This is a genomic window from Streptomyces sp. B21-105, from assembly GCF_036898465.1.
Classification (GTDB): Bacteria; Actinomycetota; Actinomycetes; order Streptomycetales; family Streptomycetaceae; genus Streptomyces.
Genome location: NZ_JARUMJ010000001.1, coordinates 2186307 through 2242971 on the forward strand (window position 1 = coordinate 2186307; position 56665 = coordinate 2242971).

Consider the following 56665-nt stretch of genomic DNA (forward strand, 5'->3'; position numbering starts at 1 on the left):
CTTCGAGGTCGGCGTGGTGCTGCTGATCCCGGTGGTGCTGATGGTCGCCAAGCGCGGCAACTACTCGCTCATGCGGATCGGCATCCCGGCGCTGGCCGGTCTGTCGGTGATGCACGGGCTGGTCCCGCCGCACCCCGGCCCGCTGGTCGCGATCGACGCGGTCGGCGCCAACCTGGGCGTGACGCTGGCGCTCGGCGTGCTGGTGGCCATACCCACGGTCGTCGTCGCCGGTCCGCTGTTCTCGCGGGCCGCCGCACGCTGGGTGGACGTCCCCGCCCCCGACCGCATGATCCCCCAGCGGCCCTCCGAGGAACTGGGGAAGCGGCCCGGGTTCGGCGCCACCCTCGCCACCATCCTGCTGCCCGTCGTTCTCATGCTGTCCAAGGCGCTGGTCGACATCGTGGTGGACGACCCGGAGCACACCGTGCAGCGCGTCTTCGACGTCGTCGGATCCCCGCTGATCGCGCTGCTCACGGCCGTCCTCGTCGGCATCTTCACCCTGCTGCGGCCCGCAGGGTTCGCCAAGGACCGGGTCTCGGGGCTGGTCGAGAAAGGCCTCGCGCCCATCGCGGGCATCCTGCTGATCGTCGGCGCGGGCGGCGGCTTCAAGCAGACGCTGATCGACTGCGGCGTCGGCCGGATGGTGCTGGAGATCTCCGAGGACTGGTCCATCCCCGCCCTGCTGCTGGCCTGGCTGATCGCGGTGGCGATCCGGCTGGCGACCGGTTCGGCGACCGTGGCGACGATCTCGGCGGCGGGCCTGGTCGCCCCGCTCGCGGCCGACATGTCGACGACGCACACCGCCCTGCTGGTGCTGGCCATCGGCGCGGGCTCGCTCTTCTTCAGCCACGTCAACGACGCCGGGTTCTGGCTGGTGAAGGAGTACTTCGGGCTCAGCGTGGGCCAGAACGTGAAGACCTGGTCGGTCATGGAGACGATCATCTCCGTGGTCGCGGGCGGTCTGGTCCTGCTCCTCTCCCTCGTGATCTAGACGGCAGGTCATGGGCGTGGGTGGGAGGGACGGCGGGCGACGCGCGCCGGCACGGGAAGACGGACACCGGAAAGAGGAGCCACGGCGATGAGCCACCCCCTGTTCGACATCAGCGGCCGGACGGCTCTGGTCACCGGCTCCAGCCGGGGCATCGGCCTGGCGCTGGCCCGGGGCCTGGCCGAGGCCGGCTGCACGGTCGTCCTCAACGGACGCGACGCCGGACGCCTCGCGCAGGCGGCCGCCGGACTGCCGGGGACGGTGCACACCAGCGTGTTCGACGTCACCGACGGGCCTTCGGTGCGGGCCGGCCTCGCCGACGTCGAGGACCGGGTCGGCCCACTGGACATCCTGGTCAACAACGCCGGCATGCAACTGCGCGCCCCGCTCCTGGAGTTCGCCGACTCCGACTGGCACCGGGTGCTGGACGCGAACGTCACCAGCGCGTTCCTGGTGGGCCGGGAGGCGGCCCGCGGGATGATCGCGCGCGGCCACGGCAAGATCGTCAACATCTGCTCCCTGCAGAGCGAGGTCGCCCGCCCCGGCATAGCGCCCTACGCGGCAGCCAAGGGCGCGCTGAAGATGCTCACCAAGGGCATGTGCGGCGACTGGGGGCCGCACGGCGTCCAGGTCAACGGCCTCGGCCCGGGCTACATCGAGACCGAGCTGACCCGGCCCCTGGTCGAGGACGAGGAGTTCAGCGCGTGGGTACGGCGGCGCACCCCGGCCGGGCGGTGGGGCCGTACCGAGGACCTGGTGGGCGGGGTGCTGTTCCTCGTCTCCCCCGCGGCGGACTTCGTCGGCGGGCAGGTGCTGTACGTCGACGGCGGTATGACGAGCGTGCTGTGAAGCGGCATGACGGGCGTGCTGTGAAGCGGCATGACGGGCGTGGTGTGAAAGGGCGTGACGACCGATGCTGGCATGTGTGATCCACGGTCCGGGCGACTTGCGCGTCGACGAGCTGGCGGCGCCCGCGCCGGGGCCGGGCGAGGTGCTCGTCGCCGTTCGCTACGGCGGGGTCTGCGGCTCCGACCTGCATTACTGGCGGCACGGCGGGGTCGGTGACTTCCGGCTGCGGGAGCCCATGGTGCTGGGGCACGAGGTGGTCGGCACGGCGTCGAGCGGGCCGCTCGCCGGCGCCCCGGTCGCGGTGCACCCCGGCACGCCGTGCGGGGTGTGCCCCGAGTGCGCGGACGGTCGGCGACACGTCTGCCGGGACACCCGCTACCTCGGCAGCGCGGCCAGAACACCGCATGTGCAAGGTGCCTTCGCGGCCGAGATCGCCGTACCGGCCGGGCAGGTGCGGCCGCTTCCGCAGGGGCTGCCGCCGCGTCGGGCCGCGCTCGCCGAGCCGCTGTCGGTGGCGCTGCACGCGGTGCGCCGGGCCGGTGCGGTGTCCGGACGTCAGGTACTGGTCACCGGGGCCGGACCCATCGGCTCCCTGGTGGTCGCTGCGGCGAAGGCGGCGGGCGCGGCCCACGTCACCGTCACCGACCTGCTGCCCGCCGCGCTCGGGTACGCGCGCGCCGTGGGCGCCGACGCCGTCGTCCGGGCCGACGATCCGGACGGTCCCGGGTGGCCGGCGGAGGCGGACGTGGCCGTGGAGGCGTCCGGGACGGCCGCCGGGCTGGAGACCTGTCTGCGGCTGGTGCGCCGCGGCGGGGTCGTCGTGCAGCTCGGCATGCTGCCGCCGGGACAGAGTCCGTTTCCGGGGAACCTGCTGGTCAGCCGGGAGATCGAGCTGCGCGGGGCGTTCCGTTTCGACACCGAGTTCGACGACGCGCTGCGGCTGCTCGCCGCCGAGCCCGCGTTCGACGCGCTGGTCAGCGCGGTCGTCCCGGTGCGGGAGGCGGAGTCGGCGTTCGCGCTCGCCGCCGACCGCAGCCGCTCCTGCAAAGTGCTGCTGGACTTCGGCGGCTGACCGTCGTTCACCGCCTCGGACCGGTCACGGCTTCCAGTGGCGGTGTTCGCGCTCGGCCCACTCCCGGCTCACGGAGCCCGTGCGCATGCCGCGCCGGGCCTCGGGGTCGGCGAGCGCCATGCCGATGTGGCCGGCCAGGACGATGCCGACGGTCAGGGCCAGCCAGTCATGGACGAACGTCGCGCTGGTGCGCCACATGATCGGCGTGAGGCGGGTGAACCACATGAGGAGTCCGGTGCCGAGCATGACCAGGGTGGCCCCGGCGATCCAGGCGGCGTAGATCTTCTGACCGGCGTTGAACTTGGCCGCCGGACGCGACTCCCGCCGTTTGTCGCGGCGCAGGACGGCCCCCAGCCAGCGGCGGTCGTGCGGGCCGAAGCGGTTGAGGCGGCGCAGGTCGGCGCGGAACGCGCGGGAGGCGAGGCCCGCGAGGACGGGAACCGGCAGAGCCAGACCCGCCCACTCGTGGATTCGCACGACCAGTTCGCGGCGGCCCACGAGCTGGGCGAGCTCGGGGACGTACAGGCAGGCGGCGGTGACCACGCACACGCCCATCAGCAGGGCCGTGGCGCGGTGCACCCAGCGTTCCGCGCGGGTGAAGCGGTGCACTCCGGTGGCGGCCGGCGGCGCCTCAGCTCGTAGGCTCATCGTCGCGTCCGTTCGAACGGCCGACCCAGGCGTCGACGTCGTAGCCACGCTTCTCCCAGTAGCCCGGCTGCACCTTCTCGGTGACGGTGATGCCCGAGAGCCACTTGGCGGACTTGTAGAAGTACATCGGCGCCACGTAGAGGCGGACGGGGCCGCCGTGGTCGTGACCGAGGTCCTTGTCCTGCATGCGCAGGGCGACCAGGACGTCGGCCCGGCGGGCCTGGTCCAGGGTGAGGCTCTCGCTGTACGCCCCGTCGAAGCAGGTGAAGCGGACGGCGCCGGCCTTCGCCCGGACACCGGCCGCGTCGAGGAGGGCGGAGAGCCGCACGCCCTCGAACGCGGTGCCGGGGACCCGCCAGCCCGTGACGCACTGCACGTCCTTGACCATCCGGGTCTGCGGCAGGGCCTTCAGCTGGGCCAGGGTGTAGCTGACGGGGCGGTCTACCAGGCCGTCCACGGTGAGCCGGTAGTTCGAGGCGTTCTTGTGCGGGACGGACGAGGTCACCGAGTAGTAGCGGAAGCCGCCGCCGTTGGGGAGCAGCCCGGTCAGGCCCGTGGGGTCCTTCTCCGCGGCGCTGCCGAGGAAGGCCTCCAGACCGCGCTGGAGCGGGGGTGCGGCGACGACCCCCAGGGCGCCGAGGGCGAGGGTGCCGAGGAACACCCGGCGGCCGACGGGGGCGCCGCGTTCCTCAAACGGTTCGGGATTCACCCGTCCATTCGAACACTCGCGGGCGGGCCGGACCAGCCTTCCCGGGCAGCCGTCAGACTTCCGTCATCACTTCTTGCCTTTCCGGGCCGCGCGGGAGTGCGTCCGGTCGGGCCCGACGAGTCCGGGGGCCCGACAAGTCCCGACGAGCGCGACGAGTACCGGTGAACACCCGTGAATGCCGGTGGATCCCCGTGGTTCCGGCGCGTCACGGCGGCGCGGGGCAGTCGCCGGCGGCCCGCCCCTGGTGGGAGCCGCCGCGGCCGGCGGACCGCGGGACGGGTGTGGCGTGCGCCATGGCGCGGCCCGGCCGGAGCCCACACCATGGCCGTAGGGGCGCCCCGCGCCCCGCGCCTCCGCTCCGGCTTCCGGCCGCGGGCCCCGCGGCCGGGTCAGCCGCCCGCTTCGGGGTACTCCCGGAACCATCACCCCGGGCGGGCCCGCCGCGGATGCTTCGGGCACTCCCCGGGTGCCGAGGGCGCTGGGACGCTACAGTCGGCCACTACGCACCCCGTCCGTGGCCCGACCGGATGATCGAGGTACGCAGCGTGTCGGTACTGGTTCTGGTTCTCGCCGTGAGCGCCGCCTGCTGTCTGGGCTTCGGGTTCGTGCTCCAGCAGAACGCGGCACAGCGGGCGCCGCTCGGCGACTTCCTCTCGCCGCGGCTGCTGCTCGACCTGATGAAGGTGCCGCGCTGGCTGGGCGGACTCGGCCTCATGGTGGCGGGGATGGCCCTGGGCGCGATCGCGCTCGGCCAGGGCGAGATCTCCCTGGTGGAGCCGCTGCTCGCGACCAACCTGCTGTTCGCCCTCGCGCTCTCCCGGCATCAGACGAAACAGTCGCTGGGCCGCCAGGGCTGGGCCGGGCTCGCCCTGCTGGCGGGCGGAGTGACCGTCTTCATCGTGGCGGGCGAGCCACGCGGCGGCAGCGCGGTCACGGACCCGCTGCGGCACTGGACGATCATCGGCACGATGATCGGGCTGGCACTGCTGCTCACCACCTACGCCAAACGCTCCCGGCTGAGCGCGGGCCCCGTGCTGCTGGCCCTCGCCGCCGGTTTGCTGTACGGCGTGCAGGACGCGCTGACCCGGGTCAGCGGACAGCGCTTCTCGGCGGGCGGCCTCGGCGAGCTGATCACCGGCTGGGAGCCGTACGCGGTACTGGCGCTCGGTGTGACCGGCCTGGTGCTGGTGCAGAGCGCCTTCGAGACGGCGCCCCTGCGGATGTCGCTGCCCGCGCTGACGGCGGCACAGCCGCTCGCCGGGATCCTCTGCGGCGTCGGCTTCCTGGGCGACCAGCTGCACACCGACACCGCCGCGCTGGCCTGGGAGGCGGCGGGACTGGCGGCGATCGTCACGGGCATCGTGCTGCTCGGGCTGCACCCGGCGATGCCGCGGGGCGGCGCCCCTCAGGAGCGGGTGCCCAAGCTCCAGCCGCAGTAAGCGGTACCGACGGGGCCGGGTGGCAGCGCGGGCGGCGGCCACGCAAGCGGTATTCGCCCGGGCGGGGCTACGCGGCGGGGTTGCCCGGGCGGGCTGCTTGGATGGGGGAATGAGCTCTGCTGACGAAATCCTCGACATCGTCGACGAGAACGACCAGGTCATCGGCCGACGTCCGCGCGCGCAGGTGTACGCCGAAGGTCTGCGCCACCGCTGCGTCTTCGTCCAGGTCAGGGACGCCGAGGGGCGGATCTTCGTCCACCGCAGGACGGCGGGGAAGCTGGTGTTCCCCTCCCTGTACGACATGTTCGTCGGCGGGGGGGTCGGCGCGGGCGAGGCCTACGACGAGGCCGCGCTGCGCGAGGCGGAGGAGGAGCTGGGGGTGAGCGGGCTGCCCCGCCCGGAGTACCTGTTCACGTTCCTCTACGAGGACGGCGCGGCGGGGAGCTGGTGGTCGGCCGTGTACGAGGTCCGCTGCGACCTGCCGGTGACCCCGCAGGCCGAGGAGGTGGCCTGGCACGACTTCCTGCCCGAGGAGGAGGTCGAACGGCGCCTGCCTGTCTGGGAGTGGGTGCCGGACGGGCTGGCGGCGTACCGGCGGCTCAGGGACCACCGGGCGACGGCGTGAACCGCACCGACGAGGCCGGCGCGGGCGACGGGTAGGGTCCTGCGGGTGATCGAGTTCGTACGGAACGTCCGGTTGTGGTTCGCCCCCGAGCAGGTCAGGGAGGAGGGCAGCACACCCGACTACCGGTTCTCCCTGGCGAACGAGCGTACGTTCCTGGCCTGGCTGCGCACCGCGCTCGCGTTGATCGGCGGAGGCTTCGCGGTGGACCAGTTCCTGCCGGACCTGCGCTGGGGCTGGCGGGTCGGGCTGGCGCTCGCGCTGCTCGCCGCGGGCGTGCTGTGCTCCCTGCGCGCGGTGAACCACTGGGTGCGCTGCGAGCAGGCGATGCGCCGGGGCGAGGACCTGCCGTCCTCCCGTTTCCCGGCGCTGCTGGGCGTGCTGGTCGCGGTGGTGGCCGTGGCGATGGTGCTGGTGGTGCTGGTGGGGTGGGAGGGATGAGCGCCGGGCCGGCGCCGGAGCGGGACCCCGGTCTGCAGCCCGAGCGGACCCGGCTGGCCTGGCGGCGTACGACGCTGGCGGGCACCGTCTCGGCCGTGCTGGCCGTGAAGGCCGCGCTGCACGGCGGTCCGTCGGCGTTCGACATCCTGGCGGGCGCGCTGTGCTGTGCCCTGTGGCTGGCCTTCCTGCTGCTCGCCCATCGACGCATCCGAGCCCTCGCCGCCACGCCGAGCCCGGCGGCCCTCACCGCCCGGCACGCCATGGCGGCCGTCGCGTGCGCGGTCGCGACGGCGGTGTGCGCCGTGGCCCTGGTGATCTGACGTACCCGCCGGACGCGCTCCCCCGTTCCTCAGGCCCCTCCGGCCGGCCCGGACCCGCCCCTTACCCGTCGCCCGCGGCCCGCTCCGTTCTCTCCCCCTCGTCCGACTCCTCCCCCTCGTCCGACTCCTCCGCCCAGTCCACGGTGACCACGATCTTGCCGCGGGTGCGGCCCTCCTCGCTCCGGCGGTGGGCCTCCGCGGTCCGCTCGAGCGGGAACGTCCTCGAGACGTGGACGGAGACGACGCCCTGTTCGGCCAGTTCCGCCAGGCGGGTGAGGTCCTCGGCGTCGGGGCGGACCCAGCAGTAACGGCCGCCGTAGCCGACGACGTCGCCGTCGGCGATCGAGGCGAGGCGTCCGTCCGGAACCAGCAGGTCGGCGGAGACCTTCAGCGTCTGGCCGCCGACCGTGTCGAAGGCCGCGTCCACGCCCTCGGGGGCCAGCCCGCGCACCCGTTCCGCCAGCCCCTCACCGTAGGCCACCGGCTCGCCGCCCAGCGAGCGCACGAAGTCGTGGTTGGCCTCGCTCGCCGTGCCGATCACCCGGGCGCCCAGGTGACGTGCGAGCTGCACGGCGATCGAGCCGACGCCGCCCGCGGCCGCGTGGACGAGGACGGTCTCGCCGCGTCTCACCCGGAGCGCCCCGGTCAGCACCTGGTATGCGGTGAGACCGGCGAGCGGCAGGCCCGCGGCCTCCTCCCAGGTGAGGTTGCGGGGCTTGCGCGCGAGGGTGCGCACGGGAGCGGCGACGTACTCGGCGAAGGTGCCGCGGGAGAGGAAGTCCTCGCGTACATATCCGATGACCTCGTCGCCGACCGCGTACTCCGGGACGGACACACCGGGCTGGACGACGACCCCCGAGACGTCCCAGCCGGGGACCACCGGGAAGACGGCGTCCAGCATGCCGTCCAGGTGACCCTGCCGGGCCTTCCAGTCAACGGGGTTCACAGCGGCTGCCCGGACCTTCACCAGCACCGCGTCGGGGCCGATCCTGGGGTCGCGCACGTCCCCGTACCGAAGCGTCTCGGGGCCGCCGTAACCTGCGTAACTGATCGCCTTCATGGGTCCGACCCTCGGGGGTCCCGGGACGCCTCGCAAGCCGGATCACCCGGTGTCCCGGTTTCGCGTGGCGTCCTGTCGACTGAAAAGGGTTCTTCCGACGGCTCCCCGGGTTCTGTCCAGGGGAGCCGTCGGCCTATCGTGGCCCCGATCACGTTGGGCATGCCCCCTGGACTCCATACCGACCGGTCGGCATCATAGAGCGAGCCCCTGTTCACCCGTCCCGTCCGTAGGAGCGACGCATGAGCCCCGACCACCCGCCCGGACTCGACCTCGAACGGCTGCGCGACCTGCTGGAGCGCGAGCGTCCCGGTCTGGTCCACGGCCCCCTCACCGGACGGCTGATCGAAGGCGGACGGTCCAACCTCACCTATGCGGTCTCCGACGGCGAGGCGAAGTGGGTCGTACGCCGGCCTCCGCTGGGGCACGTCCTGGCCACCGCGCACGACATGAAGCGCGAGCACCGGGTGATCAGCGCCCTGCACCCGACGAGTGTGCCGGTGCCCCGCCCGGTCCTGCTGTGCGAGGACGACGACGTGCTCGGGGCCCCGTTCTACGTCATGGAGTTCGTCGAGGGCACGCCGTACCGCACGGCCGACGAGCTCGCCCCGCTCGGCGAGCGGCGCACCCGGGACGCGGTGCTGTCGCTGGTGGACACCCTGGTGGAGCTGCACGCGGTGGACCCCGCCGATGTCGGCCTGACCGACTTCGGCCGGCCCGAGGGCTTCCTGGACCGTCAGCTGCGCCGCTGGGGCAAGCAGCTGGACGCCTCCCGCAGCCGCGAGCTGACCGGGATCGACGAGCTCCACGCGGCGCTCGGCCGCGAGCTGCCGGCCTCCCCGGCCGCCGCCGTCGTGCACGGCGACTACCGGCTCGACAACGTCCTGATCGGCCCCGACGACACGATCCGCGCGATCCTCGACTGGGAGATGTCGACGCTCGGCGACCCACTCACCGACCTGGGGCTGCTGGTGATGTACAGCGTGCCCCTGCAGTTGCCGGACTCCCCGATCTCCACGACCGCCGCGGCGCCCGGTCACCCCTCGCCGGCCGAGCTGATCGAGCGGTACGCGGCGGGCTCCGGGCGCGACGTCTCGGCGGTCGCCTGGTACACGGCGTTCGCCTGGTTCAAGCTCGCCGTGATCCTGGAGGGCATCCACTACCGCTACACGCTCGGCCAGACGGTCGGGGGCGGCTTCGACCGCATCGGGGAGCTCGTCCCCGTCTTCATCGAGCACGGACTGACCACACTCCAGGAAGGCTGACCGGCATGGACTTCGCGTTCGACGCACGCACCGAGGACCTCCGCGCCAGACTGCTCGCCTTCATGGACGAGTACGTCTACCCGGCCGAGGCGGTGGCCGAGGAGCAGCGGGCGCTGCTGGCCTCGCCGTGGGACACGCCGGCCGTCGTGGAGGAGCTGAAGGCCGAGGCGCGCGGCCAGGGCCTGTGGAACCTCTTCCTGCCCGACGCCGAGCACGGCGCCGGGCTCACCAACCTGCAGTACGCGCCCCTCGCCGAGATCACCGGCCGTTCCCCGCAGCTGGCGCCGACGGCGCTGAACTGCGCGGCGCCGGACACCGGGAACATGGAGGTGCTCGCGCAGTTCGGCGACGAGCGGCAGAAGAAGCAGTGGCTCGAGCCGCTGCTGGCGGGCGAGATCCGTTCGGCGTTCGCGATGACCGAGCCGGAGGTGGCCTCCTCGGACGCCACCAACATCACCACGCACATCGAGCGGGACGGCGACGATTACGTCCTCACCGGTCGCAAGTGGTACATCTCCGGGGCGATGAACCCGGACTGCAAGATCTTCATCGTCATGGGCAAGACGGACCCGGAAGGACCGGACATCCGGCGCCAGCAGTCCATGGTGCTGGTGCCGCGAGACACGCCCGGCGTCACCGTCCGGCGGGCCATGAAGGTGTTCGGGTACGAGGACCACTCCCACGGCGGCCACGCCGAGGTGGTGTTCGACCACGCGCGCGTGCCGGTGACGAACCTGATCGGCGAGGAGGGCGGCGGCTTCGCCATCGCCCAGGCCCGTCTCGGCCCCGGCCGCATCCACCACTGCATGCGGCTGATCGGCATGGCGGAGCGGGCGATCGAGCTGATGTGCCGCCGGGCCGTCTCCCGTACGGCCTTCGGCAAGTCGCTGGGGCAGCAGGGCGTGGTGCACAACTGGATCGCGGACGCGCGCGTGACGGTCGAGCAGCTGCGGCTGCTGGTGCTCAAGACCGCCTGGATGATGGACACCGTCGGCAACCGGGGCGCCCACGCGGAGATCCAGGCCATCAAGATCGCCACCCCGCGCGCGGTCGTCGACATCATCGACCGGGCGATCCAGCTGCACGGCGCGGGCGGCGTCGGCCAGGACTTCCCGCTGGCCGAGCTGTACGCCGGGGCGCGCACCCTGATGATCGCGGACGGGCCGGACGAGGTGCACCAGCGTTCGCTGGCCCGGCGCGAGCTGAAGAAGTACCTCTAGAACCAGTGGCGCGGGTAAGGGGCGGTCGCCATGGACGACCACCCCTTACCCGTCGGCCTGCCTGCCTGTCGGCTCGTCTCAGGGCCGCAGCGCCCGCAGCAGCAGGTCGGCCAGGTGGTCGGCGACCTCCTGCGCGCCCATCGGGCCGTCCGGCCGGTACCAGGTCGACAGGTGGTGCACCGACCCGAAGTGGTAGTCCACGACCAGGTCGGCCGGGGTCGCCGTGGAGAAGACGCCGGAGGCCTGGCCCTCCTCGACGAGCGCCCGGAAGCGTTCGTGGTAGCGCCGGCGCTCGGACCGTACCTGTTTGTTCTTCTCCGGGCTCAGGTGGTGCATCGAACGGAAGAAGATCATCGCGTCGTCGAGGTTCTCGATGGTCGTGACGACGACGTCCGCCGCCGCGGCCCGCAGCCGCTTCTCGATCGGCTCGTCGGCGTTCGCGAAGGCGTCGAGCCGCTCCTGCTGGACGCGCAGCACGCGCGCGTACACCTCGTGCAGCAGGTCGTCCTTGGAGCCGAAGTAGTGGTAGAGGGCACCCTTGGTGACGCCTGCCGCCTCGACGATCTCCTGCACCGAGGTGCGGTCGTAGCCCTGCTCGGCGAAGAGCCGGGTGGCGGCGGCGAGCAGCCGCTGCGGCACGGGGGTCCCGTCGCCGTCCGTGGTCCTGGGCACTGCCGCCACCTGCCTTCCTCGATGCCTTGTCGGCGTGTCTCACCGGCTGTCGTCCTGCTGACCGGCCCGTCGGTACCGGCCGTCGTCCTGCTGACCGGCTGTCGTCCTACTGGACGTCGTGCGTACGGGAACGCAGTTCCCGACGGAGGATCTTGCCACTCGCCGTCTTCGGCAGGTCGGGCAGGATCTCCACCTGGCGCGGGTACTTGTAGGCCGCCAGTCTGTCCTTGCAGTAGGCCGCGAGCGTATCGGCATCCGCGTCCGCGCCCGGACGCAGGCTGATGTACGCCTTGACGGTCTCCCCGCGATAGCCGTCCGGCACCCCGACGACGGCCGCCTCACGCACCGACGGGTGGGTGTACAGCACGTCCTCGACCTCGCGCGGCCACACCTTGAAGCCGGACGCGTTGATCATGTCCTTCTTGCGGTCGACGACGTACAGCCAGCCCTGTTCATCCATGAAGCCGATGTCTCCGGTGCGCAGCTCGCCGCCGGGGAAGGCCTCGGCGGTGGCCTCGGGCCGCCGCCAGTAGCCGGGAACGACCTGCGGCCCCCGCACGACGATCTCGCCCTGTTCGCCGAAGGGCGCCTCCGCGCCCCGGTCGTCGACGATGCGCACGACCGTGTCGGGACCGGGCACGCCGACGGCGAGGGTCCCGGAGGCCGGGTCGACCGGCGCCTCGTGCTGGGGCGGTACCGAGGCGCAGGGAGCCGTGCACTCGGTGAGGCCGTAACCGTTGCGGATGTACGGCCCGAAGCCGGCCCGGAAGGTCTCCACCAGGGCCGGCGGCACCGGTGCGCCGCCGGAGGAGATGTGCGCGAACGACGCGAAGTGGTCCCGGGTGCAGGAGGGGTGGGCGGCCAGCGCCATGAACGCGGTGGACGGGCCGACCGTGTAGTGCGGCCGGTGCTCGGCGAACGCCTCCAGCACCAGGCCCGCCTCGAAGCGGTACGTCAGGACGAGCGTGCCCGCGCTGTTCAGACACGCGCCGAGCTGGCAGACCATGCCCGTGATGTGGAACAGGGGCGCGAGCGCGTAGTAGACGGGCGCCTCGGGCAACCGCAGGCCGGTGCGCTGCCGCTCGGCGTTGTACATGATGTTGCCGTGCGTGTTGGTGGCGCCCTTGGGAGCGCCGCTGGTCCCCGAGGTGTAGCTGATCAGGGCGATGTCGTCGGGGGCGGCCTCGCGGCCCGCCGGGGCCCGGTGGCCGGCGCGGGCGACGGCGGTGAGGTCGTCGGCGTCGGGGGCCTGCGGGAGCCGTTCGAAGGCGAGCACGCGCGCGTCGCCGCGCGTCTGGAAGTCCAGCTCGCAGCCGGTGAGCACGATCCGCACCGGCGAGTCGGCCGCCGTCTCGCGCAGATACGCCTCCCACGCGCGGTCGGAGCAGATCAGTCCGGTGACGTCGCCGTCCCGCAGGACGTGGGCGACCTCCCCCGCCTTGTACATCGGGTTGACCGGGACGACCGTCGCGCCCGCCTTCCAGGCGCCGAGCAGGGCGAGCACGAACAGCGGGGAGTTCTGCAGCAGGACGGCGACCCGGTCGCCGGGGCGCAGGCCGCGGGCGGCGAGGTGCCCGGCCACGGAGTCGCTGAGCTCGTCCACCTCGCGGTAGCCGAGCCGGCCGTCGAAGTAGGCGAGGCAGGTACGGTCCGGAACCTCGGCGGCGGACCTGCGGAAGGCGTGCACCAGGGAGTCGGCGGGCTCGATCGGGGCGCGCTGGGCGTCGTCGAGGAGGGCCAGCCAGGGCTTGGCCTCGTAGCGGGAGGCGGGCGCCGTCATCCGGCCGCCTCCCACTTCTGCTGGAGATGGTTCATGTTGGTCAGCCAGCGGTCGGGATCGCCGGCGCGCACCTGGTAGTACCCGGCGACCTCGGGGTGCGGCAGGATCAGGAAGCGGTCCTCGGCGATGCCCTTGAACAGGGCGTCCGCCACGTCCCGCGGCTCGATCGCGGTCGGCTTGAGCACCAGGTCGCCCGCGCTGCCGGTGGCGTCCAGCATGTCGGTGCGCACGCCCTGGGGACAGATCGCGTGCACCTTGATCCCCCGGTGCCGGTAGGTCAGCGACAGCCACTCGGCAAAGGCGTACGCGCCGTGCTTGGTGACGCTGTAGGGGGCCGCGCCGATCATGGTGAGCAGGCCGGCGGCGGAGACGGTGGAGACGAAGCGGCCCCGGCCGCGCTCCAGCCAGTCCGGGAGCAGCGCGTGGGCGGCGCGGACGTGCGCCATCACGTTGACGTCCCAGGCCTGCGCCCAGACGGCCTCCTCGGCGGCCTCGGAGCCGCCCGAGGCGACGCCGGCGTTGGCGCAGTACACGTCGACGACGCCGTCGAGGGCCTCGCGGGCCCGGTCCACGACCGCCGAGGCGTCGCCGGGGACCGCGATGCCGCCGATCTCGTCGGCGACGGCCCGCGCCCGGTCCGCGTCGAGGTCGTTGACCACGACCCGGGCGCCCTCGGCGGCGAAGCGGCGGGCCAGCGCGGCGCCGATGCCGCCTCCCGCTCCGGTGACGACCACTCCGGCGTCCTGCACGGCTTCCACTCGGTCTCCTTCGACGCGGCTACGGCACGGGCTGCGGCTCTGGGGCGCACACCCGGCTCCGCGTCTCAGACTAACCAGTCGGTATGTTGCGGCGGAAGGGCCGCTCCGGATTCGCGGCCCGTTCGGCGCGCACCGGGTTCCGCGAGCCCGGGAGCGCGCCTTCCGTGCGGAGGTGCACGAAAGGCGCGGGACGTATGGCCAATCGCTCCCGTTCGCAGGACGATGCGCGCACCTGGCGCACCGCTTCGGGAACGAGGGGGCCTGTCGTGGCGGAACCTGCGATGAGCGTGACGCCCTACTGGGAGCTGATCTTCGACGCCGACGGCGACGTCGACGGCGGACGGCGCGACCGGCTGGCGGCCGAGGTGGGGCGGCGCGGCGTCCGCGATCTGATCGTCTTCGCGCACGGCTGGAACACCGACCGCTCCGGGGCGACCGCGCTCTACAGCCGCTTCTTCGCCCCGATGCCCGCGCTCGCCCAGGCCGCGAGGATCGGTTACGTCGGCGTGGTGTGGCCGTCGATGCGGTTCTCCGACGAGCCGATCCCGGACTTCCCGCGGTCCGCTGCCGCTGCCACGGGCGTGGGCGCGGTCCGGCGTCGGACGCTGGACGGGGAGACCCGGCACGCGCTGCTGGCCGCCTTCCCGGGCCGGGCCGCGGTGGTGGACCGCATCGGGCGGCTGCTGGAGGAACGGCCGCCCGGGGAGGCCCCGCTGGAGGAGTTCGGGCGGCTGGTGCGGTCGCTGGTGGACGTGGCGCCGCCCGGGCCGCAGGCGCTGTTCGCGGCGGACATCCTGGCGGAGGGCGTCCCGCAGGACGGGCCGCAGATGTTCGCCGCGCCCACGGCGGAGGTCTGCGAGGAGTTCGCCCGGGCCCTGGCCGTCCCCGAAGCCGGAAGGCCGGTCTTCGACGGCCCGGAAGCCGAACCCGAAGCCGGTCCGGGAACCGGCCCCGGAGTCGTGGGGTTCTCGCTGCCCGACCCCTGGGACGGGGCGCACGAGCTGCTGCGCCAGGCGACGTACTACGCGATGAAGCGGCGGGCGGGGTCGGTCGGCGAGCGCGGGCTCGGTCCGTTCGTGGGCCGGCTGGCGGCCGTCGCGCCCGCGGTACGGGTGCACCTGGTGGGGCACAGCTTCGGCGGACGGCTGGTGTCGTTCGCGTTGCGCGGACTGCCCGAGGGCGTGCGCACGGTGAAGTCCGTGACGCTGCTCCAAGGGGCCTTCTCGCACTACGCGTTCGCGGCGCGGCTGCCGCACGACGCGCGCGCGGGCGGTGTGCTGGAGGGACAGCAGCATCGGGTCGACGGACCGCTGGTGTGCTGCCACTCCTCCTTCGACGCGGCGCTCGGCACGATGTATCCGCTGGCCTCCCGGATGGCGGGCGACGCCCGCGGGGCCGTCGAGGAGTTCGGCGTCGGCAGCGTGCTGGGCGCCAAGTGGGGGGCCATGGGGCACGACGGGGTGCAGGCGGTGCCCGGTACGCGCGCGTGCACGCTCGCCGAGGCGCTGGCCGGCCCGCTCCCGGCGTCGGGGTGCGTGAACGTCGACGCTGCCGCAGTCGTCCGGCGCGGCGGGGCGCCGGCCGGGGCGCACAGCGACATCCTGCACCCCGAGCTGGCGCGGTTGGTGCTGGCGGCGGGCCGCGTACGCTGACCCGCCACCGTTCCTCAGGGCCTCACCGGTGCGAGGTGAACTCCACCACCTGCTGGAAGGTGGGCCGGTTCTGCCAGCTGATGTTGCCGTGCTTGATGCCGCCCAGGGTGCGCTGCACGATCGAGTCGGCGCACCACTGGTTGCCGGCCGCGCAGAGCGTGTCGCCCGGGTAGACCTGGGCCGCGGTCTTGCCGGCCGCCGTCTTCAGGGTGCTGATCAGGACGTCCCGGCAGCCGTTCAGGGTGCCGCCGCCGCAGTACTTCTGCGTCAGTCCGCCCTGCACGGTCTCGCCGAGCACGGCGCGGACGTCCTTGTCGACGTAGCTCCACCAGCCGTACTGGAAGGAACTGCCGGCGTGCGATCCGGTCGGCCCGTGACCCGCCGACGGTGCCTCGTCGATGGGCAGGTTGGCGCTGAAGGCGTTGTACAGGCCGGTGCCCAGACCGGGTTCGAACTCGGCCTTGACCAGCAGCGGCCACCACGCGTCCAGGATGCGGATCGCGTCGGCGTCGGCGTACGTCTTCGAGCCCGCCGTGGTCTCCGTGCGCCTGCCGCCGGCCGTCAGCCAGGTCTGCAGCTTGGTCACTGCTGCCGACGCGGTGGAGTCGGTGACCGGCGAGCTCTTGATCACCTTCAGCAGGTCCGGCAGGACGTCCTCGGCGCGCAGGTCCGTGAGCGCCGCTTCCGCCATCGCCTTCGTCAGGGACGCGCGTGTGACGCCGCCGGCCGCGACCAGCTTCTTCACCCGGCCCTCGAGAAGGTTGCCGCGGTGCACTGACCCGTCGCCCCAGGAGGCCGTCGTGTAGTCCTTGGCCTGCTTGTTGTTCCAGGAGATGTAGTAGTCCTGGTCGACGGAGTTGGGGTGCGCCGAGGCCGGGGTGTACTCGGCCGTGTTGGTGGCCGGGACCCAGTTCTTCCACTCGTACGCAGCCTGCGCCCACACCGGGAACTCGGCGTCGACGCCGCTCGGGCGGACCGGGTTGTCGCCGCTGTTGTAGTACGCGGTGTGGGTGGAGTCGGCGTAGAACCAGTTGAACGTGTAGTTGATGTGCTGCACCGCGTTCTGGAAGGTCTGCGGGCTCTTGACGTAGTCCGGGTCGTTCAGCATCTGGAAGCCGATGATCGAGTCGGCCTCGTGCATGTAGGACGAGCGCAGGGTGGTGTAGGCGACCTTCTTGCCGCCCACGGCCGCCCGGTACTCCACGGGCCCGTACTTCGTGCGGTAGACGCGCATGGTGTACGAACCGGCGGCCGTCCCGTCGGCGGTGGTCGGCTTCCAGGCGTTCTTCTGCTCGACGACGTCCATGGCCGTGCAGACGCCGTGGTACAGGTAGTGGTAGTCGTCCTGGCACAGTTCGACCGCGTAGGAGTCGATGATGTCCTGGCCGGACGTCGTGGCGCTCCACGCGTAGTCCTGGCCGCGGCCGAGTTCGACGTACATGCTCAGGCCCGCGAAGGAGGCGCCGCGGGCGCTGATGCCCGGGCCCTGGATCTCCTGGAGCATGAGCAGCTGCGGGGCGAAGTAGCCGGTCTGCGGTCCGAAGACGGCGATCGGGTGGCCGCTCGCGGTGGACTTGCCGCTCACCACGAGGGCGTTGGACATGCCGCGTCTGGCCGAGCTGAGGGCGCTCGCGGTCGCCGTGGCGGTGGCGGCGGTCGCGCTCGCGTCGGCGCCGGTGCCCGTCGCGTCGTAGACCAGCGGCTGCGAGGCCACCGAACCGGCGTCTGGCAGCGCCTCGCCCTGCGGGGTCGCGGGCTTGCCGCCGTAGGGGAAGCTCTCGCCGTTGTGGACGGTGAGGACGGCCTCGGGATCGTTGCGTTCGCGGAACGCCTCCCAGACCTGGGTGCCCTGCTCCACGCCGTACTTCTCCTGTGCGGCGAGCAGCGAGACGGCGTTGTTGACCTCGCCGCCGCCGCCCGAGCCGAACAGCGCGCCGATGACCGAGGCCAGCGCCACCAGGTCGGTGATCTTGAAGTGGTCGATGGTGCCGGCGTTGGTGATTGAGTCCTTGTGTCCGGTCAGAACGTATTCACCGGGGAAGGTGCGGCCACTGTCGGAGGCGTCGATGTAGGCGTTGACGCCAGCCAGGTAGGCGTTCGCGTCGGCGAGCGCCTGCTGGCCGCGGGCGCCGTTGGTGGCGACGGCGTTGTCGATCTGGGCCTGGAGGTCTGCCTCGGTGTACGGAGCGTTGCGCCAGAACTGCTGCTCGAGACCCTGGTTGGAGGGGTCGCCGCCCGCGAACGCGGTCAGCTGGCCGCGCCCGACATGACGGAAGACGTCCATGAGCCACAGCCGGTCCTGGGCGGCGGCGTAACCGGCGCCGAACTCGGTTCCGTACCGGGTGGTGCCGGTGATGTGCGGCACGCCCGTCTTCTTGTCGCGGACGATCGTCACGTCGGTGCGGCCCGCGGGCTTGACGGTCGAGGCGACCTGGTCGGCGGCGACGCCGAACGACGCGTCGTTGAAGAAGGTGTTGATCGTGGCGTTGGTGAGGGTGGGGTAGCCCTTGGCGAGGTTGGCGTAGGGGCCGAGCTGGTCCTCGGCGTGTTCGGGCTGGGAGCCGAACGCCTGGTTGAGGAGGATCTGCGCCAGGGTGGCGTTGCCGTTCTCACCGGGCGGCAGGATGTCGGAGCACTGTCCGCCGCAGTAGTCGTTCGAGGCCGTGACCTCGGCTGCTGCCGCCACTTGGGAGAGCGGCGACAAAAGACCGGCGATCAGGGCGCATACGGAAGCGGTCTTCAGGAACCCGGGGAATCTGCCGGGAGTTCTCAGTATGTCGAGAGTGTTGCGGGGGGTTCGCCGAGGCATCGGCTGCTCCTAGCGACGGGGGTGGCCGAAAGGTTACCGCCGGTATCCCCGGGATTGAAGATGAACATGCGTCAAGTTTTCGGCTTGTGGAGGTCGTCGGAGATCGGATGGAGCCGAATCGCTTGTCGATACGTCTATTCGACGACGTCCGTACCACGACGCCGAAGTGACCGAAGTTCAGGTGCAGATGTGACGGAGGTGCAAGGCGATGGCCGGTTTCCGGAGTCTGGCGAGACAGGTGCGAGACCCGCGGTGCGATCTGGCGCTGCGGCGGTATTCGCTGCGCAAGTGCCTTGAACGGTTCGCCCCCTACGGGCACCGGGCGACCTGGGACCACCTGTGCTCCCGGGCCGGGTTCGGCCCGGAGGACCGCTCCCCCGACCCTGCGCGGCTCGTGGCCGCGTTGGACGAGCTGGAGGCGGCGCGGGCGGTGTGGCTGGCCTACGAGGGGGAGTTCGCCGAACGCCGCAAGAAGGAGAAGCACGACGGACTGCGCCGGCCCGGGAGCGTGGACGACTGGCACCGCCTGACCTGGGGCGGGTTCGGCGTCGCCTGGTGCGACGACCCGCGGCTCCACCCCCGTGAGCCGCTGGCCGACGTGCTGCGCAAGCTGATCGCCGCGCTGGAGCGCGCGCCGGGCTCCGGTTGCCCGGTGTGCGGCGGCGAACGGCTGCCCTGGAAGTACGAACTGGACCACGAACCGTCGTCGGGGCCGGTCTGCGCGGACTGCGGGATCCTCGTGCCGCGCCCCGTGCTCACACCCGAGGCCCTGGCGCACGCCCGACGCGGACGGCTGCTGCTGTCGGCCTGACGCCGGCCTGCCCGGTTGACGTGGGCCCGGCGTGGGCCTGACGTGGGGATGACACCGGCCTGCCGCCGGTCTGACGTCGGCCTGAGCTTCGCCCGAGGCCGGCGGCCGGTCCCGGACCGGCCTGCGAGGACGGCGGGGGTGCGCCGGCGATGACGCACTCCTGTTCACACCGGCCCGGCCCGGGCGACGCCCGGCCGGTCGCGGACGCGCCGTTCCCACAGGTCGTGCATCCCGCGCACCGGCGCCCGAGCGGGCGGGCACCCAACGGGCGGGCACGTCCCGAACGGGCGGAAGGGCGGAAGGGGCCGGAAGGTACCAGCCGCAAATACGGTCGCTCCACCGTTTTCCGGCGGGGAGAGTTGGGCCGATGAAACCCAACTGAGCTACTCGCCCGAGGACTTGAAGGAGCCCCGCATGTCGACGCTGCGCGTCACCGCCGAAGTGCTGACCGTCCACGAACACCCCGACGCCGACGCCCTCGAACTGGCCCAGGTCGGCCTGTACCGGGCCGTCGTCGCCAAGGGGGCGTACCGCACCGGGGAGGCCGCGCTCTACATCCCCGAGCAGTCCGTCCTCCCTCTCGAACTGGTCGAGGAGCTGGGGCTGACCGGGCGGCTCGCGGGCAGCAGGTCGGACCGGGTCAAGGCGGTGCGGCTGCGGGGCGAGCTGTCACAGGGCATCGTGTGCCGGCCGAAGGCGCTGGCCGACGTCGATCTGGCGCGGGCCGCGGCGGACGGCGTCGACTTCGCGGAGCGGCTGGGCATCGTCAAGTGGGTGCCGCCGATCCCGCCGACCATGAACGGGGACGTCGAAGCCGCCCCGGAGCTGCTGCCGTGGGTCGACATCGAGAACATCCAGCGCTATCCCGGCATCTTCGAGCCGGGCGAGCAGGTGGTGCTGACCGAGAAGCTGCACGGATCGGCGTGCCTGCTCACCTACGTCGCCGACGAGGAGCGCGTGTTCGTCTCCTCGAAGGGCTTCGGCGCGAAGTCCCTCGCCCTCGCGGAGGACCCGGGCAACCTGTACTGGCGCGCCGTACGCGGGCATGGCGTCCCGGAGGCGGCCGCCCGGCTCGCCGAGCGGTTGGGCGCGCGCCGGGTCGGCATCTTCGGCGAGGTGTACGGGGCGGGCGTGCAGGACCTGACGTACGGCGCGGACGGCCGGCGCGAGACCCTCGGCTACGCCGTGTTCGACGTCAGCGCGGAGATCGACGGCACGATCCGCTGGCTGGACGCGGAGCAGCTGCTGAGCGGCGAACTGCCACTGGTGCCACGCCTGTTCGAGGGGCCGTACGACAGCGCGCGGGTGCTGGAGATCGCCTCCGGACGCGAGACGGTCTCCGGACGCGGGCTGCATCTGCGCGAGGGCGTGGTGATCCGCCCGGCCGTCGAGCGGTACAGCCCGGTGACCGGAGGCAGGGCCATCGCCAAGGCGGTGAGCGGCGCCTACCTGACCCGCAAGGGCGGAACCGAGTACGAGTAGCCGGGGGCGGCCGGCGCCCGACCGGGGGGCGCGTGACCGGGGCGGCACGAGGCCGGGAGCCGCGCAAGACCGGGAGCCGCGCAAGGCCGGGGGCGGCGGCCTTGCGGTCCGCGCCGGCCTCGCGTGCCGCGCCGGCTCCCGGGGCGGGGGCGGTTGGCCGTCGTGTCAGCCCTGTCCTGCGCCCCCGCCCCGGCCGGCGCCCCCGCCGTCGTCCTCTCGTCGTTCGGCCAGCAGGCGTGAGCCGGCCAGCCGGTCGCCCAGGACGTCGTCCGGGTTGGACAGGACGCAGGTGGCGAGGGACAGGCAGCCGCAGCCGATGCAGTCGGTGAGGTGGTCGCGGAGCCGGTTGAGCTGCCTGATCCGCTCGTCCAGCTCCGCGCGCCACGCTTGCGACAGTCCGGCCCAGTCCTCACGGGTGGGGGTGCGCGCCTCCGGGAGTCCGGCAAGGGCCTCACGGATCGTGGCCAGCGGGATGCCCACTCGCTGCGCGGCGCGGACGAAGGCGACGCGGCGCAGCGTGTCGCGGTGGTAGCGGCGCTGGTTGCCCGAGGTGCGGCGACTGCTGATCAGGCCCTTGGACTCGTAGAAGTGCAGGGCGGACACGGCGGCGCCGCTGCGGGCGGCGAGCTGGCCCACCGTGAGCTCGTGGATCTTCTCGGGAATCTGGGGCACCTCTCGAAGCCTACCCACCCGCACCGGCCCCGGATCCGTTGACATCGGCCCGCCACCCGACCATGCTAAGCAGTTGCTTAGACCCATGGCACGGTGGCATGGGCATCCAGTGACGCGAGAGGGCCGCAGACATGGCAGAGCCGAGGATCTTCACGTCCGCCGACGAGCTGAGGGCGGCGGTGGGCGAGCAGCTGGGGTACACCGACTGGCTGGAGGTGGACCAGAAGCGCATCGACCTCTTCGCGGAGGCCACCGGCGACCACCAGTGGATCCACGTGGACCCGGAGAAGGCCGCCGCCGGACCGTTCGGCACGACCATCGCGCACGGCTACCTCACCCTGTCCCTGCTGCCGCTCTTCGGACCGCAGCTGATCACGGTCGAGAACGTGAAGATGGGCGTCAACTACGGGACGAACAAGGTGCGTTTCCCCGCCCCGGTGCCCGTCGGCTCGCGTGTGCGCGCCACCGCGACCATCACCGGCGTCGAGGACGTCACCGGCGGAGTGCAGGTCAGCGTCGCGTTCACGGTGGAGCGCGAGGGCGGGGACAAGCCGGTGTGCGTGGCGGAGTCGGTGTCCCGCTACTACCTCTGAGACCCGCTGTCCCGCCTCCGGGGCCTGCCGTTGCCGTCCCCGCCTTCCGCGGGACGCCGGCGCGGCTACTTCGCCGCGCCCACCATCCGCAGCACGAGGTCGGCGTACAGCTCGCCGACCTCGTCGGGGGTGCGCGGCCCGCCGACGTTGAACCAGCGGGCCACGTCGATGCACAGGGACAGCACGGCGAGGGTGGTGCCGTGCACGTCCGGCACGGCGAACTCGCCGCTCGCCACGCCGTCCTCGATGATCCCGCGGACCTCGGCGTCGACCTTGCGGCGCAGGCCGAGGATCTCCGCGCGGGCGTCCGGGCCGAGGGCGTCCAGCTCGTACTGCACGACCCGGGCCGTGGTGCGCCGCCCCGCGTGCCAGCGGACGAAGGAGCTGACGGCGTCGGCGAGACGCTCGGTGGCGCTGCCCTCGCCGGCGGCCGCCGTGCGCAGGATGTCCAGCGCACGGTCGTGACCGATCCGGCTGATGCGGTGCAGCAGCTCTTCCTTGGTCTTGTAGTGGATGTAGAGGGCGGCCGGGCTCATGCCCGCGCGGCCCGCGATGTCCCGGGTGGTCGTCGCGTGGTAGCCGCGCTCCGCGAAGGCCTCCACGGCGGCGACGAGGAGTCGCCTGGCCGCGTCAGGGGTGACCTCGTCCCACGGCTCGATCTCGCCGCCGGCCGTCTCCTCCGCCGTAGTCATCGCTCGTCGCCTCTCTCGGTACAGGGGCTCCACCATACCGCCGAAGGTGAGCGCTCGCTTAGATTGCCCGCTCAGAGCTTCTCGAAGGGGTCGTGGTCGGCGAGCAGCTTCTCCAGGCGGGCCTGGTCCACCCGGCTCACGATCTGCCCCGCCTCCTGCCGGTCGCGGATCACCTTCGCCAGCGTGAAGGCGGAGGTCACCAGGTACAGGACGGCGATCGCCAGGAAGCCGCGCACCCAGCCGTCGGTGTGGATGTTGTAGATGCCGATTCCGGTGGCCGCGATGGCGATACCGAAGGAGGCGACGGCCTGTCCGTAGAACGCCGCGGTGCTCTGCTGCTTGACCGGTGTGTCACTCATGGGGACAAGCTTCGGCGGAGGGGGCGCGCGCCACATCCGTCCGCGTACTCAGTACGTACTCAGAACGCCGAGACCCCTGTCAGGGCCCGTCCGATGAGCAGTTTCTGTATCTGGCTCGTGCCCTCGTAGAGGGTCATCACGCGGGCGTCGCGCAGCAGTTTGCCGGCCGGGTACTCGTCGATGTACCCGTAGCCGCCGAAGACCTGCAGGGCGTTGTTGGCGGCGCGCACGGCGGCCTCCGAGGCGAAGAGCTTGGCCTTGGAGGACTCGGTGGCGAAGGGCAGGCCCCGGTCGATCAGGTCGGCGACCCGCCAGGTCAGCAGCCGGGCCGCGTCCACGTCGACCGCGATGTCGCTGATCAGTTCCTGGACGAGCTGGTGGTGGGCGATGCTCCTGCCGAACTGCTCGCGCTCGCCGGCGTACCGCACCGCCGCGTCCAGGGCGGCCTGCGCGATGCCGACACAGCCCGCCGCCACCGACATCCGGCCCTTGGCCAGCGCCGACATCGCGACGGAGAACCCCTTGCCCTCGGGTGCCAGCATCGCGGACGCGGGCACCCGGACGTCGTCGAGGACCAGCTCGGCGGTGGCCTGCCCGCGCAGGCCGAGCTTGCCGTGGATGGTGCGGCGGCCCAGACCGGGAGTGTCCGTGGGGACGAGGAACGCGGAGACGCCCTTGTGTCCCGGCGCGTCGGTCGAGCGGACGAAGAGCAGGACGACGTCGGCCCAGGTGCCGTTGGTGATGAACGTCTTGGCGCCGTTGATCACGTACGAGTCGCCGTCGCGGACAGCGCGGGTGGTGAGGTTGCCGGCGTCCGAGCCGGTGCCGGGTTCGGTGAGTCCGAAGCAGCCGACGTACGCGCCGGACGTCAGTCCGGGCAGCCAGCGGCGCTTCTGCTCCTCGCTCCCCCAGGCCGCGACCGACTTGGCGACCAGGCCGAGGGAGACGGACACGATGCCGCGCACGGACGAGTCCCCGCGGCCCAGTTCCTCCGTGACCAGGCAGTAGGCGAGGTGGTCGCCGCCGGAGCCGCCGTACTCCTCGTCGACGGTCAGCCCGAGGAAGCCGACCTCGCCGAGCTTCTTCACCACGGACCGGTCGACCTCCTCGGCCCGGTCCCAGGCGACGACGTGCGGGGCGATCTCGCGGTCCACGAACTCCTTGGCGAGCTGCCGGACGGCCGTCTGCTCCTCGCTGAGCCCCAGGTTCACCACGAGATCACCTCACTGAAGAGAAGCCGGACCCGGACGGTCGACCCGGATGCCGGACCGGACGGCGCCCCGGAAGGTCGGCCCGGGAAACCGACCAGGGAAGTCGGACTTTAAATTAGCACTGCTAGTTTCCAGCGTGCAGCCCTACTATGTGCGCCATGGCCCGACCGCGCAAGCCCCTCCTCAGCACCGACCGGATCGTCGAGACCGCACGGGCGCTCGTGGACGCGGAGGGCCTCGCGGCCGTCTCCACGCGTCGGCTCGCCGCCGAACTGGGGGTGAGCGGGCCCTCGCTGTACAACCACTTCCGCACCAAGGACGAGATCCTCGAAGCCGTCGCCGACTCGGTGAGCGCCCAGGTCGACCTGTCGATGTTCGAGGACGCCGGCCGGGGTGGCGTACGGCGCTGCACGACTGGGCCGTCTCCTACCGGGCCGCCCTGCGCGACCATCCGAACATCGTTCCGGTGCTCGCCCAGGGGCCCGGCCGCCGGCCGGCCGGGCTGCGGCTCGCCGACGCGGTGTACGGCGCGATGGTCCGGGCCGGCTGGCCGGCCGCCCAGGCCACCAGCATCGGCGCGCTGATGCGCTACTTCATCATGGGCTCCGCGCTCGGCTCGTTCGCCGGCGGCTTCGTCGACGACGTGAGCGCCTACGACCCCGCCGACTACCCGCACCTGGGCAGGCCCACCTGCTCGCCGAGCAGCAGGAGAAGATCGACGAGCGGGCGTTCGAGACCGGGCTCACGGCACTGCTCGACGGCCTCGCGCGGCAGTTCGAGCAGCTGCCCTGATCCGTCGGGCAGCCCGCCCCGACACGGTTCGGCGTCGGCCGAAATGTGCGTCGCGCATGCTGGAAGGCATGAGCGTCATGGACACCGGCAGCCGCACGGGCACCGGGAGCCGCAGGGATCCCCGGGCGGCGGGGCTGGCCGCACTCGCGGGTCTCGTCGCCGACGAGACACGGGCCGCGTGCCTGCTGGCCCTGCTCGACGGGCGGGCGTGGACCGCCGGCGAACTCGCCCGGCACGCGGGCGTGGCCGCGTCCACCGTGAGCGAGCACCTGGGCAAGCTGGTCGCGGGGGGCCTGCTCGCGGAGGAGAGGCAGGGGCGGCACCGGTACGTGCGGCTCGCCGGCACCCGGGTCGCCCAGCTCCTGGAGGACCTGGCCGCCCAGGTGACCCCGGATCCGGCCCACCGGCCGCGCGGCCTGCGCGCCACGACTGCCGGTTCGGCGATGGCCCGGGGCCGCACCTGCTACGACCATCTCGCCGGCCGGCTCGGCATCGCCCTGACGGACGCCCTCACCGCCCGCCGCCTGATCGCCCCGGCGCCCGCGCCTCCCTCGGCCGGCGCGCACCCCCGGTCGTCAGCCGAGACCGACGCCGCCCCCGCTTCCGCGCCCACCGACAGCCCCGTACCCGCACCCTCACCCGCACCCGCACCCGACGAGCGGGGCACCGGGTTCGCGCTGACCGAGGCGGGGATGCGGTGGTTCGAGGACTGCGGCATCGTCCTCGACCCCGCCGGCCGAAGGCCCCTGGCCCGTGCCTGCCTCGACTGGACCGAGCGGCGGCCGCATCTGGCGGGCGCGGCCGGCGCCGCCCTGTGCCGGCACGCCCTCGACGCGGGCTGGTGTGTGCGCATCGGATCCGAGCGGGCCGTGAAGGTGACGGCGCGGGGCGAACGCGCGCTGGCCGAGCTGCTGGGCGTCGAGCCCGCCGCCCTGTGCTGAGCCGAGACCGGCGCCCGCCGACGCCCCGCCGGTGTCCCCGCCCGGCCTGGACCTGCGGCCGCGCCCGCGCCCGCGTCGACCCGCGTGACCGTCCACGCGATGCTCCCCGTCCGAAATCCGCGAGCCCGCGTTCTGCCCGTCCCCCTAGCCTGAGGACCATGATGACCAGCCCCCGGCCTGCCGAACGCCGTACCGAGATGCTCGCCGCCGGTGCGGCCGCCGTGACCGTCGTGCTGTGGGCCTCCGCCTTCGTGTCGATCCGCAGCGCGGGCGACGCCTACTCGCCGGGAGCGCTGGCGCTCGGCCGGCTTCTCTCCGGGGCGGCGGTGCTGGGGGTCATCTGCGCCGTACGGCGTGCGGGCCGGCCGCCGAGGTCCGCCTGGCGCGGGATCGCCGTGTCGGGGTTGCTGTGGTTCGGCTTCTACATGGTCGTCCTCAACTGGGGCGAGCAGCAGGTGGACGCGGGGACGGCGGCGCTGGTGGTGAACATCGGGCCGATCCTCATCGCGCTGCTCGGCGCGCGTCTGCTCGGGGACGCGATGCCGCCGCGGCTGCTGGCCGGGATGGCGGTCTCGTTCGCCGGCGCGGTGGCGGTGGGGCTGTCGATGTCGGGTGCGGGCGGCTCGTCGGTGCTCGGCGTGGTGCTGTGCCTGCTCGCCGCCTTCGGTTACGCGGGCGGCGTCGTCGCGCAGAAGCCGGCCCTGGGAAGCGCGAGCGCCCTGCAGGTGACGACGTTCGGATGCGCCGTCGGGGCGGTGGTGTGCCTGCCGTTCGCGGGGCAGCTGGTCCACGAGGCGGCCGACGCTCCGGTCTCCGCCACGCTCAACATGGTCTACCTGGGCGTCTTCCCGACCGCGCTGGCCTTCACCACATGGGCCTACGCCCTGGCCCGGACGACCGCGAGCCGCATGGGGGCGACCACGTACGCGGTGCCCGCACTGGTCGTCCTGATGTCCTGGCTGGCGCTCGGCGAGGTGCCGGGGGCGCTCACCCTGGCCGGCGGTGTGCTGTGCCTGGCGGGCGTGGCCGTGTCGCGGTCGAAGCCCCGCACGCAGCGGACGCGGGCGGCGGGGTCCGCACAGGCGGCGGGGGAAGCGGGGGTTCCCGAGCCGGGGTCCGACCGGGAGGTCGGTCCCCGGTCGGGCTGACACCACCGGCTGCACCCGGCCGCCCGGGGCCGGGAGGCGTGGGTGCGCGGCCGCGCCCGCCGGCAGGGTCGCGGAGGCCGGCGGGTCCGGCGTTCGGCACCGGCGCCGCGCACAGCAGCCGGTGTGCGGTGCGGTCAGAAGACGACGAGCGCCCGGCCGCCCTTGCCGGCCAGCATGTTGCCGAAGGCCCCCGGGATGTCCTCCAGGGTGATGCGCTCCGTCACCAGGGCGCCGAGGTCCAGGCGGCCCGCCCGGACATGGTCGGCGAGGACCGGGAGGTCCTTCGCCGGGTCGGAGTTCCCGTAGACGCAGCCCGAGAGGGTTCTGCCCCAGTGGAAGAGCTCCAGGGCGTTGAAGGTGATCTGCTGGTCCTTGCCGCCGATGCCGACGACCGTGGTGCGGCCGCCGCGCCGGGTGGACTCCCAGGCCGTGCGGATGGCGACGGCGCGGCCCACGCACTCCACGGCCACGTCCACGCCCTGCCGGCCGGTCAGGGCGCGGATCTCACGGGCGGTGTCCGCCGAGGCGATCACGTACTCCGTGGCGCCCGCCGACCGGGCCAGCTCCTCCTTCTCCGGGGAGACGTCCACGGCGACGATCGTCGAGGCCCCCGCGATCCGGGCCGCCTGCAGGGCGGCCAGGCCGACACCGCCGACGCCGAAGACGGCGACCGTCTCACCGGCCCGCACGCGCGCGCTGTGGTGGACGGCGCCGTAGCCGGTGAGGACGGCGCAGCCCAGCAGGGCGGCGTCGGTGAGGGGGATGCCGTCCGGCAGGGGCAGCAGGCAGGACTCCCGGACGACCGTCTCCTCGGCGAACGCGGCGACGTTCAGCCCGGGGTGCAGTTCCCTTCCGTCGGCGGTGCGGGCGTACACGTCCGCGGAGCCGTTCAGGGCGTTGGCGCACAGCCAGACCTCGCCCAGCCCGCAGGCGTGACAACTCCCACAGGAAGGAGCCCAGTTGAGGACGACCCGGTCGCCCGGCGCGACCCGGGCGACGCCCTCGCCGACGGACACGACCGTGCCCGCGCCCTCATGGCCGAGCACCGCGGGGACGGGCACCCGCATGGTCCCGTCGGACAGGGAGAGGTCGGAGTGGCAGACCCCGGCGGCGGCGAGCCGGACGCGGACCTGGCCGGGGCCCGGTTCCGGGAGGTCGATGCCGGTGATCTCCAGGGGAGCTCCGACGGCGGGAAGTACGGCGGCACGGACCACTTCGGGCTCCTCAGAACTGCAGGGACTTGGTCTGGAGGTACTCGGTCAGCCCGTGCGCGCCGAGCTCTCGTCCGACGCCCGACTGCTTGAAGCCGCCGAAGGGGGCCAGCGGGTTGAACCGGCCGCCGTTGATGTCGACCTGGCCGGTGTCCATACGGCGGGCGAAGGCCACCGCCTCCGCCTCGTCGCCGGCCCAGACCGCGCCGGCGAGCCCGTAGACCGTGCCGTTGGCGATCCGCAGGGCGTCGTCCTCGTCCTCGTAGCGCAGGACGGACAGCACCGGGCCGAAGATCTCCTCCTGGGCGATCGTCATGTCGGGGGTGACGTCGGAGAAGACCGTGGGGCTGACGAAGTAGCCCTGCTCGCGGGGGGCTTCGGGGCCGCCCGCGACCAGCGTCGCCCCCTCGGCCACGCCCTGCTCGATGTATCCGCGCACGCGGTCGCGCTGCCTGGCGTTGACGACGGGGCCGATGCGGTCGCCGTACTTGGCCGCGGCCGCGGCGGCGAGCCCGACCGCCTCCTCGTACCGGTCGCGGTGGACGAGCATCCGGGTCCAGGCGCTGCACGTCTGGCCGGAGTTGGACATCACGTTGGCGACGCCGACGTTGACCGCGCGGGCGAGGTCGGCGCTCGGCAGGATGACGTTGGCGGACTTCCCGCCGAGTTCGAGGGCGACCTTCTTCACGGCCGCGCCGGCCGTCGCCGCGATCCGCTTCCCGACGGCCGTGGAGCCGGTGAAGGACACCAGGTCGACGCCGGGGTGTTCGGCGAGGGCCTGGCCGGCCACCGGGCCGAGGCCGGTGACCAGGTTGAAGACGCCGGCCGGGACGCCCGCGTCGTGGACGGCCTCGGCGAACAGCTGGGCGGTGAGCGGGGTGTCCTCGGCGGGCTTGAGGACCACGGTGCAGCCCGCGGCGAGGGCCGGGGCGACCTTGGCGACGATCTGGTGCAGCGGGTAGTTCCAGGGGGTGATCGCGCCGACCACGCCGACCGGCTCGTGGAAGACGGTGGAGTTGCCGACCCGTTCCTCGAAGGAGTGCGTCGCGGCCAGCTCCGCGTAGGAGCCCGCGACCGCGATCGGCACCGCGGCGTGGACCGCCTGCGAGAAGGCGAGGGGTGAGCCGAGTTCGGCGGTGACCGTCTCGGCGATCTCGTCCTTGCGGGCCGCCAGGACGTCGCGGAGGGCGCCCAGCCGGGCGGCGCGCTCGGCGGGCGGGGTCGCGGCCCAGCCCGGGAGGGCGGCACGGGCGGCGCGCACCGCGGCGTCGACGTCGTCTGCCCCGCCCGCCGGGACGCGGCCGATCACCTGCTCGTCCACCGGATCGACCACCTCGATCACGTCCCTGGCCGCGGCCGGGCGCCACGCGCCGTCGAGGTAGATGCCGTCGTGTGCCTTCATCGCGTTCCCTCCGGGCGGTCCTCGTGCTCCGCGACCTAAACTAGCGTCGTTAGTTTTTCGGCACCAGGGGCCACGGGAGAACGCTGAAGACTGAGCAGGCGGACGGTGGCGGCGGGGACGGCGGGTGGCGGCAGGGACGGCGGGTGTCGGCGGGGACGGTGGGCGCGTCCCTGCGGCGGGTCAGCGGGTCGCCGTCAGGTGGGCGAAGACGACGACGTTGCTCGTGTACCCCGTCGCGCGCCGGAAGAGGCCACCGCAGGTGAGCACGCGCAGCTCGGGGCGGCGGGTCGGGCCGTACACCTCCTTGTCGGGGAAGGTGTCCTTGTCGAAGACCCGGACCCGGTCCACGGTGTAGACGGCGGTGCGGCCGTCGGCGCGCCGGGCCTCGATCCGGGCGCCCCGGGCCACGCGCGCGAGGCCGGCGAAGACCGCGGGGCCGGTCTCGGTGTCACGGTGCCCGACCGCGATCGCGGCGCCGCGCTCGCCCGGAGTCGGGCCGCCCGCGTACCAGCCGACGAGCCCCGGCTCGTCCAGGGGCGGTGTCCCGAGATGCCGGTCGGTGCCGAGCCGCAGCGGGACGATCGGCGCGTCGATGCCCAAGGACGGCACGCGCAGGCGCGTCGCCGGGGACCGGGGCAGCGGGCGGGGCGGTGGCTTGGCATGCTCCGTCCCCTTCCCGCCCTCTTCTCCGGTGTCGCCCGCGGCGGCCGGGCCGGCGGCGGATCCGTGCGCCGCTTCATGCCCGGCCCCCGGGAGCACGCCCGGGGCGCCGTGCCCCCCGCACCGGACCGCCGCCGTCACCAGGACGACCGTGAGCACGGCCGTCCTGGTGAGACGGAAGAGACGGGTCCGGTGCCAGGGCCTGCGTCCGCGCCTACGCGGCACCATGGTTGCGCCGGCGGGCCAGACGGAAGTAGGCGACTCCGCCTACGGCCACCAGGCCGACGGCCGCCGTGGCGGCCAGCGGGGTGAAGGCCTGCGAGGTGTCGGCGAGACCGCCGCCGCCCGCGTGGACGCCGCCCTCAGGGCCGCCCTTCTCGCCGTTCCAGGCGCCGCCGCTCTGGGCGCCGCTCTGGGCGCCGCTCTGGGCGCCGGCTTCGCGGCCGGTGTTCCCTCGGCTGCCGCTCTCCTGGCTGCCGGCGCCGGTGCCCAGCGCGGTGGCGTTCTGCCCCGCCCCGTTCTGCCCCGCGCCGTTCTGGCCCCCGCCGCCCTGGCCGTTCGCAGCCCCGACCTCCCGGCCGTCGTCGGTGATCGGGCGGTTCGCGCCCTGGTTCCCGCCGCTGCGCCCTTCCTCACGGCAGTTGATCTTGAAGATCTTCACCGTGGTCGAGGGGACGGTCCCGCCTGTGGCGGAAGGGAGATCCCAGCTGAGCGTGTACGACCCCTCGGCCAGTCCCAGCGGGTCGGTGTGCCCGGCGCCCTGGGTCAGGTCGATCACGCCGGTCACTGTGGCGGTACCGTCCGTCGGGGGCTTCGCCTTGATGGTGTAGTTGACGGACCTGAGGTCCGCGAAGTTCGCCGCGTCGAGGTAGAACCGGCAGGCCACCGGGTCGTCCTTCGAGACGCCGGTGGGCACGTGCTCACGGTGGATCCTGATGTCGCCGGCCTCCCCGACGGCCACGGCCGACGGTGCCGCGAGGCAGGTGAACCCCGCCGCGGCGAGCACCGTGAGAGCCGCGGCGCCGAGGCGGGTGCCGAAGGCGGGCGGGAGCGTCGAGCTGGACATGCGCATTCCTCCGAGTCAGGACGATTTTCATACAAATCGCTCTTGCACCTGACTCTCTTTCACATCGGGGGCCCTCACGGTGGGACCGCCGCCCGACGCGCCGTCAGACGTCCCTCGACCGGCGCAATCCGAACCCCGACCCGGACCCTGCCCCTGACCCGGACCCGGAGCCTGCCCCCGACCCGGACCCGGACCCGGAGCCTGCCCCCGACCCCGACCCGGACTCCGACCCGAACCGGCGGCCGACGGACCGCCTCGCCCCCGTCTCCTCACCTCCCCGGACCTCCCCCGGCGACCTCAGGGCCGCCCCCGAGGACAGCAGCAGCAGCGCCCCCAGCATCACGAACGGTGCGGCCACGCCGGCGAGCCCGGCCACCAGCCCCGCGGCGGCCGGCGCGGCGACCTGGCCGAGCCGGTTGCCGGTGAGGCGCAGCGCGAGAGCGGTGGAGCGGGCGCCGTCCGGCGCGGCCCGGACGACCGTCGTCATGGACAACGGCTGTCCGACGCCCAGACAGAAGCCGAGCAGCGCGAGGATCACGCCGAGCGCCCAGACCGGCGCCGGCAGGGCGATGCCCGCGCAGAGCAGGGCGGCCAGCAGACAGGTCACCGTGAGCAGCGCGGTCCGGCCGAGCAGCCGCAGCAGCGGGGTGAGGACGAGCCGGCAGGCGATGGAGGCGGCCGCGCGGACGCTGAGCAGCAGGCCGACGACGGACGGCGCGATGCCCCGGTGCTCGCCGACCACCGGCAGGTAGGCGGTGAGGATGTCGGTCGCGGACAGCACGGAGAGGCTGACGAGGATGCCGGCGGGGACGCCGCGGGCCCGCAGGATGCGCCGGACGGGGACACGGTCCCCGTGCCCGGTGCGGGAGTCGGCTCCGAGATCGCGGTGCTCGATGCGCCACAGCGACGTGAACGCGACGGCGCCGCCCGCACCCGCCACGAGCAGGGCGAGCGCGCTGCTGCCCGCCATGTCGGCACGGCCGATCAGCGCTCCGCCCGCCACCGGGCCGACCAGCTGGCCGAGCGAGGCGCCGATCGTGAAGTGGCCGAAGTCGCGGTCCTGTTCGTGGGGCGCGGACTGGCGGGCGACGAGCGACTGGGCGCCGATCACGAAGCAGAGGTGCCCGAGGCCCATCACGCCGCTCCACAGGGCCATCGTCCACAGGGAGCCGGCGAGCCCGCTGAGCACGCAGCCGCCGGATATGAGGGCCACGCCGACCGGCAGCAGGGGGGCGCACCTGCCGTGGTCGGTGCGCCTGCCGAGCGGGACGGCGGCCAGGAGCGGCAGCATCGCGTAGACGCCCGCCACGACGCCGACGGCCCCCTCGTCGGCGCCCAGCGCGAGGGCCCGGTAGGAGACGGCGGGCCGCGCCATCGACACCGCCCCCTGCGCGAAGCCGAAGGCGATGACGAGACGGAGCAGCCAGCCGCGGTTCCTGCCGGGCCCCACGAGTATCTCCACCAGATGCTCAGACGATCCCGAACAGGATGCTCGCGCCGAGAATCGCCAGGCAGGTCAGGACGGCCCACTTGACCACGAAGCGGGTGTGGTCGCCGAACTCGACCCTGGCCATGCCGACGAGGACGTAGACGGCCGGGACCAGCGGGCTCGACATGTGCAGGGGCTGGCCGACGAGGGAGGCGCGGGCCATCTCCAGCGGGGTGACGCCGTGCGCCGCGCCGGCCTCGGCGAGGACCGGCAGGACGCCGAAGTAGAAGCCGTCGTTCGACATGAAGTAGGTGAGCGGGAGGCTCAGTACGCCGGTGACGAGGGCCATGTGCGGGCCCATGCCCTCGGGGATGACGTCCACCATCCACTTCGCCATGTGGTCGACCATGCCGGTGCCCTGGAGGACGCCGGTGAAGACGGCGGCGGCGAAGACCATGCCGGAGACGTTGAGGACGTTGTCGGCGTGTGCGGCGAGCCGGGCCTTCTGGTCCGGGATGTGCGGGAAGTTGACGGTGAGCGCGAGCGCGGCGCCGAGCAGGAACAGCACCGGGATCGGCAGGTACTCCATGATCATGGCGGTCAGCAGCGCGACCGTGAGCAGCGCGTTGAACCAGTACAGCTTCGGGCGCAGGGTGGCGCGGTGCGGGTCGAGGCCCTGGAAGCCGTCGTCGTCCGCGCCTCGGGCGGCGTTCCCGTCGGCGTCGCCGAGCGCCGCGGCGCCGGAACCGGAGCCGCCGGCCGGGGCGGCCGCCCTGCCGGAACCGGCGTCGATGCCGGAGCTGCCGGCCCCCACGAGGACCGTCTCGGTCTGCTCGGCCTTCTCCTCCACCAGCACGTCGTCCAGGGTGTCCAGGGTCAGCACGCCGAGCCGGGCCCGTTCGCGGCGGCCGAGGACGTAGGAGAGCGCGACGACGAAGACGAGGCCCACGGCGAGGGCCGGGATCATCGGCACGAAGATGTCGCTGGCGTCGACCTTGAGCGCGGTGGCGGCACGGGCGGTGGGGCCGCCCCAGGGCAGCGTGTTCATCACGCCGTTGGCCATCGCGGCCACCCCGGTCATCACGACCAGGCTCATCTTCAGGCGCTTGTACAGCGGGTACATCGCCGACACGGTGATCATGAAGGTGGTGGAGCCGTCGCCGTCGAGGGAGACGATCGCGGCGAGCAGTGCCGTGCCGACGACGATGCGCAGCGGGTCGGCCTTGCAGAACTTCAGGATGCCGCGGACGATCGGGTCGAACAGGCCGACGTCGATCATCACACCGAAGTAGACGATCGCGAACATGAGCATCGCCGCCGTGGGGGCGAGGCTGGTGACGCCGTCGATGACGTAGTCACCGAGCTTGGCGCCCTTCCCGACGAAGACGCAGAACAGTGCCGGGATCAAGACGAGCGCCGCGATCGGCGACATCTTCTTCAGCATGATCAGGACCAGGAAGGTCGCGATCATCGCGAAGCCGAGGATGGTCAACATGAATGGATACCTAACGTTCGCCCTTGAACATCCCACCTGGGGGTCGGCGGTGCGTTGACGTTAGGTCCGTTCAAACAGGGTTAACAAGACGTTGACGTGCGAGCAATAAGCGCAAAACTCCAGGTCACAGCTTTGCTCAGGTCACAGCGCCGGGATCGCGGCCAGTCGGACCGGCACTCCGTTGAGGACCGCGTTGCCCGACAGGGGGTCGAGCAGGCTGCCGTCGAGGAGCTGGTTGACGTTGACTCCGGGGTCGGCGGCGGCATGGCTCAGGCGCGTTCCGGGGCGGTCGTGGCCCCAGCCGTGCGGCAGGCTGACGACGCCCCGGCGCACGCCGTCGGTGACCTCGGCCGGCGCGGTCACCTCGCCCCCGGCGCCCGTCACCCGTACCGGCGCGCCGTCGCGCACGCCGAGCCGTTCGGCGTCTTCGGGGTGGATCTGCAGTGTGCAGCGGTTGGTGCCCCCGGTGAGGGCGGGGACGTTGTGCATCCAGCTGTTGTTGGACCGCAGATGGCGCCGGCCGACCAGGACGAGTCCGTCCGGCCGCCTTTCCAGGGACGCGCGCAGCCGCGGGAGATCGCCGGCGATGGGCTGCGGCAGCAGTTCGATCCGGCCGGAGGCCGTCTTCAGCGGTTGCGGCAGGCGGGGGCCGAGCGGCCCGAGGTCGATGCCGTGCGGGCTCTCGAGCAGCCGGGCGAGGTTCAGCCCGTCCGGGCGGGCGCCGAAGCCGTCGCCGTAGGGGCCCAGGCGCAGCATCATGTCGAGCCGGCGTTCGGGTCCGCTCACCCCCGTGAGCTGCGCGGCGAGTTCCTTCGGCGCGCGGCCGTGCACGGGCGAGTGCGGCTCCTGGACGGCCTTGCCGAGGGTCTGGCCGATGACCCGGTCGTCCACGGCCGACGGGTCGGCGCCGTGCATGCCGGTCACCGCCAGCGTCAGCCGGGCGAAGATCTCCGTCTCGGCCATCCGGCCGGGCTCCAGCGGGACGGCGGGGCGGGAGTAGCGGGCCTGGTTGCGCACGGCCAGGGTGTTGAAGGCGAAGTCGTGGTGCGGGCTCTGGGAGGGCGGGGGCGGCGGCAGGACGACGTCGGCGTGGCGCGAGGTCTCGTTCAGGTAGGGGTCGACGCTGACCATGAAGTCGAGCGACTCCAAGGCCTTGTCGAGCCGGTTGCCGTCGGGCGCGGACAGCACGGGGTTGGCGGCGACCACCACAAGCGCGCGGATCGGCTCGCCCTCCTCGGTGGCGGTGTCGATCTCCTCGGCCAGCGCCGAGAGCGGCAGTTCGCCCTTGGCCTCCGGGTGCCCGCCGACCCGGGAGTGCCACCGGCCGAGCCGGAAGCCGCGGCCGGGGCCCGCGGGGCGGGGCGTGCGGTCGGTGGCGGCCTGCGGGAAGAGGGCGCCGCCGGGCCGGTCGAGGTTGCCGGTCAGGACGTTGAGAACGTCGACGAGCCAGCTGCCGAGGGTGCCGAAGGGGACCGTGCAGCTGCCGATGCGGCCGTAGACGGCGGCGGTCGGGGCGGCGGCGAGCTCCCGCGCGAGGGCGCGCACGACGCCGGCGTCGACGTCGCACGCCGGGGCCACCGCCTCGGGGGTGAAGTCCCGCACCGCGTCCCGGAGTTCGGCCAGTCCCTCGACGTGCGGGGTCAACGCGCCCAGCTGCACCAGGTCTTCCTCGAACAGCACGTGCGCCATGGCCGCGAGGAGCAGCGCGTCGCCGCCCGGCCGGATCGCGATGTGCCGGTCGGCGAGTTTCGCGGTGCGCGTACGGCGCGGGTCGATGACCGTGAGGGTGCCGCCGCGGGCCTTGAGCGCCTTGAGCTTGCCGGGGAAGTCCGGGGCGGTGCACAGACTCCCGTTGGACTCCATGGGGTTGGCGCCGATGAGGAGGAGGTGGTCGGTGCGGTCGAGGTCCGGGACGGGGATCGCGCCCGCGTCGCCGAAGAGCAGTCCGCTCGAGACGTGCTTGGGCATCTGGTCGACCGTGGAGGCGGTGAACAGAGCGCGGGTGCCCAGCCCGCCGACCAGCATCTGCGGATACAGGCCGCCGGCCACGGTGTGCACGTTGGGGTTGCCGAGGACGACGCCGACGGCGTTCGGGCCGTGCCGCTCGGCGACCGGGCGGATCCCGGCGGCCACCGCGTCGAAGGCCTCTTCCCAGCTGGCCTCGCGCAGCTCGCCGTCACGGCGGACGAGGGGCGTGCGCAGCCGGTCGGGGTCGCCGTCCACGGCCGGGAAGGCGGCGCCCTTGGGGCAGATGAAGCCCTTGCTGAACACGTCGTCCCGGTCGCCGCGGGCGCCGGTGACCCGCGTTCCCTCGATGGTGAGCGTGAGCCCGCAGGTGGCCTCGCACAGGGGGCAGATTCGCAGGGCGGTGCGGGACACAGGTCCTCCTGGGGGCGGCGTTGCCTCGTCCCGGCCGAGCATACCGACCGGTATGACTTCTGGGGAGGCCCCCGCCGCAAGCGCCCGGTCCAGCACCTCGGGCCGACGCGCGGGGCGGCATCGGCAGCGCGGGTCGGCGTCGGGTCGGCACCGGCGGGGCGGGGCTCAGTCCAGCACGCGCGCCAGGTAGGCCCGCAGCAGCTCGCGGGTCTCGTCGATCACTTTCGCGTCGCCCTCCGGATCCACCCGGAAGGCCAGGTGCACGAGGGTGTCCGCGGTCTCCACGGCGATCAGGAAGACCCGGCGCAGATCGTCGTCGGGTTCCCGGGCGAGGTGGTCGGCGAGCAGTTCGGCGAGGCGGTCGGCGACCCGGTGGTTGGGCTCGGCATGCCGCGCTCCGACCGGGATCTGGTTGCCGAAGTCGACGAGGGAGAAGCCGGGGGCGGTGCGCTTCATGGCGAGGTACTCGTCGAGCACGGCGTCCATCGCGGTCCGCCAGTCGCCGGGCCGGGCTCCGCGCAGGCGCTCGGTGACGCGCTCGGAGTAACGCTCGAGGTTGCGCTGCGCGAGCGCGTCGGCCATCTGCCGCTTGTTGCCGAAGAACCGGTAGACGGAGCCGATCGGGACGCCGGCGCGCTCGGCGACGGCCCGGGTGCTCAGGGCGTCGTAGCCGACCTCGTCCAGCAGGTCGGCGCAGGCGTCGAGGATCCTCGTCAGCCGTTCGGCGCTGCGCCGCTGCACGGGCGCACGACGGAGCGATGTCGCTTGGGGCACGGGCTTCATGATGCCTTTCCGCCGTGGCCGAGTGAACCTCGCCCCTGGGTACGGAGAAACATGCCTGATGCACTCAACCCGCTCGAGGGGCCGGCGACCCCGCAGACACGGTCGGCGACCCCGCGGAAGACCCGCTCGGCGACCCCGCCGGAGACAAGGCCGCAGACCCGGTCGGCGACACGGAGGAGGTGGTTGTCGGCTCCGACGGCTCCGACGGTTCGGACGCCGTGACGTCCGCCGTGGCCTCCACGGGCTTGCCCTCCACCGCCCAGACCGTCGCGTCGTCCGCGTAGAGGCGGGCGGTGACGTGGTGGGTGCCGTGCGGCAGGTAGCCGGCCGGGATGCGGTACGCCAGGGTGCGCAGGTCGGCGACCGGCAGGTCGTCGACATAGAGCCGGGCGAGGCCGTGACCGGCGACCGCCCGCTGCGGCGCCCCCGCCGGCGAGAGGCGGAAATTGGTGAGCTTCAGCCGTACGTTCCAGCCGCCGGAGCCGTCCGGCTGGACCTCCACGCCGACCTCGGGCGCCCCCTCCTTCGCCACCTGCCGGTAGTGGCGCCCGTCGTCGTCCGTGTGGTCCAGGACCTGGCCGACGGGTGAGGGCGACGCCACGGTCCCCGGTCCGCTCCCGTCGCCGGGGGCGCAGCCCGCGGATCCGGTCAGCAACAGGACACAGACCGCGAGCGCGGCGGGTAGGGCGCGCGTCCTCGACATGATCCGGACACTAGAGCACCGGCCCCGGCATCCGGATCCCCCTCAGGTCTGGTTCCGGCCGCGCCGTGATCGTCCTCCGAGAGGAGGACACCGACGGACCTCTTGCATCCGGGAAACCGCAATCCTACGGTGATGCATAGGAATCAGTCGCAAGGGAGCCATGATGAGCAGCGGGGACGCACGCAAGACGGCCGAGTGGCCGGCCCACCTCCGCGGATTCGGCAACGAACACTCCTCGGAGGCCGTCCCGGGAGCCCTGCCCGAGGGCCGCAACTCGCCCCAGCGCGCCCCCCTCGGCCTGTACGCGGAGCAGCTCAGCGGTACGGCGTTCACCGAGCCGCGCGCCCACAACCGCCGCTCCTGGCTGTACCGGATCCGCCCGTCGGCCGCACACCCGGCCTTCACCCGGGCCCCGGACGGGGCGCTGCGCACCGGCCCCTTCACGCAGACGGTCGCCGATCCGAACCGGCTGCGCTGGGACCCCCTGCCCGAGCCGCCCGGGGGCACCGACTTCCTGGCCGGTCTGTGGACCGTCGGCGGCAACGGGGACGCCGCCCAGCGCAACGGCATGGCCGTGCACCTGTACCACGCGAACGCCGGCATGGACCGCGTCTTCGGGAACGCCGACGGGGAGCTGCTGATCGTCCCCGAGCACGGCGGGCTGCTGCTGCGCACCGAGTTCGGGCTGCTGCACGCCGAGCCCGGCCATGTCGCGCTGATCCCGCGCGGGGTCCGCTTCCGCGTCGACCTGCTGGACGACTCCGCCCGCGGTTACGTCTGCGAGAACTACGGCGCCCCCTTCCGGCTCCCCGACCTCGGCCCGATCGGCGCCAACGGCCTCGCCAGCCCGCGCGACTTCCGGGCGCCGGTCGCCGCGTACGAGGACGTCGAGGGGCCGGTGGAGGTGGTCAACAAGTTCTGCGGCCACCTGTGGAGCGCGACCTACGACCACTCCCCGCTGGACGTCGTCGCCTGGCACGGCAACCTCGTGCCGTACGTGTACGACCTGCGCCGCTTCAACGTCATCGGGTCGGTCTCCTACGACCACCCGGACCCGTCGATCTTCACCGTGCTGACGTCCCCGTCCGACACCCCCGGTCTGGCCGGCGTGGACTTCGTGGTCTTCGCCCCGCGCTGGCTGGTCGGCGAGGACACCTTCCGGCCGCCCTACTTCCACCGGAACGTGATGAGCGAGTACATGGGCCTGATCGAGGGCGCCTACGACGCCAAGACGGCCGGGAAGGGGGGCTTCGTACCGGGCGGCGGTTCGCTGCACAACATGATGTCGGCGCACGGCCCGGACCGTGAGACCTTCGACCGCGCGAGCGCCGCCGAACTGAAGCCGCACAAGGTCGACGACGGGCTGGCGTTCATGTTCGAGACGCGCTGGCCGCTCGTCCTCACCCCGCAGGCGGCGCGGGCGGACCATCTGCAGCAGCGCTACGACGACGTGTGGCAGGGCCTCGAGCGTCACTTCCGGCCGACCGCCACCTCGTCCGACGGCGCATTGCACTGAACGTTCCCGACCGGTACGGATAGGCCCGTGACCTCCTTCGCCCCGGACTCGATCGTCCTCACCCGAAAGCTGCCGCTCTGGTACCAGGTGTCGCAGTCGTTGCGCGCCTCGATACTCGGCCGCTCACCCCGGGATCCGTTGCGGCTGCCGACGGAGGAGCAACTGGCGGGCCACTACGGGGTGAGCGTGCTGACCATGCGGCAGGCCCTGAAGGAGCTGGAGGACGAGGGGCTGATCACCCGGCACCGCCGCCGGGGCACGTTCATCGAGCCGACGGCGCTGCGTGGGGCCCCGGTCCGGCTGCTGGGCTCGGTCGACGCGATCGTGGCGCAGCAGTCCGGGATGGCGACCGTGCTGCTGGACCACGGCCGGGCGGCCGTGCCGGCCGAGGTCGCCGAGCACTTCCCGGACCTGGCGGAGGTGGCCACGTACCACCGTCTGCGCAGCGACGAGAAGACGGGCGAGCCCACCAACCACGCCCGCAACTACGTCCGTCCCGAGCTCGCCGCCCGCATCGATCCGGACGACCTGGTCCGCTGGCCGATGACGAAGGTGCTGCGGGACGTCGTCGGCGTGGCCATCGGCCGGATCACCGACACCGTCGAGGCGCGGCTCGCGGACCCGGAGACGGCGCAGCTGCTGCGGGTCCCGCTGCTGAGCCCGATCCTGCACTACACGGGCGTCACCCACGACACCGACGGGCGGGTCCTGGACGCGGCCGTCATCCACTACCGCGGCGACCGTTTCTCCTTCACGGTCACCCTCGACGCGACGTGAGCGCGACGTGTCCGCGGCGCGACCGGGCCGTCGTACCATGCCACGCGTGACGCCCGACGACGCTCCGCCGCTGGCGGACCTCATGCCGTGGTCCGTCGCACCGCCGCGGCTCGGCCGGGGGTGGCCGACGGCCCCCGACCCGGCCTGCCTCAAGGCCCGCTGGGACGCCCTGCTGAAGGCCGAAGGACCCGACCGCGAGGCCCTGTTCGAGCCGACGCGTTCGCGCACCCTGCACACGGCGGTCGGGCAGCTGCCCGGCCGGTCCGGCGGCACCGAGCGGCTGGCCCGCGCGTCGGGCCCCTGCCCCGAGCCCGTACGGGTGCTGGCGGCGCCCTTCGACGAGCAGTGGCTCATCCCCGATCACCGGCTCCTCGACGCCGCCCGCCCGGAGCTGTGGCGGGTCGCGGACGAGGCGCAGGTGTTCGTGGTGGAGACGCCGCAGACGGCGGCCCGGCCGCTGCTGGCGACCTCGGTGCTGCCCCTGCTGCGGCCGGGCCGGATCCGGCCGCTGTATCGGCGGCCGGGCGGCGTGGAGCCGAACCTGGCGCCGGGTCTGCCCGACCTGCTGCGCCGGCTGGGCCACTCCCCCGATCCGGTGGACTTCCTGGCGTGGACCCTCACCGCCGTCCGCCCGGATCTCACCGTCCCGCTCACCCGGGACCGGGAACGGTGGGCGCACGGCGTCGAGTCGGGCCGTCGCACGCTGTGGTTGCTGCGGCGCCAGGGCGAGCGGCCCAAGCTGCCCGGCGGCCGCCGCCCCTACGTCCGCGCCCCGATCCCGGCCCGCCCGCTCACCCTGCGGTACGACCGCGGCGAGGAGGCCCTCCTGCTGGACGAGGGCCGGGTCTCGCCCGTCCCTCCCGAGGCGTGGGACGCCGAGTCGGAGCCCGGGGTGCGGGTCCTGGAGCGCTGGTTCGCGGCACGGACGGCCCAGGAGGCCGAGCCGGGCACGCTGGCCGCGATCCGCCCGACGGCCTGGCAGCAGACGTGGACCTCCGAACTCCTGGAACTGATCACGGTGCTGGCGCTGCTCGCGGACGCCGGCCCGCGGCAGGCCGGGTCGGCAGCGGCGGACCCGGACACGGTCACGACGGCGGAGCTGCGCGCGGCGGGCGTCCTGCCGGTCCCGGACGCGGCACGTCACCCGGCGACGGTCCTCGACCACCACGAGGAGGGACCGGAGGGCCAGTTCGCCCTCCTCTAGGGTCTGCCGCGCGGTCCGGCCGGCCCGGGCCCGGCGCCGGCTCCCGCATGACAGACCGGGCGGACGGAGGCCATGATCCACCCCATGGACCAGCCGCCCCAGCCCGAGCCCGAGCTTCCGCCCCAACCCCTGCCCCAGCCGGAGGCCGGGCCGGAGCCCCTGCCCCTCGAGGGTCTCGTCGTGGTCGCCGTCGAGCAGGCCGTCGCGGCGCCCTTCGCCACCCGGCAGCTCGCCGATCTCGGCGCACGGGTGATCAAGGTGGAGCGGATCGACGGCGGGGACTTCGCACGCGGCTACGACACGGCCGCCGGCGGACTCGCCTCGCATTTCGTGTGGTGCAACCGGGGCAAGGAGTCGATCGCGCTGGACCTGAAGCATCCGCGCGGCCTGGCCGTGCTGCGCCGGCTGATCGCCGGTGCGGACGTGTTCGTGCAGAACCTGGCGCAAGGGGCCGCGGCCCGGCTGGGCCTGGACGCGGCCACCCTGTGCGCGGCGCACCCGCGACTGGTCGCGGTCGACGTCTCCGGGTACGGCGCCGGCGGCCCGTACGCGGACAAACGGGCGTACGACATGCTCGTGCAGTGCGAGGCGGGACTGGTGTCGGTGACCGGGACGCCCGGGCAGCCGGTGAAGGCGGGCATCCCGGCGGCGGACATCGCGGCGGGCGTGTACGCGTTCTCGGGGGTGCTGGCCGCGCTGGTGCGGCGGGGCACGACCGGGCGGGGCGGACCGGTGGAGGTGTCGATGCTGGAGTCGCTGGCGGAGTGGATGGGGCATCCGCTGCACCACACGATGCACGGGGGCGTCCCCCCGCGGCGCACCGGCCTCGCGCACGCGGTGATCGCGCCCTACGACGCCTACCCGACGGCGGACGGCGGACGGGTGCTGCTGTCGGTGCAGAACGACCGGGAGTGGCACCGGCTGGCCGAACAGGTCCTGGACCGGCACGAGTTGGGCACGGACCCGGCGTATGCGACGAACGCGGCACGGGTGGCGAACCGGGACGGCACCGACGCGCTGGTGGCGGAAGCGCTCGGCGCGCTGAGCGCCGACGAGGCGGTGGCGCGTCTGGAGGGCGCGGGCATCGCGTGTGCCCGACTGAGGGATCTGTCCGAGCTGGCGGAGCATCCGCAGCTGGCGGCCCGCGAGCGGTGGCGGGAGGTGGGGACGCCGGTCGGGCCGCTGCGGGCGCTGCTGCCCCCGATCACACTGCCGGGCGGAACGGAGGCGCGGATGGGGGACGTGCCCGCGCTCGGGGAGCACACCGAAACAGTGCTGCGTGCCGCGGGGATGACGGACGAGGAGATCGCAGCGCTGCGCCGGGACGGTGTGACCGCCTGAGCGCGGGACTCAAGCCGGACGGGCGGGCCGGACGAGCCGGACGGTCAGTGCTTGTGCCCGCCGAACAGCGAGCGGCGCAGGCGGCGCAGGGGAGCGAAGAGCGAGACCCGGCTCACCCGTGCCCGCACCGTCCTCGAACCGGCGTCCTGCACCGGCTCACGGGCCGTCAGCTCCCGCATGAGCGAGGTCGCCTCGAGCGTCTCGCGCTGCGGAATGGCGGGACCCGCCAGTACCGAGAGATGTCGGTCCAGCCGCGAACTGGTCGCGCTGCTCCCGCAGGTGATCGCGGGGACCCTCGCCCTGCTGTGCATCGTTATCTGTTCCATGTCACTCCCCACCCGTACGAGTCCACCCGGCCCGGGCAGGGTAACCCTATCGCCCCGTCGCGGCACACATGTATCGAGCTCACAGGATTCACCTTCCCCGTAAGGGGGTTGACGACGCCTCCGCGATCACTCTCCGAATCCAACCGATTTCAGGGTGAGTTGGACAACCGGTTGTGTAGTGGGTTGCGGCGATCCCCCGTCGGGCTCGACGGTCACAGCGAGTGACGTCGCGGCCTTGTCGAGGCCGGTGGCGACCAAGGGCGTGTCGCTCGCGAAGAGTCCCAGGGAGCGTGGTTGCGCGCCGGGGCGCATGAGCCACAGCTGGTGCACCTGCCCGGTCGGGAGATCGCCGTATCCGCTCAAGGTCACGATCGCCTGGCCGTCGGCAGCGGAAGCGATCACTCCGATATTGCGGCCCCGAGCGTCCCGCCCGGTGCTCGACCGGGCGTCGGGAGCTGCGAGAACGTGGGCGATGTCACGTGCCTGGGCGCGCTCGGCGTTCAGTTCGTCGCGGGCGCGGTCGGCCTGGACGGCGAACAGCGAGGCGACGACGAGGGCCGCGGCGGCGGTGGCCGTCGCGAACGGCACGAACAGCGGGCGGCGCGCCCGGGGCGCTCGGGAGCGTTTGGGCGGTGGCTGTGTGCCCCAGACGTGCGGGGGCAGTTGGGGCGCGTGCTCCCGGACCGGGGCGCGCGAGGCCTCCTGCGGGGTTCTCTGCACCGCCGCCAGCACCCGGTCGCGCAGCGCGGCAGGCGGTGGGGCCGCGGTCGACCAGGCGAGCCGGACGGCGTCCTCGGTCAGCGCCCGCACCTCGGCGGCGCAGCGTTCGCAGCTCTTCAGATGCTTGTCGAAGCGGCGCCGCTCGTCCCCCTCGAGGGCGTCGAGCGCGTAGGGGGCGGCCAGCGAGTGAAGATCCTCCCGGCGGAAGATCCCGCGGATGCTCATACGGCGCCTCCCAGGCAGTCGCGCAGCCGCGTGAGTCCGTCGCGCATCCGAGTCTTGACCGTACCCAGCGGCAACGACAACCGGTCGGCCACCTCACGGTAGGTGTAGCCGTCGTAGTAGGCGAGGGTGACGGACTGCCGCTGAAGCGCCGTCAGGCGGTCGAGGCAGCGGCGCACCCACTCGCGTTCCAGTCCGGCCTCGACCTCCTCCGTCACCTGGTCGAAGGCGGGGTCGTGGTAGCGGCGTCCCTCACGCTGCTCGCGGTCCACGGCGGCGCGGGCGCTGCGCACCCGGTCGACGGCACGGCGGTGCGCGAGGGTGAGGATCCAGGAGAGGGCGCTGCCGCGGCTCGGGTCGAAGCGGCCGGCGGAGCGCCAGGCCTCCAGGAGGACCTCCTGCGCGACCTCCTCCGACTGCGCGGGGTCCCGGACGACCCGCCGGACGAGCCCGAACACCGGCCCGGACACCAGGCCGTAGAGCTGTTCGAAGGCTTTCTGGTCGCCTCCCGCCACGAGCACCAGAAGCTCGTCCGCCTCCATGCCGTCCCCCTTCCTGCGGCCGCCGCAACCTGGCCGCCCCGTCACACCCGGCATCCGCAACGCACACACCTCCGGGGAGGGGGTACGGATGTGAGCGCCGAAAACGCGGGTGAGCAGGAAATAAAAAGTTTTTTGGTTTCGACCAATCCGAACCGCCCCTCCGCTCCGTATCACTGTCCGTCAGGCAACTTGGCACAGAGGACGGACGGCATGACAGCTATCTCCAGGAGCGGCAACGGACGCAGGAGCGTCGCGACCCTCATATGCGGTGCGTTGGCCGCCGGGGGGCTCGCAGCCGCCGGCGCCGCCACGCTGGCACCGGGGGCCGCTTACGCCTCCAGCCACCGTGAGGCTCCTCTCATCTCGGGGACGCCGCAGTACGACAACACCGATGTCTACGCGTTCGTCAGTCCCGACCACGCGGACACGACGACGATCGTCGCCAACTGGATCCCGTTCGAGGAGCCGGCCGGCGGGCCGAACTTCTTCCCGTTCGCCGAGGACGCCCAGTACGACCTGCACATCGACAACAACGGTGACGCGAAGGAGGACCTGACCTTCCGTTACACGTTCAAGACGCACACGAAGAACAAGAAGACCTTCCTCTACAACACCGGTGCCGTCGACAGTCTGAACGACCCCGACCTGAACGTCACGCAGACGTACGACCTCGAGCTGATCAAGCTGAAGAAGGGGAAGGTCCAGCACAAGACGAAAATCGCTGACGACGTGCCGGTGGCGCCGTCGAACGTCGGCAAGGCCTCGATGCCGAACTACAAGAAGCTGCGCGACCAGGCGATCTACAAGCTGCCCAACGGCGCGAAGACCTTCGCCGGCCAGGCCGACGACCCGTTCTTCCTGGACCTGCGCGTCTTCGACCTGCTGTACGGCGGTGACCTCTCCGAGGTCGGCAACGACACGCTCAAGGGCTACAACGTCAACTCGATCGCGCTCCAGGTCCCGAGCGACATGATCACCGAGCACAAGAACCAGCCGATCGTCGGCATCTGGTCGACCACCCAGCGCGAGAACGCCGAGGGCTACTACACGCAGGTCTCCCGTCTGGGCAGCCCGCTGGTCAACGAGGTCGTCAACCCGATCAAGGACAAGGACCGGTTCAACGCGTCCCAGCCGAAGGACGACGGCCAGTTCCTGAAGAACGTCACCAACCCCGAGCTGCCCAAGCTCATCGAGGCGATCTACAAGATCAAGGCGCCGGCCGAGCCGCGCAACGACCTCGTCGACGTGTTCCTGAAGGGCGTCAAGGGCCTCAACCAGCCGCCGTACGTGACGCCGTCGGAGGAACTGCGCCTCAACACCTCCATCAAGCCGGCCGCCAGCCCCAAGCGGCTCGGCGTCCTGGACGGCGACAACGCGGGCTTCCCGAACGGCCGTCGCCTCACCGACGACGTCATCGACGCCTCGCTGCAGGTCGTCGAGGGTGAGCTGGTCGGCGCCAAGAACGACCTGGGCGACGCCGTCGACAAGAACGACAAGGAATTCGAGAAGGCCTTCCCGTACGTGGCGCTGCCGACCGAGGGCTCGCGCGGCGCGGCCGCCAAGAGCGGCGACGTCCGCAGCCAGCTCGGCGACGCCCTCACCGGCTCGGAGAGCAACACCGCGCTGATCGCCTCCTCCGCGGGCGCCGGCGCGGCGGGCATCCTCCTCATCGGCGGCGGCCTGATGTGGTGGCGCGGGCGGCGGCGGGCCTACTAGGCCCTCCCCTCGAGCGGGCCGGGGAGAATCCTGCGCTCCCCGGCCCTGCCCCACCGACTGGCGCGGCCCGCGTACTCATCCCCCACGGCGCGGGCCGCGCCACCCCCACACCCCCACACCGGCAGACCGGCAGACCGGCAGACCGGCAGACCGGCAGACCGAACCACCGGCAGACCGAACCACCCAGGCGACCTAGGAGAGGGCATGTCCCCGCGGACGAACGACGGCGAGCGCGAGCAGCCCGGGCAACCGGACTCCGGCCGGCCGACGCCAAAGGCCCGGCACGCCACGAGCGGGGACCACGTGCCCGAGACGGAGACCGGGACCACCGGGGCCTCCGGGACCACCGGGGCCTCCGGGACCACCGGCTCTGCATCCGGCGCCGAAGCGGAAGAGACCGAAACCGCAACCGAAACGGGCGAGCCCACCGAGCCCGCCCGACCCACGCCCGCCGAAGCCCGCGAGGCCACCGAGCCCGCCCGCCCGACAGCGCCGGAGCCGGCCGTCGGCGATGTGCGGGTCGCCGCCGTGCGGCGGGTGGGCGCGGCGGGCCGTCGCTGGCGGGCCGTGCACCTCGGGGCGTGCGCCGCCATGCTGGCCGTCGCGCTCACCGCCGGGGCGGTCGCGCTCGGGGCGGCGCACGAACAGCGCGGGATGCCCGTGGCGGCGGCCGCGGCGGTCTCCCCCGGGCTGCTCGCCGGGGGCGACCTCGACGCGAGCATCACCGCCCTGCAGGCCCATCTGCGCGCCCAGCCCCGCGACTTCGGCGGCTGGGCCACCCTCGGGCTCGCCTACGTCGAGCAGGCCCGCACCAAGGGCGACCCCTCCCGCTACCCGCAGGCCGAACAGGCCCTCGAGCGGTCCCTGGCCCTGCGCGCCGACAACGACCAGGCCCTGGCCGGCCGGGCCGCCCTCGCCGCCGCGCGCCACGACTTCGCCGGCGCCCTGTCCTTCGCCGACCGAACACTGAAGCAGAACCCCTACAACGAACGCGCCCTGAGCTCCCGGATCGACGCCCTGGTCGAGCTCGGCCGCTACGACGACGCCGACGCCGCGGTCTGCACCGCCGACCGACGGCGGCCCGGGGTACCGGTGTTCACCCGCTACGCCTACGTCCACGAACTGCGCGGGGACGTCACCACCGCCCGCCGTGTCCTGGACCGGGCGCTGGCCGCGTCCAGTTCGCCCGGCGACATCGCCTACGTCGCCGCCCAGCTCGGCCAACTCGCCTGGAGCCAGGGCGACTACGCCACCGCGCTCAGCCACTACGCGCGCGCCCTCGCCGCCGACGAGAACTACCTCCCCGCGCTGGAGGGCCGGGCCCGTGCCCAGGCGGCGAGCGGACGGCAGGCGGAGGCCATCAAGGGGCTGGAGCTCATCGTCGCCCGTTACCCGCTGCCCGGCCCGCTGGTCGAGCTCGGCGAGCTGTACGAGGCCCGGGCCCGGGCGGGGGACGCGGCGAAGGCCGCCGAGCAGTACGCCCTGGTCGACGCCTGGACCGCCATCGCCCGCGCCAACGGCGTCAACGCCGACCTCGACACCGCGCTCGCCGCCGCCGACCACGGTGACCGCGCCACGGCCCTGCGTGCGGCCCGCGACGACTGGTCCCGCCGGCACACCGTGCACACCGCGGACGCCCTCGCCTGGGCGCTGCACGTCAACGGCAAGGACGCCGAGGCCCTCCCCTACGCCCGCCAGGCCACGGCCACCGGCTACCGCAACGCGTCCTTCCTCTACCACCTCGGTGTGATCGAGAAGGCGACCGGCCATCCGCAGGACGCCCGTACGCACCTCTCCGCCGCCCTGAAGCTGAACCCCGGCTTCTCCGCTCTGGGCGCCCGCGAGGCCCGTACGGCACTCAAGACGCTGGAGGCGGCCAAGTGATCTCACGTCGTCTGTTCGCCTCCTGCGCGGCCGTGTTCACGGCCGGGTGCGCGCTCGTGCTGGTTCCTTCCGCCGCCGCGAGCGCGCACCCCCTCGGCAACTTCACGGTAAACCGTTACGACGGTCTCGTCGCCGCCCCCGGGCAGCTGCGCGTCGACCACGTCGAGGACCTCGCCGAGATCCCGGCGACCCAGGCCAAGCCCGACATCGAGCGGCTGGGGATGGACGCCTGGTCCCGGGAGCGCTGCGCCACCGCCGCCGCCGGCAGCAGGCTCACCGTCGACGGCCGACCCGTGACGCTCACGGCGGGCGCGAGCAAGGCGGTCGTACGGCCCGGCCAGGCGGGGCTCGACACGCTCCGCGTCGAGTGCCGGCTGACGGCCCCGTTGCCCGACGAGAGCGCCGTCGCCCTCGCCTTCCACAGCGAGGGCGCCTCCTCCGGACCCGGCTGGCGTGAGATCACCGCGCGCGGCGACCGGACGACGCTCACCGGGTCCGACGTGCCGAAGAAGTCGCTCTCCCACGAACTGACCACGTATCCCGAGGAGTTGTTGTCCTCGCCGGCGGACACCGCGACCGCGTCCGTGACGGTGCGGCCCGGCGGCGCAGCGCTCGTCGAGGAGGGCCGGGACGCGCCCGCCGCGTCGGTGCTGCCGCGCGGCGCCGACCGCTGGACCCGGTCGCTGGACGACCTGGTCGCCCGGCAGGACCTCACCGTCGGCTTCGCCGCGCTGGCCCTGGTGATCGCCGTCGTCCTCGGCGCGATGCACGCCGTCGCGCCGGGCCACGGCAAGACCATCATGGCGGCGACGGCGGCCGCCCGGGGCGGCAAAGCACGGATGAAGGACGTCCTCCCGCTGGCCGCCTCCGTCACCGTCACGCACACCCTGGGTGTCGTCGCGCTCGGCCTGCTCGTCACCGCCGGTTCGGCCGCCGCGCCCTCGGTGATCGCCTGGCTGGGTCTGGCGAGCGGGGCGCTGGTGCTCTTCGCCGGCGCGACCCTCGCCCGCCGCGCCTGGCGCGGCCGCGGCCCGGGCGCCCCGCACGCACACCCGCACCCCCACCCCCATGGGGACGGCGACGGTCACGGCCACCCGCACCCCCACGAGCCCGCGAAGACCCCCGAGCGTCAACTCGCCCTCGTCGGGGCCACCACCCCGCACACCCATGCCCATCAGGACTCCGACCACGGGCACAGCCACGACCACGACCGCGCGCAGGAACACGAGCACGGCCACGACGACGACCACGCCCGACCGCACGACCACGACCACGATCACGGCCGTCCGCACACCCACGGGGGCCACCCGCACTCCCACGGTCACGGCGGCCACACGCACTCGCACGGCGGGCGCACGCACACCCACGCCGTCGCCCCCACGCTGCGCGGGACGCTCCTCCTCGGGTTCGCCGGCGGCATGGTGCCCAGTCCGTCCGCCGTGGTCGTGCTGGTCGGCGCGGCCGCGCTCGGCCACGCCTGGTTCGGCCTGCTGCTCGTCGTCGCGTACGGCGTCGGGCTCGCGCTGACCCTGACCGCCGCCGGGTTCGCCGTCGTCCGGCTGGGCGCCGGGGCGACCCGCCTGCTGGAGCGGCAGCCGCGCTGGACGAGCCACCCGGTCGTGACCCTCGTCCGCCGCAACCTGCCCCTGTGGTCCGCGTTCCTCGTGGTGGCCCTGGGCGCCGGACTGGTGCTCAAGGGGGCCGCATCCGTACTCGGCTGAGCTACGTTTGTGAGGTTGCGGAGGCTTTCGCCCGGATGCGAAGAGCGAAATGGGGGCGCGGTGACCGGAGAACCGGGCAGTGAACGTCTGATCGCGGGCCGGTACCGGCTGCTGACGCCGCTCGGCGAGGGCGGCATGGGCACCGTCTGGCGGGCCCGTGACGAGGTGTTGCACCGCGAGGTCGCCGTCAAGGAGGTGCGGGCCCCGCACGGGCTGGCGGCCTCCGACGTCGAGCGGCTGTACGCCCGGCTGGAGCGCGAGGCCTGGGCCGCGGCCCGGGTCGCGAACCGGAACGTCGTGACGGTGTACGACGTGGCCACCCAGGACGGGCGGCCGTGGATCGTGATGGAGATCGTGCACGGCATCTCCCTCGCCGACCTGCTGGACGCCCAGGGGCCGGTCGAGCCGGCCCGGGCCGCGCACATCGGGGCCGAGGTGCTGGCCGCGCTGCGGGCCGCGCACGAGGCCGGGGTGCTGCACCGGGACGTGAAGCCGGCGAACGTGCTGATGTCGAACGACGGCCGGGTGGTGCTCACCGACTTCGGCATCGCGACCGTCGAGGGCACCTCCGCGCTGACGATGACCGGCGAGGTCATCGGCTCCCCCGAGTTCCTCGCGCCGGAGCGGGCGCTGGGGCGCACGCCGGGGCCCGAGTCGGACCTGTGGTCGCTGGGCGTGCTGCTGTACGCGGCGGTCGAGGGCAACTCCCCCTTCCGTCACGACACTCCGCTGAGCACCCTGCGCGCGATCGTGGACGAGGAGCTGCCGCCGCCGCGCCGGGCCGGTCCGCTGGCGCCGGTGATCGAGGGGCTGCTGCGCAAGGATCCGGCCGAGCGGCTGCCCGCCGACCGGGCCGAGCAGGACCTGCGGCTCGTCGCCGCCGGGGGCTCCCCTGCCGGGGGAGCCGATGTCCGCGGCGACGCGGCCCGTACGGCGCCGTACACGGCGTTCCCGCCGACGGGCGCGCACCCCGGCGGACCGGCGACGGGGCAGGCGCCGACCGCCGCGACCCCGCATCAGCCCTGGTCGGCGACACCGCCGGCCACGTCGTCGCCGTCCGCCGGGGAGCCGCCGGACCGCAACCGGCGGGCCGGCGCCCTCCTCGTCGTGGGGGTGATCGTGCTGGCGTTGGCGGTCGCGGGGCTGACCTACGGGCTGCTGGACCGCGACGACGGCGACAAGAACGCCTCCGGCGGGGTCACCGACAGCGCCTCGGAGGTGGTGAGTTCGCCGCCGACACAGCCGGAGACCAGCGCGGAGGCCGAGTCGCCGAGCCCGACGCCGAGCCCGAGCGCCAGCTCCGAGGCGCCGAAGCAGACCGTCTCGGTCGCCGTCGCCGGCGCGCACACGGAGTACTCCGGAGCGTGCCCGCCGAAGGACGCCGACGCACCCGCCTTCACCGCGACGATCACGGTGGGGCAGCTGCCCGCGACGGTGTCGTACCGCTGGGTGTCGAAGGACGGCGAACTGTCCGGGCAGACCTGGAAGACGCTCGAGTTCCCCTCGGGCGGCGGAAAGTCCAAGCAGGACAAGGTGATCGTGTCGACGTACGCGGAGAGCGGGACGTACGAGAACGCGATCGCCGTCGAGGTGCGTGACCCGGTGAAGACGACGTCCGACTCGGTGCCGTTCTCGGTCACCTGTGAGACGGCGGAGTCCCCCTCGGGCGAGGCCTCTCCCTCGCCGTCCGCGTCGGAGTGAACCGGGCCCGACCACCGGACGGTGTGTCAGGCCCGGCGCGGATCAGGCCGTGCTGTTCAGAACCGGCAGATAGCCGCCCCACTGACCGGCCGCGGTCGGGTGGTAGGACTCGCCGATGTCGAGCCAGTTGAGGCTGTGCAGCCAGGAGCTGCCGGAGCAGATCTCGTGGCCGCCGAACGAGGTGCGGACGTCGCCGAAGACGAAGCCGTGTGCGACGGCGCGCCGGGCGGTGGCGGCGTCCAGGTAGTCGGCCGCGCCGTTGATGGCGGAGCGTTTCGCCTCGGACAGGCCGAGACAGACCGTGCCGGTTCGGTAGAAGCGCGGGTAGCCGATGACGACGACGTGCGCGTTCGGGGCTCTGTCGCGGATCGACGAGTAGACGGTGTCGAGTTTGCCGGGGAGCGTGGAGTCGACGTACGCCCGGGCGGTGTTGATGCGGTTCAGGCAGGTGCTGTCGGAGCCGGTGACGCAGGTCGTCATGACGTCGGCGAAGCCCGCGTCGTTGCCGCCGACGGTGACGGTCACCAGGCCGGTGGAGGAGTTCAGGCCGCCGAGCTGACCGGCCAGAACATCACCCGTACGAGCACCCGAGCAAGCGGCGAAGGTGAACGAGGAGGGGGTGTGGGCAGCGTTCCAGAGGTAGGGATACGCCTTGGTGCTGCGCTTGCAGCTGCCGCTGGAGCTGATGTAGCTGCCCGCTCCGACGCCGGAGGAGTAGGAGTCGCCGAGCGCCACGTAGCCGCCTGTGGCGGCGAGTTGGGATGCCTGCGCGGGGACCGCCCCGGTGAGGGCGGCGCCGGCGGCGAGGAGGACTGAGCTGACGAATACGACAAGTCGGGAACGTCTCATGGAACCTCCCTTTAGCAGGATCTCTGCCATGACTGTCGTAGCAACTACGCGAGTTGACGGGAAGCGTCCATGCCAACTTTGCCGCCGACGGAGTGCGCCGTTCTGTAACGGCCGAACGGACGGAGAGTCAGGAACCGTGGGAGCGCGGCCTTTCGCGTCGAGCGCGAGCCCGTCCCGCGCCTGTCCCTGACCTGCCCCTGGCGGCCCGGGACTGATTGGATCGAACAGGCGAACGCGACACGACCGACACACCGCGCGCACCTCGGAAACCGGGTGCACCCGAAGGCCTCGTGCCGGATCATGGCGGCATGTCCGCACTCCCACACGACGCACTGCCGATCCGGCTCACCGTCGACGACTCCGACTCCCCGTCCGACGTCGTCGACGCGCTGTTCCTCGGCCGCTTCGCGACGGGCGAGCAGCCGTACTCGCACGCGGCGAACATCGACCGCGTGCGCTCCGGCGCGACCCTGCTGCCGCCGCACGCGCGTGTGCTGCGCATGGCCCGCGACGAGGACCGCAGCGCCACCCTGGCCGAGGGCGACGGCTGGACGCTGCTGGTCTCCCGCTGGAACCGCGGCGCCGACGTCACGGTCACCGCGACCACCGCCGAACTGGCCGCGCAGGTGCTCGACGAGGCCACGGACGGGGCGGCGGACGAACCCGAGCCCCAGCCGGAGAACGTGACCATGGGCTTCTGGTACGTCTCCCCGCGGCGCGGCCCGCACCGCACCACCCGCCAGATCGCCGCGGGCACCTGGGACGAGGTACGCCCCAACTACACGGCCCCCGTCGCCGAGGCGATGGACCGCCTGATGGGGACGACCCCGGAGAGCATCGCGGGCCGGCTGCTCCTGCTGCACGGCCCGCCCGGCACCGGAAAGACGTCCGCGCTGCGCACCCTGGCCCGCTCCTGGCGGGAGTGGTGCCAGGTGGACTGCGTGCTGGACCCCGAGCGGCTGTTCTCGGACGTCGGCTATCTCATGGACATCGCGATCGGCGAGGAGGACGGCGCCGGCAAGAGCCGCTGGCGGCTGCTGCTCCTGGAGGACTGCGACGAACTGATCCGCGGCGAGGCCAAGCACACGGCGGGCCAGGCGCTGTCCCGGCTGCTGAACCTGACCGACGGCCTGCTCGGCCAGGGCCGCAACGTCCTGGTCGGCGTCACCACCAACGAGGACCTGGAACGGCTGCACCCCGCCGTGGTCCGCCCCGGCCGCTGTCTGGCCCGGATCGAGGTGGGTCCGCTGACGCGCCCGGAGGCCGTGGAGTGGCTGGGCACGGAGGAGGGGGTGGGACGCGAGGGCGCGACACTCGCTGAGCTGTACGCGCTGCGCCGCGGCATCTCCCCCACCGCGCTGCCGGAGCCGCGCGGGGTGGCGGACGCGGGCCTGTACCTCTGAACACCCGGGCGCCTGTGCGCACCCGGCGGCTCAGAGGCGCCCGGCGCCTGCGAACACCGGGCGCCTCTGAGCGCCCGGCCGCCGCGCGCTGCCCCCGCCGCCCGTAGGTACCCCAGGTGTTTTGATGGAGGTATGACGCTGTACGTCGGCACGTCGGGCTGGCAGTACCGGGACTGGAAGGACGTCCTGTACCCGGCCGACGTGCCCGTACGGCGGTGGCTGGAGGAGTACACCGGGCACTTCGCCACCGTGGAGATCAACAACGCCTTCTACCGGCTCCCGTCCCGGGAGACCTTCGCGTCCTGGGCACAGCGCGTCCCGCCGGACTTCACGGTCGCGGTGAAGGCGAGCCGCTATCTCACCCACATCAAGCGGTTGAAGGACCCCGAGGAGCCGGTGCACCGTCTGATGACCCACGCGGCGGGCCTCGGCGGCCGCCTCGGCCCGGTCCTCCTCCAGCTGCCGCCGACCCTGCGGGCCGATCCCGCTCTGCTGGACGCCTGTCTGTCCTGCTTCCCGCCGGGCGCCCGGGTGGCGGTCGAGCCGCGCCACGCGTCGTGGTGGACGCCTCGCGTGCGGGAGGTCCTGCGGTCCCGGGGCGCGGCCCTGTGCTGGGCCGACAGCCGCTCCCGTCCGGTGACGCCGCTGTGGCGGACCGCCGACTGGGGGTACGTCCGCTTCCACCAGGGGCGCGCCCACCCCTGGCCGCACTACGGCCGACGGGCCCTGGAGACCTGGCTGGACCGCATCGCGACGACCTGGCCGGACAACGCCGACGTCTACACGTACTTCAACAACGATCCCGGCGGCGCGGCAGTGGCGGACGCGGCCCTGTTCGGGCGGACGGCGGCACGGGCGGGGCTGACGGTGACGCGCACCCCGCGCGGGCTCGCCGCGCGCCGGTGATCACGCCCGGTAGGCCGCCCGCAGGGCTTCCCGGACGGCGGCCGCCCCCTGCTCCTCGCTGAGCCCCAGCCGCACCACCCGTTCGGCGTAGGCCTGCGCGGCGGCCGCGGCCTCACGCTCCGCCGCCGGTCCCGCGGCGGCGACGAAGGTGCCGTTGCGCCCCCGGGTCTCGATCACCCCGTCCGTCTCCAGCGCCCGGTACGCCTTGGCGACGGTGTTCGCGGCGAGGCCCAGTGACTCGGCCAGGCTTCGCACGGTCGGCAGCCGATAGCCGACGGGCAGCTCTCCCGCATGCGCCTGCTCGGCGATCTGCGCCCGTACCTGCTCGTAGGGCGCGGCGCTGTCATCGATGTGGATCTTCAAGGTCACGGGCCCGATTGTCCCGTACCCGCCGGAAAATGGGAGGCACCCGCAGGCCGCCTCTCCTAGCGTGGGCCCACATGACCGTCATCGTGCGTGATCTCCACCCCGGCGCAGACGCCGACATCGAGGGCTTCGTCCGCGTCCGGCACGCCGCGCTGCCGTACGTGTACTTCAGCCGGGCGTCCGTGCTCCACCACCTCGCCCTGACCCCGGCCGCCGCCCACTACCGCGCGCTGGTCGCCGAGGAGGACGGCGAGGTCGTCGGCACGGCCCAGGTCGGCCTCGCGCACGACAGCCCGGAGCCGGGCCAGGGCTGGCTCAACGTGTACATGGACCCGGCCCGCGCCCGCCGCGGCGCGGGCACGCTGCTGGTGCGCGCCGCCGAGGAGCACCTGGCGGCGCACGGAGCGACCAAGCTGTTCGCCTGGGTCCTGGACGAGCCCGGCCACCGCGCCTTCGCCGAGCGGCACGGCTACCGGGCGAGCCGCTCGGCGCACTTCCTGGTGCTGGACCTGGAGCACACCGAGCTGCCGCCGCTGCAGATTCCGCCGGCGGACGTCGAACTGCGCACGGCGGCCGACTTCGCGGACGACCCGCGACCGCTGTTCACCCTCGACGCGGAGGCGGGCTCCGACGAACCGGGCGACATCGCCATCGAGTTCACCGACTACGAGGCGTGGCTCGCCGAATACTGGAAGCACCCCCACCTCGATCTGGAGCTGACCTCGGTCGCCGTGGCCGACGGCCGTCCCGTCGCGTTCAGCGTGGCCCACACCGACGGCGCCGGGCGGTACGGCACCGGCATGACCGGCACCGTCCGCGACCACCGGGGCCGGGGTCTGGCCAAGCTCGTCAAGAACGACTCCCTGCACCGCGCACGCGCAGCCGGGTACACCCAGGCGCACACCAGCAACGACTCGGACAACGGGCCGATGCTCGCGGTCAACCGATGGTTCGGGTACGAGATCCGCGCGTCGGAGGTGCGGTATGTCCGCGAACTCGGCTGAGCCGCTGGGCGTGGTGGACGTCGTGCTGGTCAAGGGCGGGCGGACGAAGATCCGCTACCCGGCCGGACTGCTGTCCGACGACGGGGTCAGGATCGCGGTGCGCGCCCCGTGGGCGGGTGACGGCGTACGCGACTTCGGCTTCGTGCGGTTCGAGGCGGGCGACGTCTTCACCGAGTTCTACTGGCGCGACCGGTGGTACTCGGTGAAGGAGGTCCGCGCCGCGTCCGGCGCCCTGAAGGGCTGGTACTGCGACGTCGCCCGGCCGGCCGTGCGGTCCGGCGCGGAGCTCGTCGTGGAGGACCTCGACCTGGACCTGTGGCGCTCCGCCGACGGCACG

The 56665-nt window shown here is 73.1% G+C and carries 52 protein-coding genes and 1 pseudogene (2 of these 53 only partly in view); 28 read left to right on the forward strand and 25 right to left on the reverse strand.

The window, feature by feature from the left end; genetic code table 11:
* The 3 genes from QA802_RS09830 to QA802_RS09840 form a co-directional block, all read left to right on the forward strand.
* Positions 1-991, forward strand: partial view of a GntT/GntP/DsdX family permease gene (locus QA802_RS09830; RefSeq protein ID WP_334520102.1) — the 3' portion only. The gene continues 407 nt to the left of window position 1, outside the view; 991 of the gene's 1398 nt are visible here — the last part of the coding sequence; its start codon lies off the left edge, out of view; it ends in the stop codon at positions 989-991.
* 87 nt (positions 992-1078) lie between these two features.
* Positions 1079-1837 (forward strand): SDR family oxidoreductase, encoded by a 759-nt coding sequence (locus QA802_RS09835; RefSeq protein WP_334520104.1) that lies wholly within the window; start codon positions 1079-1081, stop codon positions 1835-1837.
* A gap of 64 nt (positions 1838-1901) precedes the next feature.
* A complete protein-coding gene (locus tag QA802_RS09840; protein WP_319166233.1) occupies positions 1902-2909 on the forward strand; it encodes an L-idonate 5-dehydrogenase in 1008 nt (335 codons plus the stop codon).
* 24 nt (positions 2910-2933) lie between these two features.
* Here QA802_RS09840 and QA802_RS09845 read toward each other — a convergent pair whose 3' ends face one another.
* Both QA802_RS09845 and QA802_RS09850 read right to left on the reverse strand, forming a co-directional pair.
* Positions 2934-3557: a cytochrome b/b6 domain-containing protein gene (locus QA802_RS09845; RefSeq protein ID WP_334520107.1), complete on the reverse strand. Its 624-nt coding sequence runs from the start codon at positions 3555-3557 to the stop codon at positions 2934-2936.
* Positions 3541-4266: a molybdopterin-dependent oxidoreductase gene (locus QA802_RS09850; protein WP_334520110.1), complete on the reverse strand. Its 726-nt coding sequence runs from the start codon at positions 4264-4266 to the stop codon at positions 3541-3543. The genes QA802_RS09845 and QA802_RS09850 overlap by 17 nt, the downstream gene beginning before the upstream one ends.
* Positions 4267-4811: 545 nt before the next feature.
* Here QA802_RS09850 and QA802_RS09855 point away from each other — a divergent pair.
* From QA802_RS09855 to QA802_RS09870, 4 genes are all read left to right on the forward strand, one after another.
* Positions 4812-5705 carry a DMT family transporter gene (locus tag QA802_RS09855; RefSeq protein ID WP_334520113.1) on the forward strand — a complete coding sequence of 298 codons (894 nt, stop codon included), beginning with the start codon at positions 4812-4814 and terminating at the stop codon, positions 5703-5705.
* Positions 5706-5814: 109 nt separating this feature from the next.
* Complete coding sequence (locus QA802_RS09860) at positions 5815-6330, forward strand: NUDIX domain-containing protein (protein WP_334520116.1); 516 nt, start codon at positions 5815-5817, stop codon at positions 6328-6330.
* 45 nt (positions 6331-6375) lie between these two features.
* On the forward strand, positions 6376-6768 hold the full coding sequence (locus QA802_RS09865) for a YidH family protein (RefSeq protein ID WP_319166241.1): 393 nt from the start codon (positions 6376-6378) through the stop codon (positions 6766-6768).
* Entirely contained in the window at positions 6765-7088 is a 324-nt protein-coding gene (locus tag QA802_RS09870) for a DUF202 domain-containing protein (protein ID WP_334520121.1), read from the forward strand. Before QA802_RS09865 ends, QA802_RS09870 begins: the two co-directional genes overlap by 4 nt.
* Positions 7089-7149: 61 nt before the next feature.
* Here QA802_RS09870 and QA802_RS09875 read toward each other — a convergent pair whose 3' ends face one another.
* Positions 7150-8148, reverse strand: coding sequence for an NADP-dependent oxidoreductase (locus QA802_RS09875; protein WP_334520124.1), 999 nt, complete (start codon positions 8146-8148; stop codon positions 7150-7152).
* A 239-nt stretch (positions 8149-8387) separates the two neighbouring features.
* Here QA802_RS09875 and QA802_RS09880 point away from each other — a divergent pair, with 239 nt between their 5' ends.
* Positions 8388-9410 carry a phosphotransferase family protein gene (locus QA802_RS09880; RefSeq protein WP_334520127.1) on the forward strand — a complete coding sequence of 341 codons (1023 nt, stop codon included), beginning with the start codon at positions 8388-8390 and terminating at the stop codon, positions 9408-9410.
* A 5-nt stretch (positions 9411-9415) separates the two neighbouring features.
* Positions 9416-10630, forward strand: a complete 1215-nt coding sequence (locus QA802_RS09885) for an acyl-CoA dehydrogenase family protein (RefSeq protein WP_334520130.1) — start codon at positions 9416-9418, stop codon at positions 10628-10630.
* 78 nt (positions 10631-10708) lie between these two features.
* On the opposite strand, the gene QA802_RS09890 is transcribed toward QA802_RS09885, so the two are convergent.
* The 3 genes from QA802_RS09890 to QA802_RS09900 all read right to left on the reverse strand — a co-directional run bounded on the left by QA802_RS09890 (position 10709) and on the right by QA802_RS09900 (position 13840).
* Positions 10709-11302, reverse strand: a complete 594-nt coding sequence (locus QA802_RS09890; RefSeq protein WP_334520132.1) for a TetR/AcrR family transcriptional regulator — start codon at positions 11300-11302, stop codon at positions 10709-10711.
* Positions 11303-11408: 106 nt separating this feature from the next.
* Positions 11409-13082 (reverse strand): class I adenylate-forming enzyme family protein, encoded by a 1674-nt coding sequence (locus QA802_RS09895; protein ID WP_334520134.1) that lies wholly within the window; start codon positions 13080-13082, stop codon positions 11409-11411.
* Complete coding sequence (locus QA802_RS09900; protein ID WP_306953697.1) at positions 13079-13840, reverse strand: SDR family oxidoreductase; 762 nt, start codon at positions 13838-13840, stop codon at positions 13079-13081. The genes QA802_RS09895 and QA802_RS09900 overlap by 4 nt, the downstream gene beginning before the upstream one ends.
* 266 nt (positions 13841-14106) lie before the next feature.
* On the opposite strand from QA802_RS09900, the gene QA802_RS09905 reads away from it, so the two are divergent.
* A complete protein-coding gene (locus tag QA802_RS09905; RefSeq protein ID WP_334520136.1) occupies positions 14107-15492 on the forward strand; it encodes a serine-threonine protein kinase in 1386 nt (461 codons plus the stop codon).
* A 22-nt stretch (positions 15493-15514) separates the two neighbouring features.
* Here the strand turns inward: QA802_RS09905 and QA802_RS09910 are convergent, their stop codons facing one another.
* A complete protein-coding gene (locus QA802_RS09910) occupies positions 15515-18301 on the reverse strand; it encodes a penicillin acylase family protein (protein WP_334520139.1) in 2787 nt (928 codons plus the stop codon).
* Positions 18302-18509: 208 nt separating this feature from the next.
* On the opposite strand from QA802_RS09910, the gene QA802_RS09915 reads away from it, so the two are divergent.
* Both QA802_RS09915 and QA802_RS09920 read left to right on the forward strand, forming a co-directional pair.
* Positions 18510-19112 carry a hypothetical protein gene (locus QA802_RS09915; protein WP_319166261.1) on the forward strand — a complete coding sequence of 201 codons (603 nt, stop codon included), beginning with the start codon at positions 18510-18512 and terminating at the stop codon, positions 19110-19112.
* 414 nt (positions 19113-19526) lie between these two features.
* Entirely contained in the window at positions 19527-20594 is a 1068-nt protein-coding gene (locus tag QA802_RS09920) for an RNA ligase (ATP) (protein WP_334520144.1), read from the forward strand.
* A gap of 165 nt (positions 20595-20759) precedes the next feature.
* Here QA802_RS09920 and soxR read toward each other — a convergent pair whose 3' ends face one another.
* Positions 20760-21266 (reverse strand): redox-sensitive transcriptional activator SoxR, encoded by a 507-nt coding sequence (soxR, locus tag QA802_RS09925; RefSeq protein ID WP_334520146.1) that lies wholly within the window; start codon positions 21264-21266, stop codon positions 20760-20762.
* A 131-nt stretch (positions 21267-21397) separates the two neighbouring features.
* Here soxR and QA802_RS09930 point away from each other — a divergent pair, with 131 nt between their 5' ends.
* Positions 21398-21859 (forward strand): MaoC family dehydratase, encoded by a 462-nt coding sequence (locus tag QA802_RS09930; RefSeq protein WP_306953691.1) that lies wholly within the window; start codon positions 21398-21400, stop codon positions 21857-21859.
* 65 nt (positions 21860-21924) lie between these two features.
* Here QA802_RS09930 and QA802_RS09935 read toward each other — a convergent pair whose 3' ends face one another.
* From QA802_RS09935 to QA802_RS09945, 3 genes are all read right to left on the reverse strand, one after another.
* Complete coding sequence (locus QA802_RS09935; protein ID WP_306953689.1) at positions 21925-22551, reverse strand: TetR/AcrR family transcriptional regulator; 627 nt, start codon at positions 22549-22551, stop codon at positions 21925-21927.
* A gap of 71 nt (positions 22552-22622) precedes the next feature.
* Positions 22623-22910 carry a YiaA/YiaB family inner membrane protein gene (locus QA802_RS09940; RefSeq protein WP_334520156.1) on the reverse strand — a complete coding sequence of 96 codons (288 nt, stop codon included), beginning with the start codon at positions 22908-22910 and terminating at the stop codon, positions 22623-22625.
* 59 nt (positions 22911-22969) lie between these two features.
* Entirely contained in the window at positions 22970-24121 is a 1152-nt protein-coding gene (locus QA802_RS09945; RefSeq protein WP_334534450.1) for an acyl-CoA dehydrogenase family protein, read from the reverse strand.
* Positions 24122-24279: 158 nt separating this feature from the next.
* On the opposite strand from QA802_RS09945, the pseudogene QA802_RS09950 reads away from it, so the two are divergent.
* The 3 genes and pseudogenes from QA802_RS09950 (at position 24280) to QA802_RS09960 (ending at position 27002) form a co-directional block, all read left to right on the forward strand.
* Positions 24280-24913 (forward strand): annotated as a pseudogene (locus QA802_RS09950) (TetR/AcrR family transcriptional regulator).
* A gap of 68 nt (positions 24914-24981) precedes the next feature.
* Positions 24982-25854, forward strand: a complete 873-nt coding sequence (locus QA802_RS09955) for an ArsR/SmtB family transcription factor (RefSeq protein ID WP_443042084.1) — start codon at positions 24982-24984, stop codon at positions 25852-25854.
* 161 nt (positions 25855-26015) lie between these two features.
* Positions 26016-27002 carry a DMT family transporter gene (locus QA802_RS09960; RefSeq protein WP_334534456.1) on the forward strand — a complete coding sequence of 329 codons (987 nt, stop codon included), beginning with the start codon at positions 26016-26018 and terminating at the stop codon, positions 27000-27002.
* A 134-nt stretch (positions 27003-27136) separates the two neighbouring features.
* Here QA802_RS09960 and QA802_RS09965 read toward each other — a convergent pair whose 3' ends face one another.
* The 9 genes from QA802_RS09965 to QA802_RS10005 form a co-directional block, all read right to left on the reverse strand.
* The gene (locus QA802_RS09965; RefSeq protein WP_334520159.1) at positions 27137-28216 is read right to left on the reverse strand and encodes a Zn-dependent alcohol dehydrogenase; all 1080 of its coding nucleotides are present in this window, start codon (positions 28214-28216) and stop codon (positions 27137-27139) included.
* A 10-nt stretch (positions 28217-28226) separates the two neighbouring features.
* Positions 28227-29615, reverse strand: a complete 1389-nt coding sequence (locus QA802_RS09970) for an aldehyde dehydrogenase family protein (protein WP_334520162.1) — start codon at positions 29613-29615, stop codon at positions 28227-28229.
* Between the two features lie 180 nt (positions 29616-29795).
* Positions 29796-30503 carry a class F sortase gene (locus QA802_RS09975; protein WP_334520165.1) on the reverse strand — a complete coding sequence of 236 codons (708 nt, stop codon included), beginning with the start codon at positions 30501-30503 and terminating at the stop codon, positions 29796-29798.
* Positions 30490-31341, reverse strand: a complete 852-nt coding sequence (locus QA802_RS09980) for a hypothetical protein (protein WP_334520168.1) — start codon at positions 31339-31341, stop codon at positions 30490-30492. The genes QA802_RS09975 and QA802_RS09980 overlap by 14 nt, the downstream gene beginning before the upstream one ends.
* 103 nt (positions 31342-31444) lie before the next feature.
* Positions 31445-32791, reverse strand: coding sequence for an MFS transporter (locus tag QA802_RS09985; RefSeq protein ID WP_334520171.1), 1347 nt, complete (start codon positions 32789-32791; stop codon positions 31445-31447).
* A 19-nt stretch (positions 32792-32810) separates the two neighbouring features.
* Complete coding sequence (locus tag QA802_RS09990) at positions 32811-34265, reverse strand: CitMHS family transporter (RefSeq protein ID WP_334520174.1); 1455 nt, start codon at positions 34263-34265, stop codon at positions 32811-32813.
* A gap of 141 nt (positions 34266-34406) precedes the next feature.
* Positions 34407-36644, reverse strand: a complete 2238-nt coding sequence (locus QA802_RS09995) for a molybdopterin oxidoreductase family protein (RefSeq protein ID WP_334520177.1) — start codon at positions 36642-36644, stop codon at positions 34407-34409.
* A gap of 165 nt (positions 36645-36809) precedes the next feature.
* Positions 36810-37427, reverse strand: coding sequence for a TetR/AcrR family transcriptional regulator (locus QA802_RS10000; RefSeq protein ID WP_334520180.1), 618 nt, complete (start codon positions 37425-37427; stop codon positions 36810-36812).
* 64 nt (positions 37428-37491) lie between these two features.
* Entirely contained in the window at positions 37492-38130 is a 639-nt protein-coding gene (locus QA802_RS10005) for a hypothetical protein (protein WP_334520183.1), read from the reverse strand.
* A 163-nt stretch (positions 38131-38293) separates the two neighbouring features.
* On the opposite strand from QA802_RS10005, the gene hmgA reads away from it, so the two are divergent.
* The 4 genes from hmgA (at position 38294) to QA802_RS10025 (ending at position 42968) form a co-directional block, all read left to right on the forward strand.
* Complete coding sequence (hmgA, locus tag QA802_RS10010) at positions 38294-39646, forward strand: homogentisate 1,2-dioxygenase (RefSeq protein ID WP_334520185.1); 1353 nt, start codon at positions 38294-38296, stop codon at positions 39644-39646.
* A gap of 27 nt (positions 39647-39673) precedes the next feature.
* Entirely contained in the window at positions 39674-40423 is a 750-nt protein-coding gene (locus QA802_RS10015) for a GntR family transcriptional regulator (protein ID WP_319166281.1), read from the forward strand.
* 37 nt (positions 40424-40460) lie between these two features.
* Entirely contained in the window at positions 40461-41627 is a 1167-nt protein-coding gene (locus QA802_RS10020; protein ID WP_334520193.1) for a type ISP restriction/modification enzyme, read from the forward strand.
* A gap of 84 nt (positions 41628-41711) precedes the next feature.
* Positions 41712-42968, forward strand: a complete 1257-nt coding sequence (locus QA802_RS10025; RefSeq protein WP_334520196.1) for a CaiB/BaiF CoA transferase family protein — start codon at positions 41712-41714, stop codon at positions 42966-42968.
* A gap of 44 nt (positions 42969-43012) precedes the next feature.
* On the opposite strand, the gene QA802_RS10030 is transcribed toward QA802_RS10025, so the two are convergent.
* The 3 genes from QA802_RS10030 to QA802_RS10040 all read right to left on the reverse strand — a co-directional run bounded on the left by QA802_RS10030 (position 43013) and on the right by QA802_RS10040 (position 44778).
* The gene (locus QA802_RS10030; protein ID WP_319166284.1) at positions 43013-43294 is read right to left on the reverse strand and encodes a hypothetical protein; all 282 of its coding nucleotides are present in this window, start codon (positions 43292-43294) and stop codon (positions 43013-43015) included.
* Positions 43295-43420: 126 nt separating this feature from the next.
* Positions 43421-44239 carry an anti-sigma factor gene (locus QA802_RS10035; protein ID WP_334520199.1) on the reverse strand — a complete coding sequence of 273 codons (819 nt, stop codon included), beginning with the start codon at positions 44237-44239 and terminating at the stop codon, positions 43421-43423.
* Positions 44236-44778 carry a sigma-70 family RNA polymerase sigma factor gene (locus QA802_RS10040; RefSeq protein WP_307055684.1) on the reverse strand — a complete coding sequence of 181 codons (543 nt, stop codon included), beginning with the start codon at positions 44776-44778 and terminating at the stop codon, positions 44236-44238. The genes QA802_RS10035 and QA802_RS10040 overlap by 4 nt, the downstream gene beginning before the upstream one ends.
* Before the next feature lie 210 nt (positions 44779-44988).
* On the opposite strand from QA802_RS10040, the gene QA802_RS10045 reads away from it, so the two are divergent.
* The 4 genes from QA802_RS10045 to QA802_RS10060 all read left to right on the forward strand — a co-directional run bounded on the left by QA802_RS10045 (position 44989) and on the right by QA802_RS10060 (position 51800).
* Positions 44989-46494, forward strand: coding sequence for a DUF4331 domain-containing protein (locus tag QA802_RS10045; RefSeq protein ID WP_319166287.1), 1506 nt, complete (start codon positions 44989-44991; stop codon positions 46492-46494).
* 204 nt (positions 46495-46698) lie between these two features.
* The gene (locus QA802_RS10050) at positions 46699-48378 is read left to right on the forward strand and encodes a tetratricopeptide repeat protein (RefSeq protein WP_334520205.1); all 1680 of its coding nucleotides are present in this window, start codon (positions 46699-46701) and stop codon (positions 48376-48378) included.
* Positions 48375-50099: a sulfite exporter TauE/SafE family protein gene (locus tag QA802_RS10055; protein WP_334520208.1), complete on the forward strand. Its 1725-nt coding sequence runs from the start codon at positions 48375-48377 to the stop codon at positions 50097-50099. Before QA802_RS10050 ends, QA802_RS10055 begins: the two co-directional genes overlap by 4 nt.
* Positions 50100-50159: 60 nt before the next feature.
* Positions 50160-51800 carry a serine/threonine-protein kinase gene (locus QA802_RS10060; RefSeq protein WP_334520211.1) on the forward strand — a complete coding sequence of 547 codons (1641 nt, stop codon included), beginning with the start codon at positions 50160-50162 and terminating at the stop codon, positions 51798-51800.
* A gap of 42 nt (positions 51801-51842) precedes the next feature.
* Here the strand turns inward: QA802_RS10060 and QA802_RS10065 are convergent, their stop codons facing one another.
* Positions 51843-52649, reverse strand: a complete 807-nt coding sequence (locus QA802_RS10065) for an SGNH/GDSL hydrolase family protein (protein ID WP_334520214.1) — start codon at positions 52647-52649, stop codon at positions 51843-51845.
* A 308-nt stretch (positions 52650-52957) separates the two neighbouring features.
* Here QA802_RS10065 and QA802_RS10070 point away from each other — a divergent pair, with 308 nt between their 5' ends.
* A complete protein-coding gene (locus QA802_RS10070; protein WP_334520217.1) occupies positions 52958-54052 on the forward strand; it encodes a DUF5925 domain-containing protein in 1095 nt (364 codons plus the stop codon).
* Positions 54053-54184: 132 nt separating this feature from the next.
* Positions 54185-54958, forward strand: a complete 774-nt coding sequence (locus QA802_RS10075; RefSeq protein ID WP_319166294.1) for a DUF72 domain-containing protein — start codon at positions 54185-54187, stop codon at positions 54956-54958.
* Here the strand turns inward: QA802_RS10075 and QA802_RS10080 are convergent, their stop codons facing one another.
* Complete coding sequence (locus tag QA802_RS10080; RefSeq protein WP_334520219.1) at positions 54959-55327, reverse strand: GntR family transcriptional regulator; 369 nt, start codon at positions 55325-55327, stop codon at positions 54959-54961.
* A 71-nt stretch (positions 55328-55398) separates the two neighbouring features.
* Here QA802_RS10080 and QA802_RS10085 point away from each other — a divergent pair, with 71 nt between their 5' ends.
* On the forward strand, positions 55399-56328 hold the full coding sequence (locus QA802_RS10085; protein ID WP_334520222.1) for a GNAT family N-acetyltransferase: 930 nt from the start codon (positions 55399-55401) through the stop codon (positions 56326-56328).
* On the forward strand, positions 56309-56665 hold the 5' portion of the coding sequence (locus tag QA802_RS10090) for a ribonuclease FAU-1 family protein (RefSeq protein ID WP_334520223.1). Its footprint extends 147 nt past the window's final position; the window shows 357 of its 504 coding nt (coding positions 1-357); the start codon lies at positions 56309-56311; its stop codon lies off the right edge, out of view. Before QA802_RS10085 ends, QA802_RS10090 begins: the two co-directional genes overlap by 20 nt.

Bases quoted from the DNA above. Each gene is read 5' to 3' on its own strand.
- QA802_RS10065 (WP_334520214.1), bottom strand. From the start codon at position 52,649: ATGAGACGTTCCCGACTTGTCGTATTCGTCAGCTCAGTCCTCCTCGCC.
- QA802_RS10045 (WP_319166287.1), top strand. From the start codon at position 44,989: ATGACAGCTATCTCCAGGAGCGGCAACGGACGCAGGAGCGTCGCGACC.
- QA802_RS10005 (WP_334520183.1), bottom strand. From the start codon at position 38,130: ATGTCGAGGACGCGCGCCCTACCCGCCGCGCTCGCGGTCTGTGTCCTG.
- QA802_RS10070 (WP_334520217.1), top strand. From the start codon at position 52,958: ATGTCCGCACTCCCACACGACGCACTGCCGATCCGGCTCACCGTCGAC.
- QA802_RS09920 (WP_334520144.1), top strand. From the start codon at position 19,527: ATGTCGACGCTGCGCGTCACCGCCGAAGTGCTGACCGTCCACGAACAC.
- QA802_RS09895 (WP_334520134.1), bottom strand. From the start codon at position 13,082: ATGACGGCGCCCGCCTCCCGCTACGAGGCCAAGCCCTGGCTGGCCCTC.
- QA802_RS09970 (WP_334520162.1), bottom strand. From the start codon at position 29,615: ATGAAGGCACACGACGGCATCTACCTCGACGGCGCGTGGCGCCCGGCC.
- QA802_RS09840 (WP_319166233.1), top strand. From the start codon at position 1,902: ATGCTGGCATGTGTGATCCACGGTCCGGGCGACTTGCGCGTCGACGAG.
- QA802_RS09835 (WP_334520104.1), top strand. From the start codon at position 1,079: ATGAGCCACCCCCTGTTCGACATCAGCGGCCGGACGGCTCTGGTCACC.
- QA802_RS10050 (WP_334520205.1), top strand. From the start codon at position 46,699: ATGTCCCCGCGGACGAACGACGGCGAGCGCGAGCAGCCCGGGCAACCG.
- QA802_RS09910 (WP_334520139.1), bottom strand. From the start codon at position 18,301: ATGCCTCGGCGAACCCCCCGCAACACTCTCGACATACTGAGAACTCCC.
- QA802_RS09940 (WP_334520156.1), bottom strand. From the start codon at position 22,910: ATGAGTGACACACCGGTCAAGCAGCAGAGCACCGCGGCGTTCTACGGA.
- QA802_RS10025 (WP_334520196.1), top strand. From the start codon at position 41,712: ATGGACCAGCCGCCCCAGCCCGAGCCCGAGCTTCCGCCCCAACCCCTG.
- QA802_RS10035 (WP_334520199.1), bottom strand. From the start codon at position 44,239: ATGAGCATCCGCGGGATCTTCCGCCGGGAGGATCTTCACTCGCTGGCC.
- QA802_RS09875 (WP_334520124.1), bottom strand. From the start codon at position 8,148: ATGAAGGCGATCAGTTACGCAGGTTACGGCGGCCCCGAGACGCTTCGG.
- QA802_RS09955 (WP_443042084.1), top strand. From the start codon at position 24,982: ATGAGCGTCATGGACACCGGCAGCCGCACGGGCACCGGGAGCCGCAGG.
- QA802_RS09845 (WP_334520107.1), bottom strand. From the start codon at position 3,557: ATGAGCCTACGAGCTGAGGCGCCGCCGGCCGCCACCGGAGTGCACCGC.
- QA802_RS10075 (WP_319166294.1), top strand. From the start codon at position 54,185: ATGACGCTGTACGTCGGCACGTCGGGCTGGCAGTACCGGGACTGGAAG.
- QA802_RS09885 (WP_334520130.1), top strand. From the start codon at position 9,416: ATGGACTTCGCGTTCGACGCACGCACCGAGGACCTCCGCGCCAGACTG.
- QA802_RS09990 (WP_334520174.1), bottom strand. From the start codon at position 34,265: ATGTTGACCATCCTCGGCTTCGCGATGATCGCGACCTTCCTGGTCCTG.
- hmgA (WP_334520185.1), top strand. From the start codon at position 38,294: ATGAGCAGCGGGGACGCACGCAAGACGGCCGAGTGGCCGGCCCACCTC.
- QA802_RS10085 (WP_334520222.1), top strand. From the start codon at position 55,399: ATGACCGTCATCGTGCGTGATCTCCACCCCGGCGCAGACGCCGACATC.
- QA802_RS09860 (WP_334520116.1), top strand. From the start codon at position 5,815: ATGAGCTCTGCTGACGAAATCCTCGACATCGTCGACGAGAACGACCAG.
- QA802_RS09975 (WP_334520165.1), bottom strand. From the start codon at position 30,503: ATGGTGCCGCGTAGGCGCGGACGCAGGCCCTGGCACCGGACCCGTCTC.
- QA802_RS09935 (WP_306953689.1), bottom strand. From the start codon at position 22,551: ATGACTACGGCGGAGGAGACGGCCGGCGGCGAGATCGAGCCGTGGGAC.
- QA802_RS09880 (WP_334520127.1), top strand. From the start codon at position 8,388: ATGAGCCCCGACCACCCGCCCGGACTCGACCTCGAACGGCTGCGCGAC.
- QA802_RS09960 (WP_334534456.1), top strand. From the start codon at position 26,016: ATGACCAGCCCCCGGCCTGCCGAACGCCGTACCGAGATGCTCGCCGCC.
- QA802_RS09930 (WP_306953691.1), top strand. From the start codon at position 21,398: ATGGCAGAGCCGAGGATCTTCACGTCCGCCGACGAGCTGAGGGCGGCG.
- QA802_RS10020 (WP_334520193.1), top strand. From the start codon at position 40,461: ATGCCACGCGTGACGCCCGACGACGCTCCGCCGCTGGCGGACCTCATG.
- QA802_RS09980 (WP_334520168.1), bottom strand. From the start codon at position 31,341: ATGTCCAGCTCGACGCTCCCGCCCGCCTTCGGCACCCGCCTCGGCGCC.
- QA802_RS09870 (WP_334520121.1), top strand. From the start codon at position 6,765: ATGAGCGCCGGGCCGGCGCCGGAGCGGGACCCCGGTCTGCAGCCCGAG.
- QA802_RS09915 (WP_319166261.1), top strand. From the start codon at position 18,510: ATGGCCGGTTTCCGGAGTCTGGCGAGACAGGTGCGAGACCCGCGGTGC.
- QA802_RS10030 (WP_319166284.1), bottom strand. From the start codon at position 43,294: ATGGAACAGATAACGATGCACAGCAGGGCGAGGGTCCCCGCGATCACC.
- QA802_RS10040 (WP_307055684.1), bottom strand. From the start codon at position 44,778: ATGGAGGCGGACGAGCTTCTGGTGCTCGTGGCGGGAGGCGACCAGAAA.
- QA802_RS10000 (WP_334520180.1), bottom strand. From the start codon at position 37,427: ATGAAGCCCGTGCCCCAAGCGACATCGCTCCGTCGTGCGCCCGTGCAG.